Origin of the sequence: Amycolatopsis sp. lyj-346 (assembly GCF_046548975.1) — a bacterium.
Lineage (GTDB): Bacteria > Actinomycetota > Actinomycetes > Mycobacteriales > Pseudonocardiaceae > Amycolatopsis.
Window position 1 is genome coordinate 115344 of the sequence record NZ_JAJPWT010000014.1, and the last position, 55470, is coordinate 170813.

Sequence of the window (55470 nt, forward strand, 5' to 3'; positions counted from 1 at the left end):
ACGGCGGCCCGCTCAAAGGCTGACAGGAGCACTGCACCATGCCCGAACCCGTGGTGGACGTCCGCGATCCGGCCGTCCTCGCCGACCCGATGCGCGGGTACGACCGCGTCCTCGCCGGGTCCCCGGTCTGCTGGGCCCGGCTGCCGGGCGGCGGGGAAGGCTGGCTGGTCACCGGCAGCGCCGAAGTCCGCGCCGTCCTGTCGGACCCCGCCGTGCGCAACGATCCCACCGGCCTGCCGGGGCCGGGCGCGCAGACGCAGGAGGCGGCGTTCCTGGCGCTGGGCACGCCGCCGGAGCACCTGCCCTACCTGCGGGCGAGCCTGCTGAGCCTCGACGGCGCCGAGCACACGCGGCTGCGGCGCAGCATCAGCCACGCGTTCGGCGCGTCGCGGATCGCCACGCTGCGCCCGCGGGTGCAGCAGATCGTCGACGAGCTGCTCGACGGTTTGGGCGAGAAGGCGAACCTGCTCGACGAGTACGCATACCCGCTGGCCATGGCGGTGGTGTGCGAACTGGTCGGGGTGCCCGAAGCGGACTGGGCGGACTGGTGGCATTGGGGCAAGGTGCTGGTCGACGGCGACCCGGCACGGATCACGCCGACGCTCGGCGAGATGTTCGCCTACTGCCACGCCCTGGTGGACCGCCGCCGCGCCGAACCCCGGGAAGACCTGCTCAGCGAGGTCGTCGCCCAGGACGACCTGACCGACGTCGACGCGGTGGCGCTGGTGGTGTTCCTGGTGCTCGCCGGGCACGAGACGATGGCGAACATGCTGGCCAACGCGGCGTTCGCGTTGATGCGCGACCCGGCGCAGCGGGAGCTGCTGCGCGCCGAGCCGCAGCTGTGGCCGGCGGCGGTGCGCGAGCTGGTCCGCACGGACGGCCCGGTCCAGCTGGCCAGGATCCGGTACGCGGCAACGGACCTGGTGGTCGGCGGGGTGCGGATCCGCGCGGGCGACGCGGTGCAGGCGGTCCTGGGCGCGGCCAACCGCGACCCGGCCCGGTTCGCGTGCCCGCACACGGCGAACGTGCGACGGCAGGCCGAGCACGGCGGCCGGGAGGGCAGCGTGGGATTCGGCTGGGGACCACACTTCTGCTTGGGCGTCGCGCTGGCGAAGCTGGAGGCGGAGGTCGCGCTGCGGACGTTGTTCGAGCGCTTCCCGGCGGTGGAGCCGGTGGGCGAGGCCGCGTGGGTGCCGTTGCCCCGGGCCCGGCACCGGGTCGCCTTGGAGGTGCGGCTGCGGTGAACACACCCGTCCCCGATGTCTCGGTCATCCTGCCCTGCGCCGGGCTGGGCACCCGGTTCGGAGCGCCGTACGCGAAGGAACTGCACTGCCTCGCCCCCGGGGTTACCGTGCTGGACCGCAGCCTGGAGGCCGTGGTGGAGCTGGTGAAGAGCGGGCTCAGCGTGCGCGTGGTCGTCGTGTTCGGCCCGCACAAGCTGGACACGGTGAAGTACCTGGCGCGCTACACCGGGACCTTCCAGCTGGTCTTCGTCTACCAGGACGACGTGGCCGAACCGGGCCTCGACGGGGCGATCCGGTGCGCCCTGCCGCTGACCCGGGGACCGGTGGCGCTCGTCCTCCCCGACATCGTCGTCAGCGATGGGGAAAGCCTGCTCTCCGCGCTGCGAGAAGCGGACGTCGTGGGCTGGAGCGTGGTGGCCGCCGAAGAGCGGGATCCCGGCGTGCTGCGGCAGATGGGCGCGCTGGTGGTGGCCGGCGGGGACGGCGGGGCCGGCGGGGCCGGCGGGGCCGGCGGGGACGGCGCTGTGACCGTCGAGGCCGCCGCGGAAAAGCCGGCCGACCCCGCGGGCTTCAACGCGCTCTGGGGCATGGTGGCGGTCGCCGAGGACCAGGCCCACCGGCTGCCGGACGTGGCGCGGCGGGACGCGGACAGCCCGCTGGCCGGCGCCCGCGCCGTGATGGTGGCGCAGATCGTCAACTACAACACCACCGAGGGATGAGCATGCTCGACGACGTGATGGCGGCGCTGGACACCGTCCTGCCCCGGCTCGCCGCGGTCACCGGCACGCCCGGCGTCGCCGTCGCGGTGGCGACGAGCGACGACCTCCGGACGGCCGCGACCGGGTTCGCGGACCTCGCCGCGCGCACGCCGATGACCGCCGAGACCGTCGCACCGGCGGGCTCGCTCACCAAACCCGTCACCGGCCTGGCGTTCCTGCAGCTCGTCGAGGCGGGCATGGCCGGGCTGGACACGCCGGTCGACCAGGTGCTGCCCGCGGGACTGCGCGGTCCCGGCGCGGCGCCCGCCACCACCGCCATGCTGGCCGCCCACCAGGGCGGCTACTCCGGCGACATCGTCACCGCGGTCGCGCCCGCGGCGCCGGCCGAGCCGATCCTCGACTACGTCCGGCGGCGGCACGAGACCGGCCGCGCCGTCGAATACGGCGGAGTGCGGCCGCTGGTGACGGCTCCGGGGTCCTACTCCTACTCCAGCTTCGGTGTCGGGGTGCTCGGCGGCGTGGTCGAGCACCTGACCGGCGAGCCGTACGGGGCCCGCGTCGGCCGGGAAGTGTTCGCGCCGGCCGGGATGGCGGGCACGAGCATCGACGACGGCACGGGGAACGCCGGTGGCGCCACCGGTTACGCCGCGTTCGGCGACTGGTGCCTGCCGAGCCCGCCCCTGCGGACCGCGGCCTACCCGGGCGTCGGGATGCGCACCAGCGCCGCGGATTTCGCCCGGCTGCTGCAATCCCTGCTGCGCACCGCGCGCGGTGCGCGCGGCCTGGTCGGGCCGGGTTCGCTCGCGGCGATGGTGACCCCGCGGGTGGCGCGCCCGAGCCCGCACGGCGTCCGCTCGTTCTCCGGCCTGACCCTCGAACTCGCCGATCCGGAGCTGGGCGAGGACTGGTGGTGGGGACACACCGCGGCCTTCCCGTGGGGCTTCTGGTGGGAAGCGCGGGTCTGGCCGCACCGCGACCTGGCCGCGGTGGCCGTGGGCAACCGGTGGGACATGGCCAGGTTCCACAACCCCGCGACCCGCAGCGCGCCGGGGCTGGCCGTGGAGTGGGCGGGCCGCTGGGCGGTGTCCGGCTCGCCGGCGAAGCTCCCGGACATGGACGGGCGGCCCCGGTGGACCGGTCCCCGGCCCACGCCGGAAAGCTCGCACTGGATGGGCGTCCTGGTGGGCGAACGGACCCACGGACTGCTCGGCGTGCCCGGCCCGCTGCCGGTCACGACGCTGACCGGGGGCGCACGTTTCCTCGGCGGCGGCGACGCGGACGGCTGGGACCCGGCCGCGTTCGAGCGTGGCGTGGAACAGGCACGCGCGGTGGCGCCGGACCCGGCCGCGCTCGGGGTGCTGGGCCGGGAGCTGGGCCCGGCCGCGGCGCTGTGGATGCTGGAGTGCGGGGCGTCGAGCGCCGACGTCACGATGCCGGTCGGCTTCTACGCCGGAGCATCGCGGTGACGGGAGTGCTGCTGTCGACGTACGGGACGCGGGGCGACGTCGAACCGCTGGTGGCCCTCGCGGTCGAACTCCAGGCCCTCGGCGCGGACGTGCGGATGTGCACCCCGCCGGACGAAGAGTTCACGGACCGGCTGGCCGGTCTCGGGATCGAGCCGGTGCCGGCCGGGCCACCGGTGCGGGCGCTGATGCGGGCGGCGGCTCCCCCGACGGCGGCGGAACTGACCCGGTACCGGACCGAGCTGCTCGAAACGCAGTTCGCCGTCCTCCCCGCGGCGGCCGAGGGGTGCGCCGCGGTGGTGGCCGCCGGCTTGGCCCAGGTCGCCGCGCGGTCGGTGGCCGAGGCCGCGGGCCTCCGCTACGTCTACGTGACCTATGCGGCGGTCAACCTGCCGTCGCCGCACCACGCGCCGCCTCCGCGGCCGGGCTGGCCGGAGCCGTCGGGAGTGGCCAACGAGACGCGGTGGGAGCAGGACGCCCAGCGGGTGAACGCGCAGTTCCGCGAGCCGCTCAACGCCCACCGGGCCGCGCTCGGCCTGCCGCCGGTGGCCAACGTGCGCGACCACGTCTACTCCCCGCGGCCGTGGCTGGCCGCGGACCCGGTGCTGGGGCCGTGGCCGGACACCCCCGGTCTCGAAGTGGTCCAGACCGGCGCGTGGACCCAGCCGGACGAGCGGCCGCTGCCGGCCGAGCTGACGGCGTTCCTGGCGGACGGCCCGCCGCCGGTCTACGTGGGTTTCGGCAGCATCGGCCCGGCGCCGGACATCGCCCGCTGGTCGGTCGAGGCGAGCCGCGCCCGCGGGCACCGGGTGCTCGTTTCCCGCGGCTGGGCCGGCCTGGCCGTGGACGACTGCTTCGCCATCGGCGACGTCAGCCACCAGCGCCTGTTCGGCCGGCTGGCCGCGGTGGTCCACCACGGCGGCGCGGGCACGACGCAGACCGCCGCCCGGGCGGGCGTGCCGCAGGTGGTGGTCCCCATCCGGGTGGCGGACAACCCGTACTGGGCCGGCCAGGTGGCCGCCCACGAGGTCGGCGCGGCCCTCGACGGCCCGACGGCGACGTACGAGGCTTTGACCGCGGCCTTCGAAACGGCACTGGCCCCGGAAACCCGGGCGCGCGCGAAGGCGCTGGCCGCGAAGATCCGCGCCGACGGGGCGAAGACGGCCGCCCGCCTGCTGCTCGACGAGCTCCGCTGAGCCCGGCCGGGTGCCGCCGATCGGGTGACATCCGGATCCGGGCCGCAACCGGTCCGGCGGGTCCGGAGTGGACGGTACGCCCTGCCACCGACGCCAGGAGGAACCGTGCCGAACCACCGACTGCCCACCCTCGCCGGAGCGATGCTGCTGGCCGCTTTCGGCACCGTCGCCGTGGCCCCGGCCGCGTCGGCGCACGACGCCTACGCCGAGGTGGTCAACTGCAGCTACCAGGGCGCGATCCGCTGCGGCTACGGAGGCGTGACCAACGGCCACACCCGGGTGTACGCCTGCGACACCTTCGGCGACAGCTACGGTTTCCGCACGGAGTGGCGGACCCGCAGCGGCGGCGGTGGCGGTGTGGACGACGCCAACGGCAGCAGCTCCGGCTGCAGCGCCAAGATCCCGGGCACCTCCGCCAACCCGGTGACCATTTTCCGCGTCTGCCAGAAGACACCCAACTGGCAGTGCTCGCCCTGGCAGAACGCCTGAACCCCGGCGGTCACCGGGCCAGGCGCCCGGGATCGCCCGACTCGGGACGGCGCGCGAGCCACGCTTCGGTGATGTGGTCGAACATCGCCTTGGCCGCGCCGTCCTGGTCACGGGCCGCGATCCGTTCGTAGACGCGGCGGTGGCCCTTGTTCGACTCCACGCAGAGAGCGCGCTCGATCCGGCCCACGTAGCGGGCGGTGTTGATGACCTGGCTCTCCAGCGCGCGCACCACACCGCGGGCGAGGCGGTTGCCCGAGACCTGCATGATCGTGTCGTGGAACGCGATGTCCCGCTCGCGGTAGGCGACGGGATCGCCGACCAGCTCGTCCATCGCGTCCACCAGCGCACCGAGCCGGCCGACGACGTCCGGGCCGGCGGTCCGGGCGGCGACCAGCGCCATGTCCGCTTCGAGCAGCCGGCGCGTCACCACCAGGTCGTCCAGGACGGCCGAAGTCTCGTCCTCCGCGATCACCGCGGCCAGCACGAGCTCGTCGAGCATGTTCCACATCGACGACGGGTTCACCACCGTGCCCGCGCCCTGGCGGACCTGGACCAGGCCCTTCGCCTGCAGCAGCTTCACCGCCTCGCGGACCACGGTCCGGCTCACCGAGAAGCTCTCGCACAGCACCGGTTCCGGGGGCAACGACGTGCCGGGTGCGTGCACCCCGCGCACCACGCGTTCCACCAGTTCGGCGGTGACCGCGCTTGCCAGGTTCGCCGGGCGGCGCACCCACTCGGGGGCGGCGGGCTGCCGGTCTGATGCCGTCATCGTTCCTCCGGTCACACTGCGCCGACCAACGTGCCGACCAACGTCGAACGCACGCATGAAGCTTACACAGCGCCAGCGTTGACGTCATACGTCATACGAGTTACGTTTTTGCGCACTGTGCCGGGCCACTCCCCGTCCGGCCACCGTCTGGAGAAGTGAGCAGCGATGAAGCAGCGCACACTATTCTCGGCCGCCCTGACCGTGGCACTGGCGTTGACCGCGGGCTGCGGCAGCGCCGCCGGCCCGGCCACCCCGTCCGGTGACGCGAGCGGCAAGCTCGTGGTCTGGGACTGGAAGTCCGGCGACGCCAAGGCCGCGGGGTACGTCGCGAAGGCCAAGGCCGAATTCGCCAAGCAGCACCCCGGCGTCACCGTCGAGTTCGTGGCCCAGCCCTACGACCAGTACTACACCCTGCTGGGCGCGGCGATCCAATCCGGCCGGGGGCCGGACGTCATGCTCTTCAACGGTGGCGGCCAGATCCGCGACCGGGTGGGCGACCTCGTGCCGCTGGACCCCTACGTCGCCGACGACCGGTCGCGCCTCAGCGGCTGGGACGCGTTCAGCCGCGACGGGAAGGTCTACGCCGAGCCGGTCACCCTCCAGGGACACCCCTTCTACTACGACAAGGCGCTGTACGAGCGGGCCGGGCTGAACCCGCAGGCGCCGCCCCGCACGTGGGACGAGTTCGTCCGCGGCTGCGGCACCATCTCCGCCAAGACCGGTGCGAAGTGCCTTGCCCTCGGCAACAAGGAAGGCGCCGGGATCCAGTTCTTCCTGTCGGCACTGGGTTCGGCGAGCCTGACGCCCCAGGAGTACACCGACTGGATCGACGGCAAGCGCAACTGGGCTTCGCCGGACGTCAAACGGATCTTCGAGCTCTGGAAGCAGGTCAACGACGCCGGGCTCAACACCGAAGGCCCCAACTCCACCGCGATGTTCAACGACGCGTTCGCGCTCTTCCAGTCCGGCAAGGCCGCGAACGTCATCGGCCTGATGTCCGACGTCGGGCACTGGAAGGACTTCGCCGAGTTCCTCGGCGCGGACAAGGTCGGCGTGATGACCGCGCCGCAGGTCAACCCGGCCGCCACCCCGAGCCTCCCCTACGACGGCGGCATCGGCTACGCGGTCGCGAAGGGGACGAAGGATCCCAAGCTCGCGGCGGACCTGGTCCGGTCGCTCAGCTCCACCGACGCCTTGAAGGCCTTCTACGCCGACGGTGGCGCGATCGCCGCCGACACGGCGATCGACGTCTCGGCGGGCGGACCGGCCGTCGCGACGATCGTCTCGGAGGTCAAGAACGGCAAGCCGGCGCTCCACGTCGCCCTCTCCTCGAAGACGCTCGATCTGATGGGGCGGCTTTCGCAGCAGCTGCTGAGCGGGTCGATCGGCGTCGACGAGGTGCTGCAGCAGCTGGCCGCGTCGGACCGGGGCTGATGGGCGTGACCGGGTACTCCCCCGCTCCGGTGGACCGGACCCCGGCCCGGCCCACCGGCGGACCCGCGCCGGCCCGGCGTGCCCCCCGCGGAACGCGGCTCGAGCGCTTTGCGCCGCTCGTCCTCGTCGCCCCGGCCGTGCTGATCGTGCTCCTGCTGCGGCTGTGGCCGCTGCTGCTCGGCGTCAACTTCTCCTTCACCGGGGACGGCGCCCGCAACGGCACGTCCGTCGGCTTCGACAACTACGTGACGCTGTTCGGCGATCCGCTGTTCCGCACCGCACTGCGCAACGTCGGGCTGCTCGTCCTCCTGCTGCCGATCGCCGTCGCCATCCCCGGCCTGCTCGCCACCTTCATCCACCTCAAGGTGCCGGGGCACCGGGTCTACCGCGGCGTCTACTTCTTCCCCGCCGTGCTGTCCCCGGTGATCGTCGGGGCGATCTTCAACCTGCTGCTGGCCTTCGACGGGCCGGTCAACGCCTTGCTGGGCCTGGCAGGCCTCGGCTCGGTGGACTGGCTCGGGAATCCCGACGTGGCGATCTTCGCCGTCGTCGGGGTGCACGTCTGGGCGACGTTCGGCATGGCGCTGGTCGTCTTCCTCGCCGGCTTCTCCACTTTGGACTCCTCGCTGCTGGACGCGGCCAAAGTGGACGGTGCGTCGCTGCTGCAGACCATCCGGCACGTGATCGTCCCCGGCTTGTCCCGCACCATCCAGTTCGTGTTCGTCACCACGATGATCGGGATGCTGACCTCGATGTTCGGCCTGCTGTACGTGATGACCGCCGGTGGCCCGGCCGGCTCCACCTACCTGCCCGAGTACTACGTCTGGTTCCAGCAGGGCCACCTGAACTCCCCCGCGCTCGCCTCCGCGGCGTCCACGGTGCTGTTCCTGATCATGCTCGTGGTCGGGCTGGCCCAGATCGGCATCCTGCGACGCGCCGGAAAGGAGGACTGATGTCCGGTTCCCGGCTCACGAAGTGGCTGGCCGCGATCCCCATGGCCGCGCTCGCCCTGGCGACGATCTACCCACTGGTGTTCACGGCGAACGTCGCCATGAAGGACCGCCGCGAATACACCCTCGACCGGTTCTCCCCCGCCGGTTCGCTCCACTGGGACAACCTCGCCCGAGCGTGGACGAGCGTCGGGATGTCGCGGTACTTCCTCAACTCGGTCGTCGTCGTGGTGTGCTCGGTCGTGGTGCTGCTGCTGCTCGGGTCGATGGCGGGCTTCGCGCTCGGCCGCCTGCGCTTCCGCGGGTCGTCGGCGGTCTACCTGGGCATCCTCGCCGCGTTGTTCGTGCCGTTCCAGGTGATCATGGTCCCGCTCGCGCGGATCATGGCGGACGCGGGACTCGTCGACACGTACCCGGGGCTGGTGCTCGCCTACGTGGCGCAGTTCCTGCCGTTCACGGTGTTCCTGATGACCAGCTTCTACTCGGCCGTACCACCGGAGATCGTCGACGCCGCCCGCGTCGACGGCAGCACCGTCTACGGCGTCTACTGGCGGATCATGCTGCCACTGGGTGCCCCGGCCCTGCTGTCGGTCGGGGTGCTCAACGCGCTGTTCTGCTGGAACGACGTCCTGATTTCGCTGCTGCTGATGCCGTCCGCGGAGCACCGCACGCTCATGGTCGGGGTGACCGCGCTGCGCGGGCAGTACTCCGCCGACATCCCCACGTTCGCCTCCGGCGTGCTGATCGCGGCGGTGCCGGTGCTGCTCGTCTACCTGTTCCTGCAACGCCAGATCGCCGACGGGGTCACCGCCGGGTCCACGAAGGGTTGACATGCGCATCACTGGCTTCCGGGCCCTCACGACCGTCCAGGACTGGGGCCGCCCGATCGGCGACGCCAACGGCGTCCACGCCGGCGGCGTCGTCCGGACGCCGATCGTCGTCGTCGAGACCGACGAAGGCGTCACCGGCGTCGGCCTCGGTTCACACGTGCAGGCGGAGACCGTCTTCGCCGCGATCGAAGGCGAAGACCCGCGCGGGGTGACCGCCCTCTACGACCGGATGCTGCGGCAGACGTTCAAGGCGGGGCACGCCGGCGCGGTGTTCGGCACCATCGGCGCGTTCGACACGGCGTTGTGGGACATCAAGGCGCAGCTGGCGGGCGAACCGCTCTGGCGGCTGCTCGGCGGGCGGGACCGCCGCGTGCCCGCCTACGCCTCGGGTCTCGACATCGCCTTGGACGACGGCGAGCTGGCCGCGCTGTACCGGACCTACGCCGGCCACGGGCTGCGCGCGGCGAAGCTCAAGGGCGGCTTGGACATCGACCGCGACCGGCGCCGCCTCGGGCTGGTCCGCGACGTCCTCGCCGAGGCCGGCGCCACCCGCCCGGGCCTGATGCTGGACGTCAACGAGAACTGGACGCGCAAGCAGGCCGTCCGGCACGTCGCCGAGCTCGAGCGGACCTTCGACCTGACCTGGATCGAGGAACCCGTGCGACGCTGGGACGTGGACGGCCACGCGGCCGTCGGCCGCGGTGTCCGCGCCTCGGTCGCCACCGGCGAGAACCTCACGGGCCTGGAGCAGCACCGGCCCCTGATCGCGGCCGGCGCGGTCGACGTCGTCCAGACGGCCGTGGGCTGGGGCATCACCCACTTCCTGCGGGTCGCCGCCTTCGCCCACGCCCACGACCTGCCGATCAGCCCGATCGGGACGACCCCGGTCGGGCTGGTGCACGCGGCGACCGCGGTGCCCAACCACCTGGTGACCGAGCTCCAGGACCTCCGGCCCCCGGTGGGCGTGTCCGTGGGCCACGAAATCGGCGACGGCGCCTTCATCCTCGGCGACTGCCCCGGCCTGGGCATCGTCCTCGACGAAGCGGCCATCGCGGCCGCCGGCCACCGCGTCCCCGACCCGTCGTCCGGCGGTTCGCACATCCGGCCGGACCGCGCCGGCTACCACCTGCTCCCGGCGGCCGGCAACGGCGACCGCGCGACGGTGGAGGCCTGAGGCCCCGTGAGCGGAAGGTCGACACGCGTGTCTGAAGGGTCGACACGCGTGATGGGCAGGCCGACACGGGGGTCGGCCGCCGTGTCGACCCTCGAATCACGTGTGTCGGCTCGGGAATCACGCGTGTCGGCCCTTCCGGGCCGCGCGGCTCAGCCGACCGGGAACTTCACGGCGGTGAGTTCCTCCGAAACCGCCCAGAGCCGCCGCTGGATCGCGACGTCGTAGGACTGCGGGGTGGACGTCACCACCTGCGGGCGCCCGCGGTAACCACCCGGGCCGGCGGGGCCGTAGTACTGGCCGCCGAGGGCGGCGGGGTCGGTGGCGGCACGCAGGATCGGCAGGGCGCCGCGCTCCGAGCTGTGGGTGAACAGCGGGGCCACCACGGGGAAGAACGCGCGGAGCGCCGCCGGGGAGTTGCGCATCAGCTCCGTGCGGGCCACGCCGGGGTGCGCCGCGATCGACGTCGTCGTGCCGTGTGCGGCGAGGCGGCGCTGCAGTTCGTAGGCGAACATCAGGTTGGCGAGCTTGGCCTGCCCGTAGGCCGCGACGCGGTCGTAGGAGTTTTCCCACTGCAGGTCGTCGAAGTGGATGCTCGCGCGGATGCGGTGGGCGAGGCTGGCGACCGTGACGACCCGGGAGCCCTCGACCGGCAGCAGCAGGTCCAGCAGCAGGCCGGTGAAGGCGAAGTGCCCGAGGTGGTTCGTGCCGAACTGCAGCTCGAACCCGTCCCGGGTGGTCTGGCGCGGCGGGTACATGACGCCGGCGTTGTTGATCAGCAGGTCGATCTTCGGCAGCGTGGCGCGCAGGTCGGCCGCGGCGGCCCGGACGGACTCCAGCGACGCCAGGTCCAGCTCCTGCACGGTGACGTCGGCGTGCGCGCCGAGCCGCGCGGCCGCCTGCTTGCCCTTCGCCACGTCGCGGACGGCGAGCACCACCGTCGCGCCGCGCTCGGCCAGCACCTTCGCCGTGTCGAACCCGAGGCCGGTGTTGGCGCCGGTGACCACGGCCACGCGGCCGTGCTGACTCGGGACTTCGCGTCCGGTCCAGTTCTCGCTCATGGCAGTCCTCCTGGGTTCACGGCCCGTTCGGACCGGTGGTCTGTTATGTCCCCGACATTAAGGAACCGTCGGTCTGTTGTCAAGAGACTGCCGGTCTCCAATCTCGCGCCCCGGGCGTTACGCTGGGCCCATGACGTTCCAGCGGGCGCGTAGCGCGGAGCAGCGGGAGGAGCGGCGCCGCACGATCCTCGACACGGCGCGGAAGATGCTCGACGAGATGCCGGTGGCCGAGGTCAGCCTCAACGAGCTCAGCCGCCGGGTCGGCCTGGCCAAGTCGAACGTCCTGCGCTACTTCGAATCCCGCGAGGCCGTGCTGCTGGAACTGCTGGACGGCGCGTTGCGGGAGTGGCTGGCCGAGGTGGACGGCGAAGTGGCCGCGGGCGTCGATCCGGACCGCCCGGCGCCGGCGCGGGCCGAGGCCTTCGCGGCGGTGGTCGCCGGCTCGCTGGCCCGGCGCACGGTGTTGTGCGACCTCATCGGCGCGCAGGCGGGCGTCCTCGAGCACAACGTGTCCACCGACCTCGTGGTGCGCTTCAAGCGATCCGCCCTCGGCGGGCTGGACACGATGGCCGACCTGCTCCGCCGTTCCGTACCCGAAGTGGGCGGCGAAGCGAGGCCGGTGTGCCTGCTGGCCATGGTCCTGGCCGGCGGGTTGTGGACCCACTGCCGCCCGTCCCCCAGCGCCGGCGCGGCGTACGAAGCGGACCCGGCGCTGGCCGTGCTCCGCCTGGAACTGGCCCCGGCCCTGGCGAACGGGCTGGCCCTGTTGATCGCGGGTGCCATGGCCCGCAACGGCTGAGCGACCGGGAAACACCGGGCCGGCGCGATCGGCCGTGTCGTCACAAATGCCGTGAAGGCCGCGCAACCGCGGGTGGTAGACCACGAACCACCCGCGCCGCACCGATTTCCACCCGGCGGCGCCCTGCCCGGCAAAGGAGTTCCGCCATGTTCGTGCGTCGCTGCCTCGGAGCGCTCGGCGCCCTCGCCGCCGCCGCCGTCGGCTCGGCCGTCGCCGTCCCCGCCGTCGCGGACGCCGCCGATTCCTGCACCGCCTACGGCAACCGGGCCGTCCTCGGCGGGTACGAGCAGAGCTTGACCTGCACCGGCAGCTCCTTCCGCGTGGTGACCGGCCTGGGCACGACCCTGACCGACGCCTTCGCCGAAGCCACCGCACTGGTGCAGGACCCGGCCATCGCCGCGCTGAAGTGCAGTTCCGTCAACGGCAGCAGCACCGTGCTGGGCGGTTTTGGCGTGACACTGCAGTGCAACACCCCCGCCGGCCTCACCTTCCGGCAGGGCCTGGGCACCACCCTCACCGACGCCGCCCGCGAAGCACACGCCCTCGCGCAGGTCTATGCGGCAACCGGGCAGCTGTGCTCCGACTACGCCTCGAACCCGGTCACCGGCGGGTTCAGCGTGGCGCTGCAGTGCCACGCGCCGTCCGGCCTCTACTACGTCACCGGGACGGGCACGAAGCTCACCGACGCCGCCGCGGCGGCCCGGGCGCTGATCCACGGCTGAGGCGTCACATCCGCTTGGCGAGATCGCCCGCGACCTCGATGGCGATCTCACGCGCCCGGACGGCGAGGGGGGACTCGGTGCGCCCGGCCGGCCAGTGCAGGGACAGCTCGCGGGTGGGCGACGGCTTCAGCGGGTGCAGGGCGAGCTGGTCGTCCGACCAGGCGTCCTGCCCGTGCAGGGCCAGCCACGGCAGCACCGCCCAGCCGATGCCCGCCCGGACCATCGACAGGATGGTTTCGTGGCCCGTCGTGCGGAACACGAACCGCGGCTGCGCGCCGGCGCGGGCGAGCGTCCGCTCCAGCCACCGCTGGTGGTGGGTGGGCGGCCAGGCCACCATCGGCACCCCGTCGAGCTGCTTCACCCGCACCGGGCCGGCCGGCACCGCGCCGGCGCCCGTCACCAGGAGGTAGGGCTCGTCGAGCAGGGTGACCCGCTCGACGTCGCCGTCCACCGGGCCGTCGTGGAACAGCAGGTCGAACTCCCCGATCCGCGGGTCCTCCGGCGTCACGTCGGCCAGCCTGATGTCGCAGCCGGGGTGCTCGTCCAGCAGCCGTCGGATGACGGACGGCAGGATCAGGTTCGACACGCTCTGGAAGGTGCCGATGTCGATGCGGCCGTGGCCCGCCCGGAACCGGTCGACGGCGTCGGTCAGGGTCTCCGCCTTCGCCAGCAGCTCGCGGCCGTGGGCCAGGACCACCTCGCCGAGCCGCGTGATCCGGACCGGTCTCGGCCCGCCGGGCCGGTCGAAGACCGGGCCGCCGACGGCCTTCTCCAGCGCGGCGATCTGCTGGCTCACCGAGGACTGGGTGTAGCCGAGCCGCGCCGCCGCTTGCCCGAACGTGCCTTCGTCGGCGATGGCGGCCATGGTCCTCAGGTGCCGCAGCTCGAAGTCGGCCATAACTTCCTAACATAGCTTCTGGCGATCGATTCGATCGGAATTCATCGCTTTTCGTGATGTCTTCGCGGATCTAGCGTGATTTCCATGACGACCACGAGCACGATCGAACCGGCAACCCGGCCGCGGCTGCCCCACCTCGTCTGGGCCCTCGCGGCCACGCACTTCGTCGGCCGGGCCGGCGGGGTGGTGCGGTCGTTCCTGGTGCTCTACCTGACGCAGGCGCAGCACCTCTCCCCGGCGACCGCGGGCACCGTGGTCGCGGCGGTCGGGCTGGGCGACGTCGGATCCCAGCTGCTCGGCGGCTGGCTGGGCGACCGGATCGGCAGGCGCAACACGATGCTGGCCGGGTTCGTGGGTGCCGCCGCGGCGCTCACCGCGCTCGGCTCGGCGGATTCGCTGGCCGGGATCTGGGTGGCCGCCGTCGCCGTCGGGCTGACGATCGAGCTGTTCCGCCCGGCCGGATCGGCCGCGGTGGCCGATCTTCCCCCGCAGCAGCGGATCCGCGCGTTCGGGCTGCTCTACTGGGCGGCCAACCTCGGCTTTTCGGTCGCCACCGTGGCCGCCGGGATCCTGGCCAAGCACGGGTACGGGCTCCTGTTCTGGGTGAACGTGCTCGCCTCGCTGGCCGCGGCGGTGCTCGTCTGGCGCCAGGTGCCGGAAACCCGGCCGGTGGCCTCGGCCCGGACGCGGCGGGCGTTGCTGCCCGTGGTGCTGCGCGACCGGCTGATGCTCGCGATGACGGCACTGCACGTCGGGTACTTCACGCTGTTCCTGCAGACGTTCACGACGTTGCCGCTGCTGATGGCGGCCGGCGGGCTCGGGCCCGCGACGTACGGCGCGGTGCTGGCGCTCAACGGGATCGCCGTCGTGGCCCTCCAGCCCGTGGCGGTCCGGCTGCTCGCCGGCCGGGCCGCGCACGCGGTGTCGGCCGCCTCGATGCTGCTGGTCGGGCTCGGCGCCGGGCTCGGCGCGGTGAGCCACGGCACCGCCGGTTTCGCCGGATCGGTGCTGATCTGGACGCTCGGCCAGATCGGGATCGCCGTCCGGTTCGGCGACACCTTCGCCGTTCTCGCCCCGGCCGAGCTGCGCGGCGGATACCTGGGCCTCGCCTCGGCCACCTGGAGCGTCGGCGCGGTGCTCGGCCCGCTGGCCGGGACCGCACTGCTCGAACTGGCCGGCCCGACCGTGCTCGGGGTGACCTGCGCGGCCGGCGGGCTCGCCCTGTTCGCCGCTCAGCGCGCACTCGGACCGGCCCTGCGCCGCCGCACCGCCGCACCCGAAGCGGGCACTTTCCCGTGAAAGTGCCCGCCACGGCGGCGGCGACGTCGGCTGGTCCTGGCACCTGGTCGCCGCCGAGCTGCGCTCCTCGAGAGCTACCGGTGACTCAGAAGCCGGGGAACACCCGGCGCAGCTCGTCGAGCGTGACGCCGCCCTCGACCGCGACGCCCTGGTCGTACGGCGCCTTGAGCCGGCCGCTGATCAGCCGGATGAACGCTTCCGCCGGTCCGGTGAACGTCGCGGACGGCGACTCGAGGTGGTCCACCACGGTGACCGCGTCGTCGATCACCAGCGCGGCGCCGGGGACCGCGACGGACACCGGCTTCGCGAGCTCGGCCGGCTTCGCGAGGAAGCTCAGCATGAACCCGACGGGCCCGGTCAGCAGGTCGACCAGCACGTCGGCCGAGCCGGCGTCCACGCGAGCGTCCGCGTCGAAGGCCACGCGCACGTCCCACGAGTGGTTGGCCACTTCGCTCAGCCGCATGCCCAGTGCGGTCACCAGCGGGACCGGCTCCGGCAGGAACCCGAGGTCGACGGTCAGCGAGGAACGCTGCCCGGGCGAGAGCGCCTCGACCGTTTCGAGCCAGCGGGCGTTGTGCTCCAGGAAGCCCTCGGCCTGCGCGCGCGGCGCGGAGGCGTCCCAGCGGGCCCAGATCGTCTGGTTCTCTTCGGCCGCCACGGTCTCGCCGGCGGCCCGCGCGATCGGCGCGCGGCCGATCTCGGCACCGCTGCCGAGGTGGGAAAGGGCCTGGGCGACGGTCCATTCCGCGGCGCCGCTGGGCGCGGCGAGCTGGTCGTCGGTGAGGCCGCGGACGAGGCCGGCGAGCGTGTCGTGCTCGGAACGGAGGGCGGTGATCGTGCGGTCCACGAGTTGACTCATGCCACGCACAACTCCCCCGGCGGCGCAGGTGTTCCGCGCTTGCTAGGTTGCCCCGGTGAGTCTCCTCGACGACGTGGCCGAACGCGACGGCTGGCGATGCTGGGTGTGCGACGAGCCGGTCGACCCGGACATGTCGGTGAACGACCCGCGGGGGCCGAGCGTCGACAGCCGGACCGCGGACCGGAAGGCCAAGATCGCGGAGCGGCTCGCCCACCGCGGCTGCAACACCCGCAAGGGCGCGGTCAAGGTGGTCATCGCCTGGCCGGACCGCCTGCACGTGGCCGACCCCGCGCCGCTCATCACCGTCGCCGGACGGCTGGAGCGCAAGGGCGGCCGCGAGCTGGTGGCCCGGTGCCCGACCGAGCAGGACGCCCGGGAAGCCGCGGATTGGCTGGTGGACCGGTTTTCCCGGCTGGTGCCGGGGCTGCCGGTGACCGCCGGCGTCGAAGCGGGTGGCGGCCAGTTCCTCGTCGTCCTGGCCACCGGACGCCGCTGACCCGAGCGGTGGACCCGGCGGCGGGCAGCGTGGTAGAAGTAGAACCTGTTTCACTTCTGACCGCCGGTACCGGGAGGTGCGCGGATGAGCGTCCCGACGGTGACCGAGCTGCTGCTGGCCCGCGCCGGCGACGAGCGTCCGGGACTGCGGTTCGAAGACGAAACGTGGTCGTGGGCGGAGCACGTCCGCACCTCCGCGCGCTGGGCGGCGGGCCTCCGTGAAACGTTGCGCGGGGACGAACCACCCCATGTCGGCGTCCTGGCCGACAACGTCCCGGCGTTCTCCGTGCTCCTGGGCGCCTGCGCGTTCGCCGGGGCGGTGCTGGTCGGGCTGAACCCCACCCGGCGCGGTGCCGCACTCGCGCGGGACATCCGGCTCGCCGACTGCCGGTTCGTGCTCACCGAACGGAAGTACCGGCCCCTGCTGGCGGGACTGGACCTCGGCGGGATCGCCGTGCGGGACCTGGACTCGTGGGCGCCGTCGAACGACCCGATCGATCCCGTTCCCGCGTCCGCGGACGACCTGCTGATGCTGATCTTCACCTCCGGCACCAGCGGCGACCCGAAGGCCGTGCGCTGCACCCACGGCAAGATCGCCTTCCCCGGCACGATGCTCGCCCAGCGCTTCGGTCTGTCCACAGCGGACACCGTCTACGTCACGATGCCGCTGTTCCACTCCAACGCCGTCATGGCCGGCTGGGCCGTCGGGCTCGCGGCCGGCGCGGCCATCGCCCTGCGCCGCCGGTTCTCCGCCTCCGGCTTCCTGCCCGACGTGCGGAAGTTCGGCGCCACCTACGCCAATTACGTGGGCAAGCCACTGTCCTATGTGGTCGCCACGCCGGCGCGGCCCGACGACGCGGACAACACCCTGCGCCTGGTCTACGGGAACGAAGGGGCGAGCGCCGACCTGACGGCGTTCGAGAAACGCTTCGGCTGCAAGGTCGTCGACGCGTTCGGCTCCACCGAGGGCGGCGTGGGGTTCGCCCGCACCGGCGACACACCACCCGGCTCACTGGGCCGTCCGGCCGGCGACGTGGCCATTCTGCACCCGGACACCGGCCGCCCGTGCCCGCCGGCCGAGTTCGACGACGGCGGCCACCTGGTCAACGCCGCGGAAGCCGTCGGCGAACTGGTCAACACCGCGGGTGCCGGCTGGTTCGCCGGCTACTACCGCGACCCCGACGCCGACGCCGAACGCCTGCGTGACGGCCGGTTCCACACCGGCGACCTCGCCTACGCCGACGCCGACGGCTTCTGCTACTTCGCCGGGCGGCTCGGCGACTGGCTCCGCGTCGACGGCGAAAACCTCGGCACCGCGCCGATCGAGCGCATCCTGCTGCGGCACCCCGCGATCACCGACGCCGCCGTCTACGCCGTGCCCGACCCGGTGACCGGCGACCAGGTGATGGCCGCGATCGTCACCGACGGCACCCCCCTGGATCCCGCCGGCTTCGGCCGGTTCCTCGCCGGGCAGCCCGACCTCGGGCCCAAGCAGGTGCCCCGGTACGTGCGCACGGTCCGGGAGCTCCCGCGGACGTCGACGTTCAAGGTCCTCAAGCGGCAGCTCTCCAGCGAGGGGTTGAACTGCGCCGATGTGGTCTGGGAGCGGGCGGGGAAGGACATCGCCTACACCACGGCGGGGTCACGCCTTCGCGCCACGAAGACGTGACCCCGGCGGCGGCTCAGCAGGGGCCGATGGAGGAAGCCTGGTCGTTCGGGTCCTTGCCGACGTAGCTCGAGGCCGTCCCGGCGCTCATCAGCGTGGCGTCGCGGCCGACGTAACCCTCGTGCCAGTACCAGCAGTACACCTGGCCGGTGTTGTTGACCCACGAGCTCAGCTGGTCGGACCAGGTTCCGTTGTTGTTGTTGTGCTTCGAGCTGCGGCACCCCGGGCAGGCGTGGTTGCGCAGGTCCGGGTAGGCCTCGCCGGCCGGGATGACCAGCACGGTGCCCCCGAAGTTCTTGTGTTCGTAGAGGCAGACCGAACCCGCCGGGCAGGACGCGAGCGCGGCGGCGGGCAACTCGGCCGTCGCCGCGGGCTGGGCCGTGGCGATACCGGTGATCGTCAGGAAGAAGGTGGCTCCGATGGCCGCGAGCGCGGCAAAACGGGATCGAAATCTCGGCATCTGCTCTGACTCCCTTTCCATGGGCGGCAATGCAGGCGAGCGTAGCCATCGCACCCCGGAAAATCGTTGTCACACCGCGCAAATCCGTCTCCCCTGCCGACCACCCCGTTGACACGAAGTGCAATCAGTCCCACGCACCGGCCAGCAGCCGGGCGACGGCCGCGGTGAGGATGCGGATGCCCTTCGTCGAAGCGGGGTCGATGCCGGTCACCTCCCGCACCCGCCGGAGGCGGTAGTCGAGGGTCCGGGGATGGATGTGCAGGGTGACGGCGGCCCGGAGCCGGTTCATGTCGTTGCGGTAGTAGCCGTCGAGCGTCTTCACCAGGTCCGGGCCGTTGGCGAGCTGCCGCGCCACGTCGCGGAGCCACCGGTCCACCTCGGGCACCCGCATGACGCCGAGCTCGACGAAAACGTCCCCGATCCCCGGCAGCGCCTCCGGAATCCGCTGCACCGGTGCGGCTTCGGCCACCCGGCAGGCCATGGCCACCGTCTCGGACAGCCGGCTCGCCGGGCCGGTCGCGACGCCGACGCGGCAGCGCGCCTCCACCGTCTCGGCGATGTCGCGCACCACGGGGAGCGTGTCGTCCGGCGGCGTGTCCCGCGCGGGACACGCGGGCAGGAGCACGAGGAGCTCGTCCGGCCGCCGCCAGGCGATCGGCACGGGGTGCAGTTTGAACACCGCCTCGACGAGGTCGTCGGTGACTTCGGCACGGCCCGGCGGCGGACCGGGAAACCGCAGCACCACCGCGGTGCAGTGCTCGTGCAGGCAGACACCGAGGTCACGGGCGAGGCCGGGAGCCGACAGATCGCCGGCCAGCAGGAGGTCGACGAGGTCGTGCAGCCGCTTGCGCACCGAGAACCGGAGCCGTTGCGCGGCCAGGTACCCGTCGAGGTAGCGGCCGCTCCCCCGGGCGCCCTGCTCGCCGAACCAGGCGGTGAACTGCAGCAGTTCGGCCAGGTCGTCCCCTTCGGCCACCTCGTTGATCTCGCGCAGCATCAGGGTGGCGTGCAAGGCGAGGACACGTTGCGCCGCCCCGGTGGAAAACCCGTCCTCGGCCCGTTTGCGGCCGATGTCGCCGATGAAGGACAGGTCTTCGTCGGAGAGCCGGCGGTTTTCGGAGACCAGTTCGACCGTGTGGCGGCGGAACCACACCGCGTAGTCCAGCGTCTCCGCCCGGGACCGCGGATCGCCGGCGCGGAGCCGGTATTCCGGGAGTTCGCGTTCGTAGGCTTCCAGCTCGGCACGCGCGTTGGCGTCGGCACGTTTCCCCAGTTCGGCCAGCAGGCTCCTCATCGATCCGTCCTCCCCGTCGAAGCGATCGGAGCGGTTCGATCGGGCTGAGCGACATCGGCTCAACGCGCACGATCCCCCGGGTCCCCTTGCCCGTGAATCGACCACCGCCCGGTCCCCGTTACCCGGCGACCTTCGGCGCGGCGCGCATTCCGATGTAGACGCAATCGGTGCCGTCGGTCAGGGTGGCGAACACGACGGGCAGCCAGTCGTCGCTGAACGCGCCGTCCGCGCGGCCGGCGAACACCGTGCCGGACACGGCGACCAGGTCCGACTCGATGGGCGGCGCGAGCCCGGCCATGCCGTCGACGAACGCGTACCGCAGACGGGCGACGCCGTCGCGCTCCGAAACGGTGATCTCCACGCCCTCTCGCCGGTAGACGCCGGCGCGGCGGCCGAGCGCGACCGGCAGCGGCTGCGCGGGCGGCCCGAACGGTTCCGGCATCCGGACGCCGGCGAGTTCGTGCAGCAGTTCCCGGAACAAGCCGGAGTACAGCCGGCGAGCGCCACCGCCGTTGGTCAGCAGCACGACGGCGACGCCGGCCTCCGGCACCACGCGGAGAAAGCCGTACTGGCCGATGGTGGCGCCGTCGTGACCGAAACCGGGGGTGACGTCCCAGTCGTAGAGCGTCCAGCCCAGTCCCCAGCCGTCGGAATCGACGGTCCACTTGTCGGGGCAGTCCGTCTCGCGGTGTTGCATCGCTTCGGTGGTTTCCCGGCGCAGCAGGCGGGTGCCGTCCGGGGCGGTCCCGCCGTCGAGGTGCAGGCGGGCGAGCCGCAGGACGTCGGCCGCGGTGGCGCACAGGACCCCGCCGTACGGGCCGGCCGAGCGCGGCAGCGGGTTCCAGGCCGGCGCCGGCTCGGGGTCGGCTCCCCCTTCGCCGAGGTGTCCCATCGCGGCCCGGAACCGCAGCACGTCTTCGGGCAACGTCACCGTGTGGGTGAGGCCCAGGGGTGCGCAGAGCCGCTCCCGGAGCGCGTCGTCCCAGGTCCGGCCGGTGAGCACCTCGACGATCCGGCCGAGCACGTTGTAGCCGACGCTGCTGTAGGAGATCGCCGTCCCGGGTGGGCAGTCGAGCGGGACGTCGCGGGCGGCTTCGACGTACGCGGCGAGGCAGTCGTCGCCGCGCCCGGTGTCGCGGGTGAAGTCGCAGGTGAGCCCGCTGGTGTGGGACAGCAGCTGCCGGGCGGTGATCGTCTTCGACGCGGCCGGGTCGGCGACGGTGAAGTCCGGCAGGACGTCGCGGACCGGGGCGTCGAGATCGAGCTTGCCTTCTTCGGCCAGCTGCATGACGAGCGTCGCGGTGTGGATCTTGGTGATGGAGCCGACCTGGAACACCGAGTCGGTCGTCACCGCCACTCCGGTGCCCCGGTGCAGCACCCCGGTGGCGAATTCGTGCACGTCGCCGCCGGTGAGCACGGCAAGGGCCGCCCCGGGGACGTGGTGAGTGGCGCGCAGTTCGTCGAAGCGGCGCTGCCAGTGGTCGTGGTCGAAGGTCATGGGTCGATCGCTCCTTGCGTACAGCGTTCCGGGTATGAGAACACTGTACGCAGATTGGTTTGGCGTGCGCAAGGGGCGCACGGCGTGCGCTACAGTGGCGTTCCGAGAGGAGGCTCGATGGCGGCCGAAGAACCCGTGGTGTCGGTGTGGACGCGCCCGCGGCGACGCAAGGAGCAACCCGCGCTGAGCCGCGCGCAGATCGTGGCGGCGGCGCTCGAACTGCTGGACGCGCAAGGGCTCGAGGCACTGAGCATGCGCACGCTAGGGGCGCGGCTGGACGCGGCCGCGACGTCGCTGTACCGCCACGTGGCCAACAAGGACGAGCTGCTGGAACTGGTCGTCGACGAGGTCTACGGCCAGATCGAGGTCCCGGACGTCTGGGGCGTCGACTGGCGGCGCGCGGTGACGACCTGCGCCGAAAGCGCGCGGGCGGCGCTGCTGCGGCACGCGTGGATCGCGTCGGTGCTCGGCCAGACCGGGCTGGCGTACCTGGGGCCGAACGTGATGCGCCTGAACGAGCGGATGCTGGCCCTGTTCGAGGCGGCCGGGTTTTCCCTGGCCGAGGCCGACGACGCGTTGAGCGCGGTGATGGCCTACGTGATCGGCACGGCGACCACGGAAGCGGCGTGGCTGACCACGGTCTCCCGCAGCGGCCACTCGGAGCAGGAGTGGCTCGACCGGCTGCGGCCGGCGTTGACGGAGGCGACGAAGCCGTACCAGCGGCTGCACGCACTCGCCACCGCCCAGGGCGACGACGCCGCGAAGACCCGCGGCGACAGCTTCCACTACGGACTGGACCGCCTGCTGGACGGGCTGGCCGCCCACCTCACCGGGCGGTGACACCGCCCGGCGGGCGGCATCCGCGAGGTCGCCCGCCAGTACCGTTCGCGGCGCCCGTCGTGCGGCGTCGACGGCCGGGCCGCTACTGCCGCGCGAGCGCCCACGGCATATGTTTTTCGGCAAGCGCCCGGCTGAACGGGCGCACCAGTTCCTGCAGTTCGGCGCAGGCCGGCTCGCCGATGTGGGCGTAGGGCGCCACGCTGTTCTCGTCGGTCGCCTTCTCGATGTCCGCTCGACGGGCCGCGCCCGCCGGTGTGAACGTCGGGTCGGCGTCACCGGTGAGCCAGTCACGCTCACGGAGGCCGGCGACGGCCCGGTTCCAGTCCTCTTCGGACCACGACCGGGAGGTGCGCAGGGTCTCGGCGGGGACGGCGCCGGAAGCAGCGTGGGTGACGAGGGCTTCGATGCCGCTCAGGCCCGCCGTCAGCAGGGCTGCGACGTGCGCGTCGCCGCGGTACTCCCGGAGCAGGGTCTGCGCGTGCCACAGAACCAGGTGCGGCTCGGTGGGCCACGACAAGGCCGCATGGGCGGCGAAGAGCGGGCGGCCGGCGACGTCGCCGGCGATCGTCTCGGCGGCCTCCCGCCCCAGCGCGGCGGCCCGGTGCAGCTCCGGCGAGCCGATCGCGTCGCCCAGTGCGCCCCGCAACGCCCGGTCGGCCGCGGCGTAACGCGCGGCCAGCACGGCACCCGGGTCGGTGGTGGACCAGGCGGCGGTGATCGACTCCCGGACGAGATCCGGGTTGAAGTTGTAGAAGGTCGCGACCACGACCGGCGCCGGAACCACGCCGAGCGCCGCGGATCTCGACGCGAAATAGCCGGCGCGACCGGTGAGACCGAGTTCCCCGTAGGCGGCAGCGGCTTCCGGGGCGAAGTAGATCATTCCGTGGTAGGGCTCGAGAAGTCGCCAGGTCCGGCGCGCCACTTCGATCACGCGGTCAACGTACCATCCGGTCGGTACGGAGCGGGTCTTTTGCGCCCGCGACGATCCGGCGCATCCCGCCCGTGCTCTAGGATCTCGCGGTGGCTTCGACGAATCCCCAGCGCGGCCAGGGCGCCGGGCTTTGGCCGATCAGGAGACACCTCGTCGCAGTGGTCTTGATCGGTCTCGGCGTGTTCGTGGTCGCGGCGGTGTTGTTGTGGCTGGCGGTGGGCCTGCCGGCGGCACCGAGCCCGGACACCAGGCTGAACATCATCAAACTCGCGTTGTCGGTGGTGGCGGGCGTCGGCGGGGTGGTGGCGCTGGTGGTCGCCTACCGCAAGCAACGGATCGGCGAGGTGGCCGAAACCCGCGAGCGCGTCAAGGTGCTGAACGAACGCTTCGCCGGCGCGTGCGCCCAAATCGGCCACGAAAAGCCGGCTGTCCGGCTCGCCGGGGTGTACGCCATGGCCAGCCTGGCCGACGAGTGGGTCGAGCAGCGCCAGGTGTGCATCGACGTGCTGTGCGCGTACCTGCGCATCCCGTATGAACCCGCGCTGGATTCGCCGTGGTACCACGATGAGGAATCCGAAGTGCGCCTCTCGATCACGAGCGTGATCAGCGATCACCTGCGCCCCGGCGCACCGGTCAGCTGGCAGGGCCACGAGTTCAACTTCCTCCGCGCGGTATTCCGTTCCGCGGATTTCGCGGACATCCGGGTAACGGGCGGCCGCCTCCTGTTCAGCTTGGCCCGCTTCCCCGGCGGCTGGACGTCGTTCGACGGAATGCACGTGAGCGGCGGCGAAGTCTGGTTCGGCGGCGCCGAGTTTTCCGGCAAGGCCAGGGTGACGTTCGACAAGGCCGAGTTCAGCGGCGGCCGCGTCCAGTTCGAAGGAGCCTCCTTCACCGGCGGCGAGGTATCCTTCCGCGGCGCCAGATTCACCGGCGGCGAAGTCGACCTTTCCCAGGCCGGCACCGACGACTACCTGGCACCACCGGTGTTCGACAAGTGGGACACCCCACCGGCAGGCCTCCTGTTGCCCGGCGCCTGAACGTCCGCTGCACCTGGCTCACCGCGGATACGGTGGTGCCTCAGGGGCCTCTGATCGAGCGCACGCATCCGGGCCGCGTTCGACCGGCCGGCGAATTCAGTCGCCGTCGAGGTGCAGTTCGTACGCCTCGTGCGCCGCACACTCCCGCGCAAGGCCGAGGACACGCTGCAGGAGATCGCTCACCTCGCGGTCACCGGACGCGGCGAGCTCGGCCGTCACCTCGGAAATGAACCGGGGCATGTCGGCGCGGGTCAAGATCAGCGTCTTGCACGGGTCCACGCGGCCGAGCATCGGCCGCCGGCTCGACGTGCACAGCCGGGCGAACCGGTCCCCCGGATCCAGGACGATCTCCACCGGGCGCACCTGGCGCCCCTTCGGGCTGGTGCCCCGCTGCCGCACCGTCATCAGCAACACGTCAACGCCCACGTCAGTCCTCAGCTCCGGTGGCGGGAAACCGCTGACCGCGCCGCCGGTCGAGGTCAGCCCAGGTGGTCAGGCCGTCGAGGTCGAGCACCGGCATCGTCGCCCCGTCCGGGGCCCAGGTGGCGAGAAACCCATCCTGTGCCGCGAAGTCGACCAACTCGACTCGTGCCCCGATGCTGTCGAGACGATGGTAGGTGAAGGACCGACCGTAGACACGTCAGAATGCGGTGCGGGTGTCGCTTCGTGGGTCTCCGCGCACGACGCGGTGTTCGTAGAGACTTGCCTTCGCCGTGCGGCGCCAGGGCCGTGCGAGCCGGACGGCCACGTCGATGTCGGCGTCCGGCGCGGCACGATCGAGCTCCGCGACGGCGAGGCCAGGACGCCCGTCGCCGTGACAGCGTCCGATCCACCGGCCGCCGGGTGCGACGATGCCTGCCGGAGCCGTCGCGCTGAACTGAGCCGGGACGGAGTAGCCGACCCAGTAGTTGTAGAGCGTCCCGTACGCCTGGGCCACGACCGATCTCGGCGCGTCATCGACCATCACCGATGCCAGCACGCAGTCGACGTCCAGGCGTTCGTACTCGGCGAACAGTTCGGGGAAGTTGACCTCGATGCAGAGCACGCAACCGAATCGGAAGCCGTCGACCTCGAACACCAGCGGCGCCACTCCCGGCGTGTACAGGTAGCTGATCTCGGTGTGCGACAGGTACCGCTTGTCATAGCGGCCGACCAGCTCACCTTGGTCGGAGACCACGTACAAGCTGTTGTGCGGACGGTTCGCCCCGGACAACCGGTGGATCGAGCCGAACACCGTCCAGATGCCGAGTTCACCCGCGAGATCCGCGACAGCCTCGGCCTCTTCTCGCATGACGTCCCAAGCGGCACGCGACCAATCCGCCTCGGTCAGCTCCTCCATGCCGCCGCTGGACACCGCGTACTTGCTGGGATACGTGATCGCGCCCTCCGGGAACTGCACGAGCCGGGCACCCGCGGCGCTCGCCTCCCGCATCAGAGCACGGATCTCGGCTCCGCTCGCACGAAGAGCGTCCCGATCCGCCGGATCCTCGGGCACCGTGCTCTGCGCGACCGCCAACCGCAGCTTCTGATTCATCCGGCCAGCTTGGCAGACCCGAACCGGGCCGTCCTGTGTTCGCATTCGGTGTAAGTCTCGCGGTCCATGCCGCCGGGGAGGTAGTCGGCACCGGAGAAACCGTTGCGGTATCGGGCCACGTACAGCGGGTCCTCGCCACCGTCGAGCATGCGGCGGCCAAGTCACCGATCATGCATCCGGCGGCGCCTCCGGGCTCGAACGGGCGGCACTGGTCGGATCGGTACGCCCGACGTACATTGCTCGCGCGCGTTCGCCGGTGTCATCCGGACGGATCCGCCGACCGGGGATGGGCGCCAAGCAGACGGACGGCACCCGTCGCGCGGGCACCGAGCCGGGACCCGGCGCGGGTCACGGCTCGGTGCCCCAGGCCAGGGCACCCGACTGGTAGGCGGTGGCGGTGGCGAGGTCGGCGAAGGACGCCGCCGCGCGGTAGCTGTGGTCGTTGGCCTGGTTGAACGGTGACCAGTCGGTCTTGGCGACCCGGACCTGGATCTCGCCGGTGCTCGCGCCCGCCGGGAGGGTGCCGTTGCCGAGGCTGATCTCGACGTACGCGTCGGCGCCCGGGCGCGGCGTACTCACCTTCACCACGCGCACGGTCACGGTGCCGCAGCCGAGCACCGCGTAGTCGCACCAGACCTGGTAGCCCGGGTTGGCCGCGTCACCGGTGAACCAATACCGCGCGGTGACGCTGTTCAGGGCAACGGGCGCGGTGCCCCGGTTGACGATCTGGAGGCCGGTGCGGATCTGGTTGCCGGTGGCGGCGCCGTCTCCGCGTTGCTGCACCGCGAGCGAGCCGGTGCCGGTGTTGCCGCCGGGGGTGGTGGTGACCGAGACCGGGCCGCCGGCCGGGGACTGGTTGCCGGCGGCGTCGCGGGCGCGGACCGAGAACGTATACGCCGTGCCGGGCGTGAGGCCGGTGATCTGGAAGCCGGTGCCCGTGGTGGTGCCCACCACCGCACCGGCCGCGTTCAGCACGTCGTACCCGGCGACGCCGACGTCGTCCGTGGCGGCGGTCCAGGTGAGGCTGACGCTCGTGCTGCCGGGCGTGGCGGTGATCCCGGTGGGTGCGGCAGGCGGGGTGGTGTCCCCTGTGGACTGTCCGGGTTGGCTGCCCCACAGCACCGCGGAGCCTTGCGCCAGCACCAGTTGCGGGTTGTTCACGGGTGCGGTTCCGCTGGGGGCCAGTCCGGTGTGCGACCAGTCGTTGGCGGGGTCCCAGGTGCCGGTGCTGCTGATCCGGAACTGCACCTCCTTCCGGTAGCGCGACTGACCGCCGGGCGCGACGCCGCCGGAGCACGGCACGTCGACGTAGTACACCGGGCCGGAGAACTGGCGCACGACCGGCGCGTCGCACTGGTTGTACGCGGAGGTCACCGAGATCTGGCCGGGCGTGGTGGCGCCGTCGAGGGTGAAGTAGTAGCGCAGCGAGCCGGTGAACGGGCGGGCCGGCCACGCCGACTTGTTGAGCACGTACGCCTTGACCTCGGTGAACGCACCGCCGTCGGGCTGGTTGAGCGCACCCTGCGCCAGGATCTCCGGGCCGTCCGGGGTTTCCTTGGGCGGGAAGTTCGCCAGTGGTGCGCCGCCGTACTCGCCGTACAGCCGGGCCAGTGCGCCGGTGAAGCCGGCGTTGTAGTCGAGCGCCACCTCGTTCATGGTGTAGTTGCTGCGGTCGTCGGTGTACGCGTCGTTGGCCGAGCTGGGACCGCCGACGAGCGCGCCGTACAGGACGTGCCGGTTCACGGCGGGTTCCACGATGCTGTCGGCCCAGGATCCGTGCGCGGTGCGGTGGTGCGGGTTGCGGGGCGGGTTGACGCCGAACCCGACCTCGTAGCTCGCGCCGCGCGGGTTGTCGCCGAGCGCGTAGTTGATCTGCCGCACGGCGAAGTCGTGGTACGTGGTGGCGCGGGCGGGGTCGGTGGTCCGCAGCCAGTCCGAGTAGGCGAGCGCGACGAACGCGGTGTTGGCGGCGTACCGCAGCGAGCCCCACTGGTCGAGCACGGCCTGGCCGCCCGGGGAGTAGGGCACGCGCTGCCCGTTGACGCCGGTGGTCCACCAGTCCAGCCAGCGGTTGGCGTCGGCGACGTACTCGGCATCGCCGGTGAGCTGCGCGAGCAGGACGTACGCGCCGTAGGACTTGTCGTCCCAGGCCAGCGTCCAGCGGTACGAGCGGGTCGAGGTCTGCGGCTCGGTGGCCAGCTTCGCGTACTCGGCGCGCGCCTTGGTCAGGTAGCCGGCGTCGCCGGTGGCCTTGTAGAGCCAGATCGCGCCCCACACCAGCTCGTCCTGGTAGCCGCTCCAGGACTTGTAGAAGCTCTGGGCGTCGGTGATGCAGTTGGAGTAGGCGCCCCGGTAGTTGTCCGCGAACGAGTAGAGCTGCTTGGCGTGGGTGAGCAGGGTGGCCGCGTAGGCGGGGTCGTCGGCCCGGAAGACCAGTGAGCCGGCCGCCAGCTGCGCGGCGCCTTCGCCGGCGAGATCGGACCCGGGGCACGAGGTGTCGACGCGGTAGGAGGGGCGGGCCATGGTCATGGTTTCGGCGGGACCCCACCACTTGTGGTCGTCGTCGCCCTTGCCGACCTGGCCGTAGAGCACGTTGGGCTGGGGGTGCGCCTTGATCAGCCAGTCGTTGCCCCAGCGCAGGTTCGAGAGCAGGTACGGCCACTGCCCGGAGTCCTGGTAGGCGGCGCGGTTCTCCAGCGCACCCCAGGCCAGCATGCTCATGCTGAACTCGAAGGGCAGCCCGAACTTCACGTGGTCGCCGGCGTCGTAGAACCCGCCGGTCAGATCCAGGCCGGCGTCCTTGCCGTCGTCGAGGGCCGACGGGCCGCGCCACGCGACCCGGTTGCCGGCGGGCAGCGCACCGGAGCGCTGCGCGTCGTAGAACCAGATCGCCTTCTGGAGGGCCTCGCCGTAGGCGAACTTGCCGGTGGCGGCGCGGGCGGCCGGCGACAGGCCGGGCAGCACCACCGTCAGGCCGAGCACGAGGAGCGCCACGAGCGCCCGGGACACCCACTTCATCGTCGAAGCGTGCACTCCGCCTCCTCGGTTCTGGGAGCGCTTCCGGATCGACGGTAAGGACGCGTCTCCTCCCTGTAAAGCATCACGGCTTCCGATAGGCGGTTCGGCGGCACGACAGGCTGCCATCCGTCGTAATTCGCGCTCCGGAGAGGTCGCCTCGGGAGACCAACGCGCCACGCGATACTGGGAGCGTTCCCAGGATTCGCAGCGCCGGAAGTGGACCCGCTCCCGGGTGCCGCGGTCTTCAACGGGGTGGCCGTCGAGCCGAGCCCGGCCGTCCAGGCTCACCCGCGGGCATGGAATCCGGCCGGCCGCAATCCCCGGAAATCGTGGACACCGCAATTCGGAAATCCGCCCGAGGCATAGAAATACTGTGCCCGCAAATCCATCCCCGGGCATATCTTCCTATCGGCCGCAACAGTATTGACAAGAATCACTGAACTTGACAGTGCCGTGGAGTCTCCTTATGGTCGTCCGGGTTCCCGCCGGTCGATATTCGAAGGTGTCCATGACCATGCCACCAACGCTGCCGAAGTTCCGGCAGCAGTTGATTCTTGCCGTTCTGATGGTGTGTTCGCTGCTGATTTGGCTGGACAACACCGTCCTCAGCATCACCCTGGAAACCCTCGCCGACCCGGTCCGCGGACTGGGCGCCAGCCCGGCCGAGCTGCAATGGGCCACCGGTGCCTACACCCTCGTCTTCGCCACCTTGATGTTCACGGCCGGCGCACTGGGCGACAGTTTCGGCCACCGGAACGTGCTCGCCGTCGGTTTGGTCGTCTTCGGCGCGGCCTCGATCTGGGCGGCGTACGCCGGCGGTGCCGGCCAGCTGATTGCCGCCCGTGCCGCAATGGGCGTCGGCGCCGCCCTGATCATGCCCGCCAACTTCGCCATCCTGCTGTGGACCTTCACCGGCCCCGGGCGGGCCACCGCAATCGCCATTTCCTCGACGTCGACCGGAGTCGGAATGGCCGCGGGCCCGGTGCTGGCCGGAGTTCTGCTCAGCCATTTCTGGTGGGGGTCGGTCTTTCTCGTCAACGTCCCCGTTGTCGTGCTGGCGCTGGCCGGGATCGTCCTGCTGGTCCCCAATTTCCGCAGCCCCACCGTGCGACCGCTGGACCCGGCCGGGATCCTGCTGTCGATCACCGGGCTCGCGGCGTTGACCTACGGCCTGATCCGCGCGGGGCAGGTGGACGACTGGAGCCGCTGGGACGTCTGGGCGCCGATCGCGGCCGGGCTCGTCCTGCTGGCCGCCTTCGTGCTCGTCGAACTGAACACCAGGCAACCGAGTTTCGACCCCCGGCTGCTCGCGCAGCGGGCGTTCGGTGGCGGCAACGCGGCCATGGCCCTGCTGCTGTTTTCCGTGGCCGCCGTCACGTTCTACAACGCGTTCTACCTGCAGGGAGCATTGGGCTACTCGCCGATGAAGGCCGGCTTGGCCAACGTTCCGACCGCGGTCGGCGCCGTCGTGGGGGCGCCGCTGGGCGCCCGGCTGGTTCGCCGGTGGTCGCTGCGCCCGGTCGCCGTGCCGGCGCTCGCGGTGGCGGCGTTCGCCATGGGCGCGGTCGGGTTCTTCGACCTGGACACCCCGCTCCTCTGGATCGGGGCCCTGTTGCTGGTGCAGGGCCTTTCCGTCGGCATGGTGCTGGCCCCGGTGACGGGAGCGCTGATCAGCAGCCTGCCGCTGGAACAGTCCGGCGCCGGGTCGGCCGTCACCAACACGGCGCGGCAGGCCGGCAGCGTGATCGGGATCGCGGTGGGCGGCACGCTCATGTCGATCGCCTACCGAGACGCGATCGAACCCTCGGTGAGCGGTGTCCCGGCGGCGCTGCAGGACAGCGTCCGGGTTTCCGCGGAGCAGGCCCGGCACGTCGCCGCGACCCTCGACCGGCCCGCTCTCGCGCAGACCGCCGATCACGCGTTCATCCACTCCCTGCACGTCGGCGCGGTCTGGATCATGCTCATCGCCCTCGCCGCCACCGCCGTGCTGGTGTTCGCCTTGCGTCCCGCCGCACGACCGGCGAGGCCGGCGCAGGAGCCCGGCGACGGCAGCCGCTCCGGCAACCAGCCCACGCCCGCGGGCGCCGAGGTGAAGAGCCACTGACACATTCCGGCTCGCGGCGAGGGCTCCGACTCCGCCGGACCCCACCCACAACGTCATGAACGACTCTTTCCTGGCATCTGATGTCAGGAAAGAGTCGTTCATGACACCGCAGCGGAACCACACGGGACCAATGGGACATTTCGACAGCGCCGAAATGTCCCATCCCGCAAGCCGAAGGCAAATGGGAAGTCGCCGGCTGGAATTGCTGCGCAGCTGCGGTATTGACAGGTGCCGCGCCGGTGTGTCTCCTATGGTCAGCGTGGGTGCCGAGGCCGGTTCGGGGTGGACAAGTTCCCGCAACGCGTGCCATGCTCGGCTACGGGGTCGGACGCGCCGTGCTCACCCAAAGGGTCGGACCTCCGAGATTTAACGCGAGATGCTGGGGGACCACCGATATGGGTAGCGACACCCGTCAGATAGACCATTTGTTGCCTGATATACGGGACAGACGAGCTTCGGCACGGGTCGGCCTTTTCCCGTTGCACAGCGAGATCGCGGCGGCAGCAGGCAACTGTGACACCAACTTCCAGATCATGCTGGTCATCCACGATGACATCCGCCGGTACAGCATCAGGGGAATGTTTCGTTCACTCGACATCCGGCTGACCGCACAATTCAGCGCGGACGTCGAGGATCTCTCGCCGTTCTACAACGGCCAGCTGATCATTTCCTCCAGCGAAGCATCGGAGCCGGTTCCCGACGAGCTCGCCGAAAAGCTGCGCACCGGCACCATCCACGTGCTGATCCTGGTGGATCCGGCCGACGTCGTCGAGCAGTCCTGGGTCGCGCACGCGAACGGTTTCCTGGACTGGGCCGACCTCCGCCCCGAGACCTTGCGCGAGGCGATCGTCGACGTGGAGGCCGGCCGGTTCCACGTGTCGGCGTCGCTGGCGCGGCGCTCCGTGACGGCATCCGACCAAGCCGGTGAGGACAACCCCTCGAAGTCCGCGTCGACGCTGGCACTGACGGCGCGGGAACAGCAGGTGCTGCGGCTGATCGCCGAGGGGCTGAGCAACCGGCAGGTCGCTCGATCGCTCAGCATCTCCGAACACGGCGTCAAACGCGCGGTCGGCATCATCTTGGCCAAGCTCAACTGTCCGAACCGGACTCTTGCGGTGGTCCGGGCCATCGAGTCGGGGCTCCTCGTGATGTGAGGCGCCGGGTGCTCCTGGGCCCTGGCGAGCGCGGCACCTGCGGCCAGGTCGTGTTCCGTGCCGACGCACCGGACCCGGACAAGCCGAAAGCTTTCCCGTCACCGGGCCGGTGTGGCCTGCGGGGCGGTGAACGGCGTCAGGCCGGTGCGCCAAGCGCCGTCGAGGTCGGCGCCGGGCGGGAACCGGCCGTCGAGTTCGAGGATGACCATCCCGTGCGCGAACGCCCAGACCGCGCGGGCCCGGTCCGGGTCGCCGCCGACCGCGCGGACCAGCGGCAGCGCCGCGGCCTCCTCGACTCCGGGCGGCAGGAGGCGCCGCGGGAGCGGGCCGGAGTTCATCAGCCGGTAGCGGTGCGGGTGGGCCAGTGCGTAGGCGCGGTAGGTCGCCGCGAGTTCGGGCAGCGAGCCGGCCCGGGACAGCGCGGTCGCCAGCTCGCGCATGGCGAACGCGATCACCTGCGCTTCGACCGCGCCCTTGTCCGGGAAGTGCTTGTAGAGCGACGGCGCGCGGATGCCCAGCCGTTCGCCGAGCGCCCGCATGGTCAGCGCCGCGGAGCCGCCTTCGTCGATCAGCGCGCGGGCCGCGTCGACGATCTGCTCAGTTCGCTCGGACACGCCGGCTCCCGTCGCGCTCGCGCAGGCCGTAGCCGAAGGCGCGGTCCAGGGCGATGTGCGCCAGCCAGCCGAGTCCCGCCGTGAACACCGGGACCCACTCCCCCAGGCCGCCGGCGCTGTAACCGGCCAGCACGGCCAGCGGGATCCACGGCCGGTGCGCGAGGTTGTACCAGGGCACGGCCTTCGGCGACAGCTTGCCGTGACCGGCCGCACCGGCGCCGATCACCATCGTCAGGTCCGGCACGATCAGCAGCAGGAGCGCGGCGATCAACGCCGGGCCGCCGTGGTTGACCACCTCGAGCCGTCAACTCGATACCCCGGAGTAACCTGTGCGTTACATCTTGACGTCGTCGGGGTTATCGTTCACAGTCCTTGGGTGCAGGCAGCCGGACCGCCTGCCGATCATCGACTCCTTCGACATTTTCTGTTCCCTCCCGCATCTTCGTCGAAAATGTTAGCGCTAACACGCACCTTGAAAGGAATCCCGCTATGTCGGTTGGGTTTGCACGCACTGCGAGGTGGCGTCGCCGGTGGCGGTCGGGGTTGGCTGCGGCGGCAGTCGTGGCGTTCGCGGGCGGGCTGCTCACGGTGGCCACGACGCCGGCGTCAGCCGCCACTGTGGACACTGCCGCCTGGTATGTGCTGGTGAACCGCAACAGCGGCAAGGCTCTCGACGTCTACAACTTCTCCACCGCCGACGGCGGCAACGTCGTCCAGTGGAGCCGCACCAACAGCAATAACCAGCAGTTCCAGTTCGTGGATTCCGGTGGCGGTTACTACCGGGTCAAGGCGCGGCACTCGGGCAAGGTGCTCGACGTGTCCAGCTGGTCGGCAGCCGACGGTGCGGCCATCCATCAGTGGACTGACGGCAACGGCGCGAACCAGCAGTTCCGGTTGGCCGACTCCGACAGCGGCTACGTGCGCCTGATCAACCGCAACAGCGGCAAGGCGGTCGAGGTGCAGAACGCGGCGACCAACGACGGCGGCAACGTTGTGCAGTACAGCGACTGGGGCGGTACCAACCAGCAGTGGCAACTCGTCCGCGTCGACGCGGGCACCGGCACGTGCGCTCTTCCGTCGACCTACCGCTGGACCTCCACCGGCCCGCTGGCCAACCCGAAGCCGGGCTGGGTGGCCCTCAAGGACTTCACCAACGTCGTCTACAACGGCAAGCACATCGTCTACGGCACAACGCACGACAACGGATCGAGCTGGGGCTCGATGAGCTTCAGCCCCTTCACGAACTGGTCCGACATGGCCACCGCCGGCCAGAACACGCTGTCCATCGGTGCCGTCGCGCCGACGCTGTTCTACTTCGCGCCCAAGAACATCTGGGTGCTCGCCTACCAATGGGGCGGGCCGACGTTCTCCTACCGCACCTCGAGCGACCCCACCAACCCCAACGGCTGGTCCGCGCCGCAGACGCTGTTCACCGGCACCATCGCCGGTGGAGCCCCCCTCGACCAGACCATCATCGGCGACAACACGAACATGTACCTGTTCTTCGCCGACGACAACGGCGGCATCTACCGCGCGAGCATGCCCATCGGGAACTTCCCGGGCAGCTTCGGCTCGTCGTACACGAAGATCATGAGCGACACGCCGCTCAACCTGTTCGAAGCGGTCGAGGTCTACAAGGTCCAGGGCCAGAACCAATACCTGATGATCGTCGAAGCACGGGGCACGAACGAGCGGCGCTTCTTCCGGTCGTTCACCGCCACCAGCCTGAACGGCTCGTGGACCCCGCAGGCCGCCACCGAGAGCAACCCCTTCGCCGGCAAGGCCAACAGCGGCGCCACCTGGACCAACGACATCAGCCACGGCGACCTGGTCCGCACCAACCCCGACCAGACCAAGACCGTCGACGCGTGCAACCTGCAGCTGCTCTACCAGGGCCGTGACCCCGGCTCAGACGGCCTCGACTACGGCCTCCTGCCGTACCGGCCGGGCCTGCTGACGCTGCAGCGCTAGCGATCGAAAACGGGGAAACCGGCGCGGGCGGGTTCGGAGCGGCACCGAGCCCGCCCGCGCCGTGGCCGGACTGGCTTTCAGACCTTCGCTGACGACACTTTCGCACTTCTCGGGAAACCGGCCGGAAACGCTGCGGCCGCCCGATCGTGGGGGAAGATCCCGGTGTCCGGCCGCACCTTCGTTCTCCCAGACAGGAATGTGCCATGAACAAAGTCGAAAAAATGGCTTGTACCCGGCTTCCCGGCCACGGCTCGGGCGGTGCCGCCCTGGAAGTCCTGCCGCAGATCAGCGGCCCGGTGTCGTGCGCCGACGTCGCCGCGACCTTCCTCCGCGACGCGGCCGTCCTGGCGCGGGAGTACGCCCGGCAGACCACTCCCCGCATCCTCGCCACCCACGACTTCGGCTTCGCGTCACGCCGCCCGGGCACGCCGTCCCACTCCGGCGCCGAGCTGTCCGGCGAGGCGATGTCCGTCGACGCGCTGACGTCGCTGATCAGCTGAAGGCCTCCTCCGTAAGAGATCGGTAACCACCCGCCGGACGTCGCCGGGCGATTCGTCCGGTTGACTGAACCGGCAGCCGACGATCACGGAGGAAACCCGAGATGAACCGCACGCGGCGCCGGCTCGGCCGGCCCTGGGTCCTGGGCGTCCTGGCGGCGGGTGTGGTCGCCGTCGCGGCGGGACTGTTCTGGTTCCAGCCCTGGCAGCTGGTGGTGGACGAGACCGTGCAGGAGGGACTGCCGGCCGCCGCGCCGGCGTCCGCGCCCGTGTCCGCGCCGGTGTCCGTGTCCGCGCCGGTGTCCGCGCCGCCGCCGCGGTCCGCACCTCCGTCGCCGTCCTCCTCCCCGGCCCCGCCCACCGAACTCGCCGGCGGCCGCCTCCTCAGTCACGAACACCGGACCACCGGCACGGTCCGGATCCTGCGGGCGGCCGACGGCTCGCTCGTGCTGCGCCTGGAGAACCTCGACACCAGCAGCGGCCCCGACGTGCGCGTCTGGCTCACCGACGCGCCGGTGAAACCGGGCAAGGACGGCTGGGCCGTCTTCGACGACGGCAAGTACGTCGACCTGGGCAAGCTGAAGGGCAACAAGGGAAACCAGAACTACCCGCTGCCCGCCGGCACCGACCTGGCCGCCTACACCAGCGTGAGCGTCTGGTGCGACCGGTTCAACGTCTCCTTCGGCGCGGCGGAGCTGACCCGGCAGGCGACCTGACGCGCACCGGATGCTCACTCCGAGCGCAGCGTGTCCAACCGGGTCACCTGCCGCAGCAACGGCATCGTCAGCGCGGTCACCAGCAGGACCGCCGCCACCGTGGTCCCCGCCAGTGCGAGCAGCACCGGGACGTCGATGATCATCGACCGGTCGGCGAGCCGCAGGATCGGCGCGGCCAGCCCGAGCCCCGCCGCGACCGCCAGCACCACGCCGACCACCACCGGGATCCCGGTCTGCCACAACGCTCCGCGAGCCAGCACCCCGATCGGCACGCCGGCCGCGGACAGCGCCGCGAGCGGCCGCCGCCGTTCGCTGATCTGCTCGATCGACAGCATCAGGAGGCTCATCGCGGCCACCGCGAGCACGAACAGCGACGCGGCGATGAGCACCGAGCGGAAGCTCGCCACCATCCGCTGGTCGCGTGCGGCGTAGTCGGTCAGGTAGTCGCTGCTGCTGACCGTGGCGTTCCACGCGAGCGGGCCGACCGCCCTCGCGACGTTGTCCGCCAGCACCTCCGGGTCGCCGGCGCCCGCCACGTAGACCGCGACCGCCGAGTCCGGGAGGGTGAGGCCGCCGAGCGCACCGGGCGTGACCAGCAGGCTGTCACCCGTGATCGTGCCGCCCGGCCGCACCAGCCGGATGTTCCCCGGGACCGTCCACTCCGGACCGAGCACGTCCCGGCCGTGGGAAAAGCCCTGCAGCCGCAGCCGGCCGGACGGCGCCGCGCCGCCCTCGGCCGGCACGACGTAGAACACATCGCCGTCGGTGCAGCCGCCGATGTCCACCCGCGCCTTGAGCGCCACGCAGTCGCCGACCACGCCGTAGTGCCGCCCTTGCCCGGACCGGAACGCCAGGCTGCGGGCCGGGTGCGTCCCGGTCACCCCGGCCGCCGAGGTCACCAGACCGGCGACTTCGGCCTCGTGCGCGGCGGTGGTGTGCACCCGCACCGGGACGGCGGCCACCCCGGCCGGCGACTCCCACCGGTCGCCACCGCCGAGCGACGTGATGACGCCCTGGATCAGGATCGTGCCGGCCAGCACGACGACCAGGCCGGACACCACCCGGCTGGCGGTCCCGCTGTCCAGCTGCAGCCGCCGGATCGCCAGCTGCCACGACGGCGGACCGCCGTGCAGCCGCTCGACGAGCCGCTCGACCAGCCACGGCAGCAGGGCCGCCACGCCCACCAGCAGGAACACGCTGCCCACCGCGAGCGCCAGCGCGCCGGCGGTGTCACCGTTCCCTCGCTCGAAAGCCAGGGTGGCGGCCAGGAACAGCGCGCCGGTCGCGGTGAGCGCCCAGCGCCACCACATCCGCCGCCGCATCGGCTTGCCCTGGCGGACCACGCCGAGCGGTTCCACGATCGTGCGGCGCAGCCCGAACAGCGCCGAGCCGACCGCGAGCCCGGGTACCAGCAGCACGATCACCCCGGCCAGCGGCCACGACGGGACGAAGTCCTCCGGGAAGATCCGCAGGCCGAACGGCAGGATGTCGGCGACGAACGTGCGCAGCAGGGCGAAGAACCCGATGCCGGCCGCGAGCCCGATCGCCGCCCCGACCAGGGATTCGGCCGCCGCGACCCGTTTGACCTGCCGGGCGTCCAGGCCGATCAGCCGCAGCGCGGCGAGCCGGCGTTCCCGCTGTGCCGCGCCCATCCGCGAGGCGGTGGTCACGAAGATCAGCAGCGGCAGCAGCAGCACCGCCGCGATCGGCAGGATGACGGCCAGCATGATCGCCGACAGCCCGAGCCCGGTGTAGGGCAGGCCGAACGCGTAGACCTTGGTGGCGTCGGCGCCCTCGGCCTCGATCTGCGCGGCCGGCACCCCGTAGAACGCGCTCAGATCGCCCGCGCCGGGAACGCCTTCCCGCGAGATCTGGCCGGTCACCCGCCCCGGCAGCCGCGCCTGCAGCGGACCGCCGTCCGGTGCGGCCAGTTTCGCGGCGACTTCCGGCGACACGGCGAGTTCGCCCGGCGCGGGCAGCCGGCTGAGGCCCGGCGGCACCGGCGAGTTCGCCCCGGTCGCCGCGACCGCGGTGATCTTCACGAAGTCGTCGCCCACCGGCGCGTACCAGTCGTAGGCCAGCAGCGGGGCGACGCCCGCGCGCGGCTCGGTGACCTGCCCGATCGCCGCCTTGCGTTCCGCCTGCGCGCCGGCCAGGTGGTGGACCGCCGCGGCGGCCAGGAGCACGGCGGCCGCGAGCGCGATCCCGAACGCGGTCATCGCCAGGCGCAGCAGCGCCGCGCCGGACATCCGGCCGCCCCCGACGGCCAGCCGGAGGCCCAGTGCCAGATCCCGCATCATGCGACCAGCTCCCGGTCGACCGTGCGCCCGTCCCGCACCACGATCTCGCGGTCCGAGTAGGCCGCGACGCGCGGCTCGTGGGTCACCAGCACCACCGCGGCGTGCGTTTCCCGTGCCGCCTGGGTGAGCATCCGCATGACCTTCTCGCCGTTGAGCGAGTCGAGCGCGCCGGTCGGCTCGTCGGCGAAGACCACCTTCGGCCCGGTCACCAGTGCCCGCGCCACCGCCACCCGCTGCGCCTGCCCGCCGGACACGTCCCCGGGACGGCGCTTCGCCAGATCGTCGACCTCCAGCCGGGCCAGCCATCCGGTCGCCTCGGCCTCGGCCTGCTTCCGCTTGGTCCCGGTCAGCCGCAGGGGAAGCGCGACGTTCTCGAGGCAGGACAGCTCGGGCACGAGCTGGCCGAACTGGAACACGAAGCCGAACTCGGTGCGCCGCAACGCACTCCGCCCCTTGTCGTCCATGCCGACGAGGTCGGCGCCGCGGTAGTCGATGGTTCCCGCGTCCGGCCGGACGATGCCGGCGAGACAGTGCAGCAACGTCGACTTGCCCGAACCCGACGAGCCCATGATCGCGAGCACCTCCCCCGCCGAGACCGACAACGCCGCCTCGTCGAGCGCCCGCGTCGGGCCGAACGACTTGCACAGTCCCTTGCCGGCGAGCAACGGCGTTCCCGGCCCGGTCATCAACGCACCGCCTGTTCGAGTTCACCGAGGCGCGCGGCGGTGAGCTCCAGCCACCGCAGGTCCGCCTCGAGGTGGAAGAGCGCGTGGTCGCAGATCAGCTGATCGGCGAGGTCGCCCGCGTTCTTGCGCTTGGTGAGCGCGCGCATCACGTCCAGGTGCTCGCCGCGCTGGACGTTGAGCACGTCGGTGGCGCTCCGCCCGGACAGCAGCGCCAGCACCACCTTCGTGTACAGCGTGTTCTGCAGATACGGCTGCGGGTTCTCCGGGGTGCGCAGCCACGTCTCGACATCGGTGATCCCCGCGTCGGTGATCGTGTAGCGCTTCCGCTCCGGCCCGTCGCCGCTCTCGACGCCCGCCACCTCGACCATGCCGTTGCGCAGCAGCCGCGACAGCGTCGAATAGACCTGGCCGTACGCCAGCGGGCGGTCCTGCCCGAACTGCTCGTCGTACGCCCGCTTCAGGTCGTAGCCGTGCCGCGGGCCGGCCTCGAGCAATGCGAGCAAGGTATGTGAAACCGACATCCCTGATCCCTCCTCGACCCGGAATCCCGGGACTGACGATCACTATACCGGAGGCGTATACACGGCGTGTATACGCCCTGCGAATAGCCGGACCTCGCAGGTCAGGGCGGCCATCCGGCAGAACCGGCTACTCCGCGTGCCGGGCACTGCGGCATTCAGGTCATCGGCCCGGCGTTCGGCTGACCTTCGGCAGCTTCCGGCCATTCTTGTTCTCCGATCGGCGCGAAAAACGCTAACGTGCCGGTCTTCGCGGGGGAACGGCGAAGTGCGAATGGCGCCGAGGGGGACACATGTTCGTGGGCCGGACGTCGGTCCTGGAGCTGATCGACGAGCTGACCGGACCGCGCGGCCAAACCGCTCCGGCCGGCCCGCGGCCGGTCGTGGTCCTGACCGGCTGCGGGGGTTCCGGCCGCACCGCGATCCTCCGCGAGGCGCTGCGGACCTGGCGGGACCGCACGGCTTCCGTGCTGGTCCAGCCGCTGGTGCCGGACGGCGACGGGACGTCGCTGCGGCCGTTGCTGACCTCGATCATGCTCGGCCTGGGCGTGGGCGTCGCGGGATATCCGTGACGTTTCCGCGGTCACTGGTGGCCCAGCTGGCCATCAGTGCGAATTTCGCCGGTCTGCCCCCGAGCGATCAGCTGATCCGGTTGCGGGAACGGCTCAACGAATACAAGCGGAAACCGGCGCTCGACAGTTTTCTCACCGCACTCGCGCGTGATTCGTTCGCCCTCGTGCACGTTCAGGTACCCGGGTTGTCCGAGCTGGTCCCGGGGCTGGCCGCGGAGGTCACCCGGAGCGCGCTGAACCGCCTGTACCGCGGACGCGGGCTGATGCGGTTGTCCTGGGGCGACGCCGTGGACTGGTTCCGGCACCAGGACCAGGACTTCGCCATGAACGCCGAGACGACGCTGATCGAGCTGAGTGCCCGCGCCAAGAGCGCGGACCCGCTGGTCCGCCGCAGCGTGGACGACGTGCTGGTCGCCGCGTTCCTCGCGGACCTGCGCCGCAGCCACGCCCGCGTCCGGGGGCGGCCGCCGCAGATGCTCCTGCTGCTGGACGACGGCGACGTCCCGGAGGCGGTGACCTTCGTCCGCTCGCTGCTGCGCGTGCGCCAGGCGATCGCCGGTGCCCGCCCGACGCCGGAGAACCGGCTGCCCGATCCGCTCACCGTGATCACGACCAGCGCCGGGCCGGCCGCGGCGGGCGCCGTGCCCTGGTCCGGACCCGATCCGGCCGACGCCCCGCGGGTGCGGGTCGACGTCACCGACCTGAGTGCCGCCGACGTGCTCCAGCTGTCCCGCAGCCACGACTGGACGACTTCGGAACGCACCGCGGGCGTGGCGTTCCGGCTCACCCACGGCCACGCGGCCGCGACGGAGTTCGTGCTGCACCGGCTGGGGCAGAACCCGCGGTGGCTCGACGAGCCGAACGCACTCCTGGACAGCACCGACCCGGACGAGGACGTGCGCGTCGACCGGCACCTGCTGCGGATCTTCGTCCGCGGTCTCGATCCGCAGCGGAGGCCGGACGACGCCGCGGCCGAGGCGCTGATCACGCTGGCGGCCGCCCGGGCCTGGCCGGAGGCCGGGACGCTCGTCCGCCTGCTGCCCCCGCCCTTCGGCCTCGGCTCGCCGCTCTACACCTCGCCGACGTTGTGGCCCGCTTCCGGCGACGGCGTACGGCGGCTCCACCGCTGGCCCGCTACCTCGGCCTCCGGGCGCTGGCCGCCCGGACGGACGCGCAGACCGGCTGGGAAGGCGTTTTCCGGCTGCTGCGCGGGAAGACCCATCCGGACGACCAGGCCGGGCGGTGGCACCACGAGCTGATGCTCGGCGGCCGCGCGAAAGTCGCGGACGCGCTGGCCGGCCTGCTGCCCGAACTGCCGTCCGTGCGGTGGCTGGCGCTGTTCGACGCCGTGGTCGTCACACCCGACCCGCGGGTGACCGATCTGGCGGAGATCAAGGGACTCGGCAGGCCACCGACCCCGGCCGGGCACACCGACGCGCTGCTCGGCATCGTCCCGGCACTGGAACGGGACCCGTGCGTGACGCGGCCGGAGGACATCGCGTCCCTGCGGCAGCTCGCCTGGCACGGCTTCCTGCGGCTGGCCGAAACCGAGGGTGTGGCGGACCGGCAGCCGTTCCTCGACCGGGCCGACCGCTACTCGGCGGACCGCAGCCGGTACTGACTCCGAAAGGACCCGCCTTGGCTTCGCGCTTCCGCTGGATCTTCTTCCCCGATCCGAACCGCGATTTCCCGCACCGGCGGACGGACTGGTGGCGGCTTTCCGCCCTGCTCGCCGTCGTTCTCCTGCTGGCGGGCGGCCTGGTCTTCCACCGGCCGTTGCAGCGGGCGTTCACCTGCGGCTGGTTCGACGGCTCCGCCTGGTCGGCCGGCGACGAGTGCGTGGGGGTCAGCGACGGCTCGTACGACTTCGGCCTCGACCGCTACGCCGCCGTGCTGCACGTGGTCGAGCAGCAGAACGCCGCCGCCGCGGACAAGTGCGATCCCCAGGGCACGCCGGTGACGGTCGGGGTGCTGGTGACGCTGACCGACCGCAACGCCGGCGGCCGCGCGCGGCACGAGCTCGAAGGGATGGCCGCCGGGCAGCGCCACGCCAACGACACCGGCTGCCTGCACCCGATGCGGCTGGTGGTCGCGCACATCGGCGCCTACGGGCCGGCCAACGAGGCCGTCGAAGTGGCCAGGGAGCTCGCGGACGACCCGGACGTCGTGGCCGTGGCGGGGATCGGGCTGAGCCAGCAGCGCTCGGCCGAGGTGGCGGACCTGCTGGCGGCGGCGAAGGTCCCGATGGTGTCCGACCTGATCACCGCCGAGGGCTTCGACCAGACCGGGTCCCGTGACGACGAGCCGGACTTCCGCGCGTGCGACCCGGACATCACCTACCCCCGCGGCGTCGGGAAGGACTACTTCTACCGCGTCGCCTACCGGAACGCCGTGCAGATCGAGCAGCTCGCCGCCGTGCTGCCCGGCCGTCCGGACTTCATCATGGTGCCCACCGGCGGCTCCGACCCGTACCCGTGCACGGCGCTGCCGCTGATGCAGCGGCGCTTCGGCGGCAAGATCACCGAGGTCAAGTTCGACGCGGACGAAGCGAGCACGGTGCCGCTGACCGCCCAACGGGTCTGCGGCACCGCGAAGGACGTCCAGGTGCTCTACATCGCGCGCGGCAGCGACCTCGCCCGGTTCCTCTTCAGCCTCGACGAGGCCTTCGTCGGCGGACGGTGCGCGGCCAAGTCGGTCACCGTGGTCAGCACGTCCGACGGCCTCCGGGTCCGCTCACCCGAGGACAACGCGATGCTGGAGGACCTCCGCGTGCGGGCACTGCGGTCGGCCGCCTTCACCGACGGCCGGATCCGCCTGCTGTCGACGCTGGTCTCGGGCGCCGACCGCTTCCGCGGCGACAACCCCGGCTTCCGCGACCTCGAAACGGCGTTCACCGGCGCCGGCTTCGACGTGGCCCACCTCGACGACGGCTGGGCGGTCAACGGCTACGACGCGGTGACCACGATCTCGGCGGCCTTGCGGACGCTCCCGTCGGCGAAGCCGGTCCAGCGCAGCCAGGTCAACACGGCGATCAGCGGGTTCTCCTCGAGCGGCCAAGCGGTGGCGGGTGCCGGCGGGCCCATCACGTTCGACAACAGCGGCAACCGCGCGGACGCGGGTCCCCCGGTGGTCCGGGTCTGCCCGCTCCCCGGCCCGAACGGCGACCAGCCGGCGCGGACCCCGAGCGTGGTCGTCCGCCCGGGCACCCCGCCCGCCTGCTGACCGGCGGGTTCGGGCGGCGCGAATGACTCATTCGGGACCTCGGAGGTCCCGAATGAGTCATTCGCGACACCACCTGCTCACCCGATTCCGGCCGGGGTGTCCCCGGCGTCCGGCTCCGTGACGGCGGTGAGCAGGTGGTGTTCGCGGACCGCGGGCGTCAAGAGCGTCTTGTAGCCGTGGTCGTCGAACACGACGGTCACCGTGCCGTCGTCGGCGGACATCACGACGCCACGGCCCCACTCCCCGTGCTCGACGGCGCTGTTGACGGGGAACGCCCCGCCGTCGGACGGCGGTGCCCCGGCCGTGCCGGCGGTGCAGGTGTCGCAGTTGCCGCAGGGTTGCGCGAGCTGTTCCCCGAAGTAGCCGAGGAGGAACCGGCGACGGCATCCGGTGGTCTCGGCGTAGCCGCGCATCATCTCGATCCGGGACTTGATCAGCCGCTGGTGGGCTTCGGCGGCCTCGATACCCTGCTCGACGGCCTGGTCGGGGTCCACAGTGGAATCCCGGTATTCGAGCCTGCCGTCGGCGGTGACACCGACCGAGCCCGTCTGCTCCAGCAGGTTGAGCGCCCGGGTGCGCTGGGCCGCCGAGACACCCACCTCCTGGCCGAGTTCGGCGGGTTTCAGGGGTGCGTCGCGCTCGGCGAGGGTGCCGGCCACCTCCGCCAGCGCCTGCTCGGGTGCTTTCGCCGCGGTGAGGAACTTCTGCCGGCCCAGGTCTCGCGGCCGGTGGTACAGCGTGATCTCCGCCGGTTCGCCGTCGCGGCCCGCGCGGCCGATCTGCTGGTAATAGGTGTCGAGCGACTCCGGCGCGGCGGCGTGCAGCACGAACCGCAGGTCGGCCTTGTCGATCCCCATGCCGAACGCCGAGGTCGCCACCACCACGTCGAGGCCGCCGCGCAGGAACTCCTCGTGCACCCGTTCGCGGTCGGCCGCCTTCATCCCGGCGTGGTAGGCCGCCACGCGGACGCCCTCGGCGGCGAGCTCCCCGGCGTAGCCTTCGGCGTCCTTGCGGCTGGTGACGTACACCAGCCCGGGCCGCGTGGCAGGGTCCGCGGTCAGCGCCCGCGTCCGCGTGAGGACGGCCTGGTGCCGGTCGTCGTCGGTCGGCAGCGCATCGACCCCGAGGCGCAGGTTGGGCCGGTCGAAGCCGGCGAGCACCTCCCGGTGGTCACGCAGCCCCAGCCGGGCCACGATGTCGGCGCGCACGAGCAGCGCCGCGGTCGCCGTCAGCGCGATCACCCGCGGGTGCCCGAGCCGCTCGATCACCGGTGCCAGGCGCAGGTAGTCCGGCCGGAAGTCGTGCCCCCACGCCGAGACGCAGTGCGCCTCGTCCACCACGAACAGCGAGACGCCGAGCTCGGCGACGGCGTCCAGGACCTCGTCGGAGGCCAGCTGTTCCGGGGACAGGAACAGGTACTCGGCGCTCCCCCGGCGCAACGCCTCCCACGCGTGCTCGCGCTCGGCGGCGCCCTGCGCGGAGTTCACCGCGACGGCCTCCGGAGCGCGGCTTTCCCGGAGGCCCTCGATCTGGTCGTTCTGCAGGGCGATCAGCGGTGACACCACCAGGGTCGGACCGTCCAGCAGCAGGGCGGGCACCTGGTAGATCGCCGACTTGCCGGCCCCGGTGGGCAGCACGGCGAGCACGTCGTGCCCGCCGACCACCTGCTCCATCGCCGCCAGCTGCTCGTCGGTCAGCTGGGCCCAGCCGAACGTCTCCGCCGCGATCCGCAGGAGTTCGTCGCGTCTTCCTGACATCCGCCCCAAGTACCCTCGCCCCGCCGGCGAAAACACCCGTTCGGAGTGAGCTCCGCGACCGGCCCGTGGCTCTCCGGTCAGGCGGGGGCGGGCACGGAGTCCGCGGTCTCCGGCTGCTCCTCCTCGGTCACGGTGCCGGTCTCGGTCCCGGTCTCGCCGGCGTACCGGACACGCAGTTCCTCGACGCCGTCGGCGATCCGGCTCAGCTGGCCCAGCACCGCCCGGTGGGCGGCCCGGATGGCGGCGGCTTCTTCTTCCGCGCGGGAAATGACGAGCTGGGCGTCCCGCTGCGCGGCGCGCTCGGTCTCCTCTCGAGCCCGCTCCGCCTCGGCCGCCGTCTTCTCGGCGGCCGCCAGCAGCGCCTCGCTCTCCTTGCGGGCCTGCTCCTTGATCTCCGCGGCCTCGGACTTCGCGACTTGAAGGATCTTCTCGATCCGCTTGCCCAGCCCGGCGGCACCATCCGGTTCGGCGGCCCGCGGCGCGGGCACCTGCGCCTTGGCCAGCCGGCGCTCCGCGACCCGCCGCGCCTTCTCGTGCCGGTCCACGCGCTTCTCCGCGACCCGCACGTACTCGTCCACCTGCCGTCGGTCGTACCCCCGCAGGACGATCGGGAACCGGACGTCGGACTCCGGCAGTGTCTCGGGTTCGGAAACCGTGTTCTCCATGCCCCGAGTGTCGGCAAGATCGAGACGACCGGCAATCCGGAATGCCCCGGCCACCCGCCCCGCACCGCACTTTCGGGGGAACCGTCCACGACGAACGTTTCGCGTGACGCGCAGCGGTCACGGGCACCGCGCGCTCGCCGAGAGCCCGTCAGTGGCCGGGTGTTTCGCGGATGCGGGCTGCCGGACTACGCTCGGGTCAAGATCTTCCGAAACTCTCCGATAGTCACGTCAGCGCGGACCCGAGGGAGCTACCGACGTGGTCGAGACGCCCGACATCGTTCGCCCGCCTGCCGAGCTCAGTGCGGCGCTCGCGACCATCGGCAGTGCGACGGCCAGCGCCGAACTGAGCCGCATGGGCATTCGCAGTGCCTTCATCCGTGGCCCGGTTTCGGTGACCCCCGGCGTGCGGGTGGCCGGCCCGGCGCTGACGCTGCAGTTCCTGCCGAAGCGGGAAGACCGCTACCCCGTCGACGAGTACGCCGAACCGGAAAAGCAGCTGCACCGGCACGTCATGTACCACACCCAGCCGGGTGACCTGATCGTCGTCGACGCACGCGGTGACATGAGCAGCGGGGTGTTCGGCGAGATGATGCTGACCTACTTCAAGGGCCGCGGTGGCGCCGGGGTGGTGGTCGACGGGTGCCTGCGCGACATCGGTGAGGCCAAGCAGCTCGGCCTCGGGCTGTGGATCCGGGGCGCCACCCCGAACTTCCACGCCCAGACCGGCATCGTCCCGGCCGCGGTCAACGTGCCGGTGGCGTGCGGTGGCACGCTCGTCGAGCCGGGTGACATCGTCGTCGCCGACGACGACGGGGCGGTCGTGGTGCCGGTCAAACTCGCGCGCCCGCTGCTGGCCGCCGCGCAGGAACACGCGGAATGGGAAGAGTTCTCCCGGATGCGGCTGGCCGAGGGCGGCGACCTGCGGCGGTACTACCCCCTCTCGGACGAGGCCCGGCCCGAATACGAACGGTGGCGCGCCGAGCGGGGCCGGGCCTGACGGGCGCGCTCATCCCTTCACGGCCCCGGCGGTGAGGCCCTCGGTCAGGAACCGCTGCCCGAACCCGTACATGAGCACGACCGGGATGCTGATCAGCAGCGAGGCCGCGGCCAGCTGCCCCTGCGGCACGACGTCACCGAAGATCATCGACTGCATGCCGACGGGCAGCGTCTTGTAGTCGTCCTTGGTGATGAACACGAACGCGAACAGGAACTCGTTCCACGCGTTGGTGAGGGTGAACAACGCGACCGCGAGCAGGCCCGGCTTGGCCAGCGGCAGCACGATCCGGCGGAACGCCCCGAACCGCGTGCAGCCGTCGACCAGCGCGGCCTCCTCGAGGTCGGCCGGGATCGACTTGAAGTAGCCGACGAGCAGCCACGTCGCGAACGGCAGGGTGAACGTGGGGTAGGCGAGCACGAGCGACCACAACGAATCGTTGAGCCCGATCCCGCTCATCAGCTCGTACAGCGGGATGAACAGCAGCGCGCCCGGCATCACGTAGGTGAGCAGGATCGTCACCGTGAAGCTCTCCGAACCCCGGAACTTCAGCCGCGCCAGCGCGTAGCCGGCCAGCGCCGCGCAGACCACGGCGATCACGGTGGACGCCACCGACACCAGGATCGTGTTGACGTACCAGGTGCCGAACGCCCGGCCGGTGAACAGGTTGGTGAACTGCTCGGTGCTCCACGGGGTCGGCCAGAGGTCGTCGGTGCGCGCGACGATCTGGTCGTCGGACTTGAAGGCCGTGATCGTCATCCAGTAGAGCGGCGCGAGCACGAAGGCCAGCAGACCCACGAGCGCGACTCCGCTGCCGGCGCCGCCGACCAGGCGGGCGGCGAGCCGGTTGCCCCGCGTCGCGAGCACGGAGACCACCCGGCCCACGGCGGCCGCCAGCACCACGAACACGCCCAGCACGAGCGCGGCCTTCCAGACGATCTGCGGCGACGCCCAGACCAGCACGAGCACCGAGGCCGCGACGATCACCCACGGCAACGCCTTGCGCTGAGCGGGAGTCAGCCGCCGCCGGCCCAGGTCGCTCGCGCCCGGCAGGTCGCTGCGGCGCATCATCCGCACGAGGATCACCACGAGGACGGCGATGATCGGCAGCATCACCAGCGTGACCGCGGCGCCCGCGCCCAGCTGCAGCTGCTGGATGGCCTTCGAGTAGGCCACCATCACGTACGGAGCGGTGGCGTCCCCCGGTCCGCCCTGGGTCATCAGCCAGATCAGGTCGAAGTTGTTGAACGTCCAGATCGACGAGAGCAGCACCGTCACGATCATGACGGGGCGCAGCCCCGGCAGGGTGATGTGCACGAAGCGCTGCCACGGCGAGGCGCCGTCCACCATCGCCGCCTCGTGCAGGTTGCCGTCGATGGCCTTGAGCCCGGCGAGGAACGTCACCGTGAAGAACGGGATGCCCTTCCAGACGTTGACCAGGATGACCGCCGGCATCGCGAGCGCGGGATCGGACAGCCACTCCGCGGGCCAGGAGTTCACGAGGCCGACGTCGGCGAGGAAGGGCCCGATGCCGGAGTCGGTGAGCAGGACGTTGACGCTGCCGAAGATCGGGTCGAACAAGGACCGCCAGGTGAAGCCCGTGACGACCGTCGGGATCACCCACGGCAGCAGGATCACCCCGGCGATGATCGCCCGGCCGCGGCGCATGTGGTGCAGCATCAACGCCGCGATGAGCCCGAAGGTCACCTTGAAGATCTCGGCGTAGGCGGTGAACACGAACGAATTGAGCACGCCTTTGTGGAACAAGGCGTCGTCGACGAGGGCGGTGTAGTTGTCCAGCCCGACGAACACCGTCTCGGCACCGTGGCGCTCCGTGGCGCTGGTGAAGATCGAGCTGACGATCGGGACCAGGATCAGGCCGGCGACCAGCACCAGCGTCGGCCCGATGAACACCGCGGCGAGGCGCCAGTCGCGCCCGAGCCGCCGCTGCGTTCGCGTGAGCGAGGACGACCCGCCCGACGCCGGACGGGCCGGCGCCGGCGGTGTCGGCGGTGTCGCTTTCGGACGCAGGACAGTCACTGCCGATAGCCCTGCTGCTCGAAGATCTGGACGATCCGGGTGTGGGTCGCGGCGACGGCGTCGGCCGGCCGGGTGCCCTGGATGACCGACTGCATCATGTCGGTCAGCAGGTAGGCGGCGGTCGCGGCCTGCTCGCCGGGGCTCGGCGCCTGGGGAAACTCGAAGCCGGTCCTGGTCTTCATCGGGAGCGGCGCGCGGGTTTGCTCGCGCAGCGCGGGGAACGCCGGGTCACCGCTCGTGTAGTACGGGTCGGAGTCCCACACCTTGCTCCACGACGGGTTGACCAGGCACGGTGCTTCCTTCGCGACCCCGAGCAGCGCGCTCCCGCCGACCATGAACTTCGCCACCAGCTTGGCGAGGTCCGGGTTCTTCGCCCCCTTGAACACGACGAACGAGTTGGACTCGCCGAACGCCAGTGGCCGGTCGATCGCCGGTCCGGTGGCGCCGTTGAACGGATGCGTGTTGGCGTAGACCGGGTTCTTCTTGGTCTTCGAGTCGGCGTAGACGCTGTACTGGTTCAGCGTGAGCCCCAGGATCTGGGCCAGCCAGTTCTCGTTGTTGCTCGAGTCGGTCCAGCTGCCGATCCCGGGTGGCAGCATCGGCGTGTACTTCGGGTTCGTGTAGATGTCGCCGATGAACGTGACGGCGGCGACGGTTTCCGGCGAGTTGAACACCACCTTCGTACCGGTGTTGTCCGCGATCGCCCCGCCGTAGGTGTTGATGACGTTCGCGATGAAGCCGTTGGCGTCGCCGGAGCGGTTCACCGTGAGACCCCAGCCGAAACGCCGCTTCGCCGGGTCGGAGACCGCCAACGCGTTGTCGCGCAGCTCTTCCCACGTGTAGTGGGGTTTGAGCGGGAGCCCCTTCTCCTGGTACCAGTCCTTGCGCAGGTACATCCCGGCCGCGATGAAGTGGTACGGGATCGCGAACCAGCGCCCGTCGAACACGCAGTAGTCGTTGGCCTCCGACGCGGGCTCCCCGTAGAGCGCGCGCATCTCCTCGACCACGTCGGTGACGTCGGTGAGGGCGCCGAGGTTGTGGAGCTGGCCGACGAACCGCCGGTCGCTCATGAAGGCCAGATCGCGGTTGGTGCCCGCCTTCACCTCGGCGTCCATCTTCGCGACCATGTCACCGGCGTCGCCGGAGACCAGGTCGTTGCGGATCGTGGTGCCGGTGGCCTGCGCGAACACCTGCAGCGACTTGTCCAGCGCCTTGTTGGCGGCCTCCGAGTACAGCTTCTGCGAGAGCATCCCCACCGACCCGCCGCGGAGCCTGGAAGCTTCATCGAGCAGCGCCTGGGGCACCTGGACGTCAACCTGCGGTGCGGGGGCGGGCCCGCCCGAGCACCCGGCGAGACCGAGCGCGCCCAGCGCGCCCACCCCCGCGCTCATCCCGAGGAACGTGCGCCTCGACAGGTCATTTCTCTCTTCCATGACAACTCCTCGTACCGACGGGGCGACGGTGCAACCGGCGGGACAGCGAGGCGAGCGCCCCGCTGCGGGTCGTTCATGCGGCGAAGGACGCCGAACTGCTGGTACCTGGGTCGAATACGAGTACGGTACCGATCGGTACCGGCGGAATCACCTTTGCTGCCATGCCTCGTCCGTCCTCGTCAACGGTTGGCGGATTTCGGTCGTGCAGTGCGCTAGCGCCGCCGGACGGCCCGCTTGCTTCGCTGCTCCTTCTCCGCGAGGAGCGTGGAGAAGTTGTTGCTCAAGTGCTTGCGCATCGCCGCGCGGGCCCCGTCCGGGTCGCGCGCCACGAGCGCCTCGTAGATCTCCGCGTGCTGGGCGGTGGCGCGGCGCAGCCCGGCCGGCGCCTCGTTGGTGAGGCGCCGGCTGGCCGTGCCCAGCCAGCGCGCGGAGTACATGATCCGGTCGAGGATGCGGTTGTCGGCCGCCCGGCAGATCTCCATGTGGAATTCGTGGTCGACCTCGAGGTAGGCCTCGGGATCCGCTTCGAGCGCCGACATCCGCTCGATTTCCTTCCCGAGCCGGGCCAGCGTCTCGTCGGTGATGCTGGCCGCGGCCATCGCGGCGAGTTCGGGCTCGAGCAGTGCGCGCAGCTGGTGCAGTTCCTGCAGCAGCTCGTCGACGGTCTCCGCGGGCAGCCACTCGATCAGCAGCGGGCTCAGGTAGTCCCACTCCGCGCGGGGGCGCACGACGACGCGACGGCCCTGCGCGACGTCGACGATGTCAAGCGATGCAAGGATCTTGAGCGTCTCCCGCGCCACCACGCGCGACACCCCGAACTCGCGGGTGATCTCGAGTTCCGACGGGGCCCGGCCGTCCTCGATGCCGCCGCCGACGATGCGCCGGGTCAGGCGGGCCGCGACCTGCACCGGGAGCGTCCGGACCTTGACAGCGTCCGGAGACTCTTGTCTCCTTTGCATGTCATCAGCTTATCGGACAAGTTGGACATCGCGTTAGTCCGTTCATCTGCACCACCCTGCGGCAGGAGAGCAATGCGGATCGTGAACGTCACGACGGCGGTGGTGGCCTACCACGGTCAGGCGACGCTGGTGCGGATCGACACCGACGAGGGCGTCAGCGGGTTCGGCGAGGCCAATCCCGACGCCGGCGCGGGTGCCGTCGTCGGGATGATCAAGGACCTGACGCCGCTCCTGATCGGCGAGGACCCGCGCAACGTCGAGCGGTGCTGGGAAAAACTGCGCCGCAGCAAGGTTTTCGCGGGACCGCAGGGCGGGGTGTTCGTGATCGCCCTGTCCGGGATCGAGCTCGCGCTGTGGGACCTTGCCGGCAAGGCCGCGGGCCAGCCGGTGTACCGGCTGCTCGGCGGGAAGTTCCGCGACCGGATCCGCCTCTACGCCGACTGCGGCGACGGCGACGACCCGGCGGGCTCGATCGCCGGCTGCGTCGACCGGGCCCAGCGGATGGTCGCCGAAGGCTTCACCGCCCTCAAGTTCGACATCGACGACCTGCACCACCCCGCCAAGTTCGACGCCTTCAACCACACGATCAACGCCGGCGAGCTGCGTTCGATGGTCGAACGCGTGGCCGCCGTCCGCGAAGCGATCGGACCGGACGTCGATCTGGCCATCGACCTCCACGCCCGCTACGACGTGCCGAGCGCGTGCCGCATCTCGTGGGAGCTCGAGCCGTTCAACCTGATGTGGCTCGAAGAACCGCTGCCGGCGGAGAACGTCGACGCGCTGGTGCGGGTGCGCGCGCAGACCCGCACGCCGATCTGCGCGGGCGAGAACCTCTACCTGCGGTGGGGTTTCCGCGAGCTGCTCGAGCGCGGCGCGGTGGACGTCATCGAGCCGGACGTGCCGAAGTGCGGCGGCCTCGCCGAGGCCAAGAAGATCGCCAACCTCGCGGAGCTGCACTACATTCCCTTCGCACCCCACCTGGTGTCGACGCCGCTGGGCACGATGGCCACGTCGCACCAGTGCGGAGCGATCCCCAACTTCTTCGTCCAGGAATGGCACGCCCTCGACGAGCGCGCGGTGTGGGACAGCTACGTCCACGCCCCCGACGGAAGCGGCTCGATCGTCAAGGACGGCTACATCACGCTTCCCGACACCCCCGGCATCGGCGTGGAGCTCGACATGGACGGCGTCCGGGCGCACGCCGTCGCGGGCTACGGGGTGTTCGAGTAGCGGAGCCGGCGACGACCGAGCACCGAGCCGGGCGGTTTTATTCCCGGCGGTCCCTTCCCGTCCCATCAGTTGGCCGGTCCCGCCCGCGGCGGGTAATCCGGCGCACACTGCCGGTACGAGCGACGGAGGGAAGATCAGGATGGCGTCAGGGAACGGACCGCGGATCGCCGTCGCGCTGGACGGGACGGGGTGGCACCCCGCCGCCTGGCGCGAGCCCGGCGCGCGGCCGCGCGAGCTGCTCACCGCCGGCTACTGGGCCGATCTGGTCCGGGAGGCCGAGGCCGGCAAGCTGGACTTCGTCACCATCGAAGACTCGCTGGCCCTGCAGACGGTGAGCTACCTCGACCGGCCCGGCGAGCGGACCGACATCGTCCAGGGCCGCCTCGACGCCGTGCTCGTCGCCGCCCGGGTCGCCCCGCTGACCTCGCGCATCGGGCTCGTGCCGACCGCGGTGGTCACCCACACCGAGCCGTTCCACCTGTCCAAAGCCATCGCCACGCTCGACTACGTCAGCTCCGGGCGGGCCGGCGTCCGCGTGCAGGTCGCCGGCCGCGCCGACGACAACCGGCACTTCGGGCGCCGCGAGTTCGGCGAGTTCCGGCTCGGGGACTCCGCCGAACCGGACCGGCCCAGCCCGCTCGCCGACCTCTTCGACGAGGCCGCGGACCACGTCGAGGTACTGCGCCGCCTGTGGGACAGCTGGGAGGACGACGCCGAGATCCGCGACGTCGCCACCGGCCGGTTCATCGACCGCGAGAAGCTGCACTACATCGACTTCGCCGGGCGCTGGTTCTCGGTCAAGGGCCCGTCGATCACCCCGCGCCCGCCGCAGGGCCAGCCACCGGTCACCGCGCTCGCCCACGCCCCGATCCCCTACCGGCTCGCCGCCCGCTCCGCCGACGTCGTCTACGTGACGCCCTTCGACCGCGGGCAGGCCGGCTCGATCGTCGCCGAGGTGCGCGACGAGCAGGAGAAGGCCGGGCGCGGCGCCGAAACCCTGCACGTCTTCGGCGATCTCGTCATCTTCCTCGACGAGACCGAGCAGGCCGCCGCCGACCGCAAGGCCCGGCTCGACGACCGGTTCGGCGCGGAGTACACCTCCGACGCCCACACCTTCACCGGCACCCCGGCCGGGCTCGCCGACCTGCTGCTCGACTGGCAGAACGCCGGGCTCTCCGGCTTCCGGCTCCGGCCCGGTGCGGTCCCGCACGACCTGACCGCGATCACCCGCGGCCTGGTCCCGGAACTGCGGTCCCGCGGGCGCTTCCGCACCGAGTACGAGGCGAGCACCCTGCGGGGTCTGCTCGGCCTCGCCCGGCCCGCCAACCGCTACGCCGCCGTCTAAGGGAGACTCCAGATGCCCCGGAAGCAGATCCACCTCGCGGCGCACTTCCCCGGCGTGAACAACACGACCGTGTGGAGCGACCCCGAAGCCGGCAGCCACATCGAGTTCAGCTCCTTCGTCAAGCTCGCGCAGACCGCCGAGCGCGCGAAGTTCGACTTCTTCTTCCTCGCCGAAGGCCTGCGGCTGCGCGAGCAGAACGGGCAGATCTACGACCTCGACGTCGTCGGCCGCCCGGACACCTTCACCGTGCTGTCCGCACTGGCCGCGGTCACCGAGCGGCTCGGGCTGGCCGGCACGATCAACTCGACCTTCAACGAGCCGTTCGAGGTCGCCCGCCAGTTCGCGTCGCTCGACCACCTCTCCGCCGGGCGCGCCGCGTGGAACGTCGTCACGTCGTGGGACGCCTTCACCGGCGAGAACTTCCGCCGCGGCGGGTTCCTGCCGCAGGACCAGCGCTACGAGCGCGCCGAGACGTTCCTGCGCACCGCCTGGGAGCTGTTCGACTCCTGGCGCGGCGACGAGATCGCCGCCGACCAGGAGAGCGGCGTGTTCCTGCGCGCGCCCGAGGCGGGTTCCTTCGCCCACCACGACGCCCACTTCGACATCGAAGGCCGGTTCCCGGTGCCGCGCAGCCCCCAGGGGCGTCCGGTGATCATCCAGGCCGGCGACTCCGACGAGGGCCGCGAGTTCGCCGCGGCCACCGCCGACGCGATCTTCAGCCGCTACGGCACCCTCGAGGCCGGCCAGGCGTTCTACTCCGACGTGAAGGGCCGGCTGGCGAAGTACGGCCGGACCCCGGAACAGCTGGTGATCCTGCCCGCGGCGACGTTCGTGCTCGGCGACACCGACGCCGACGCCCACGAGCGCGCCCACGTCGTGCGCCGGCAGCAGGTCAGCGGGCAGACCGCGATCAAGTTCCTCGAGCAGGTGTGGAACACCGACCTGTCCGGTCACGACCCCGAGGGCCCGTTGCCGTCGACCGACCCGGTGGTCGGGGAATCGACGATCGCCCCCGGCCGGGCCAGCGTCCGCATGTACCGCGACCCCGTCGCCACCGCCCGGGAATGGCGGCAGCTGGCCGAGGCGAAGAACCTGTCCACCCGCGACCTGATCATCGAGGTCACCGGCAGGCAGACGTTCATCGGCTCCCCGTCGACCGTGGCGGCGGCCATCGACGACCTCGTCCAGGCCGACGCGAGCGACGGCTTCATCCTCGTCCCGCACGTCACCCCCGGCGGGCTCGACGAGTTCGCCGACACGGTGGTGCCCCTGCTGCAGGAGCGCGGCTCGTTCCGGACCGAGTACACCGGCGCCACGCTGCGCGACCACCTCGGGATCGAGCCGGCCTGACCGTCCCTTTCGGACAACTCGGTGCCGGTTGGCTGATCGGGAACCGGGCTTCAGCCGCGGGTCGCGGCGTTGGCCCGATCGATCGACGCCATGTTCTCCTCCGCCCAGGTGCGCAGGGCCGCGAGCGGCACCTCGAGGGAGTGGCCCCGAGTTTCCACGCCGTCCCCCCGCGCACTCGATGAACGCGGTGATCGTCTCCGACGGCAGCTCGCGCAAGTCCCGCTAGGTGAACTAGACCGGCCCGCCGCGCAGCCCCGAGCCGAACAGCTCCAGCCGCCAGGTGGCGGCGCTCAGTCCCGGACAGGCGCGCCTGTCCGGCCTGCCACTGCGTGAGCCGCACCCGGTCGTAGGCGGTTTCGTCGTCCGACGCCGTCATGTGGGCATTGTCGGGACGGCCGGCACGTCCACCCAGCGGAACAAGCCCTCGCCGTCGCGGACCCGGCGCGCCTTGAGCGGCCGGTGCCGGTATCAGCGTTCTCGGGCACCGGTTCGCAGCCGGCGCCCTTCCACCAGGAGCGCGGCTCCCGCGACGACGACCAGGCCGGCCACCGCCAGCACCACCCCCAGCGGCGCCGGTGACTCCCCGGCGCTCGGGGCCACCGGCTGAGCCTGCCCGGCCCCGCCGCCGCTCAGGGCGATCGCCGGTGGCCGGATCACGCCCCACGCC

53 protein-coding genes (2 of these 53 running past the window's edge) are annotated in these 55470 nt (G+C 71.6%); 30 read left to right on the forward strand and 23 right to left on the reverse strand.

Features of this window, described 5'->3' with window-relative positions:
- From ACLJQE_RS33045 to ACLJQE_RS33070, 6 genes are all read left to right on the forward strand, one after another.
- Positions 1–23, forward strand: partial view of a TauD/TfdA dioxygenase family protein gene (locus ACLJQE_RS33045; protein WP_410643451.1) — the end only. It extends 850 nt beyond the left edge of the window; only the last 23 of its 873 coding nucleotides appear in the window; the start codon falls outside the window, past its left edge; its stop codon occupies positions 21–23.
- Positions 24–38: 15 nt separating this feature from the next.
- A complete protein-coding gene (locus ACLJQE_RS33050; protein WP_410643452.1) occupies positions 39–1244 on the forward strand; it encodes a cytochrome P450 family protein in 1206 nt (401 codons plus the stop codon).
- Positions 1241–1963 carry a hypothetical protein gene (locus ACLJQE_RS33055; protein WP_410643453.1) on the forward strand — a complete coding sequence of 241 codons (723 nt, stop codon included), beginning with the start codon at positions 1241–1243 and terminating at the stop codon, positions 1961–1963. The genes ACLJQE_RS33050 and ACLJQE_RS33055 overlap by 4 nt, the downstream gene beginning before the upstream one ends.
- A 2-nt stretch (positions 1964–1965) precedes the next feature.
- The gene (locus ACLJQE_RS33060; RefSeq protein ID WP_410643578.1) at positions 1966–3429 is read left to right on the forward strand and encodes a serine hydrolase domain-containing protein; all 1464 of its coding nucleotides are present in this window, start codon (positions 1966–1968) and stop codon (positions 3427–3429) included.
- Entirely contained in the window at positions 3426–4622 is a 1197-nt protein-coding gene (locus ACLJQE_RS33065) for a glycosyltransferase (RefSeq protein WP_410643454.1), read from the forward strand. The genes ACLJQE_RS33060 and ACLJQE_RS33065 overlap by 4 nt, the downstream gene beginning before the upstream one ends.
- 105 nt (positions 4623–4727) lie before the next feature.
- On the forward strand, positions 4728–5111 hold the full coding sequence (locus ACLJQE_RS33070) for a hypothetical protein (protein WP_410643455.1): 384 nt from the start codon (positions 4728–4730) through the stop codon (positions 5109–5111).
- 10 nt (positions 5112–5121) lie between these two features.
- Here the strand turns inward: ACLJQE_RS33070 and ACLJQE_RS33075 are convergent, their stop codons facing one another.
- Positions 5122–5880, reverse strand: coding sequence for a FadR/GntR family transcriptional regulator (locus tag ACLJQE_RS33075; protein WP_410643456.1), 759 nt, complete (start codon positions 5878–5880; stop codon positions 5122–5124).
- Between the two features lie 165 nt (positions 5881–6045).
- On the opposite strand from ACLJQE_RS33075, the gene ACLJQE_RS33080 reads away from it, so the two are divergent.
- Genes ACLJQE_RS33080 through ACLJQE_RS33095 form a run of 4 tightly spaced genes read left to right on the forward strand, consistent with a single transcriptional unit; the run spans position 6046 to position 10268 of the window.
- Positions 6046–7314: an ABC transporter substrate-binding protein gene (locus ACLJQE_RS33080; RefSeq protein ID WP_410643457.1), complete on the forward strand. Its 1269-nt coding sequence runs from the start codon at positions 6046–6048 to the stop codon at positions 7312–7314.
- Positions 7314–8267, forward strand: a complete 954-nt coding sequence (locus ACLJQE_RS33085) for a carbohydrate ABC transporter permease (protein WP_410643458.1) — start codon at positions 7314–7316, stop codon at positions 8265–8267. Before ACLJQE_RS33080 ends, ACLJQE_RS33085 begins: the two co-directional genes overlap by 1 nt.
- A complete protein-coding gene (locus tag ACLJQE_RS33090; protein ID WP_410643459.1) occupies positions 8267–9094 on the forward strand; it encodes a carbohydrate ABC transporter permease in 828 nt (275 codons plus the stop codon). The genes ACLJQE_RS33085 and ACLJQE_RS33090 overlap by 1 nt, the downstream gene beginning before the upstream one ends.
- Before the next feature lies 1 nt (position 9095).
- On the forward strand, positions 9096–10268 hold the full coding sequence (locus ACLJQE_RS33095; RefSeq protein ID WP_410643460.1) for a mandelate racemase/muconate lactonizing enzyme family protein: 1173 nt from the start codon (positions 9096–9098) through the stop codon (positions 10266–10268).
- A gap of 149 nt (positions 10269–10417) precedes the next feature.
- Here the strand turns inward: ACLJQE_RS33095 and ACLJQE_RS33100 are convergent, their stop codons facing one another.
- On the reverse strand, positions 10418–11326 hold the full coding sequence (locus tag ACLJQE_RS33100) for an SDR family NAD(P)-dependent oxidoreductase (protein ID WP_410643461.1): 909 nt from the start codon (positions 11324–11326) through the stop codon (positions 10418–10420).
- A gap of 130 nt (positions 11327–11456) precedes the next feature.
- Between ACLJQE_RS33100 and ACLJQE_RS33105 the strand changes: the two genes are divergently transcribed.
- Together ACLJQE_RS33105 and ACLJQE_RS33110 are read left to right on the forward strand one after the other, a co-directional pair.
- The gene (locus tag ACLJQE_RS33105; protein WP_410643462.1) at positions 11457–12125 is read left to right on the forward strand and encodes a TetR/AcrR family transcriptional regulator; all 669 of its coding nucleotides are present in this window, start codon (positions 11457–11459) and stop codon (positions 12123–12125) included.
- A 146-nt stretch (positions 12126–12271) separates the two neighbouring features.
- Positions 12272–12847, forward strand: a complete 576-nt coding sequence (locus ACLJQE_RS33110; protein ID WP_410643463.1) for a hypothetical protein — start codon at positions 12272–12274, stop codon at positions 12845–12847.
- Positions 12848–12851: 4 nt separating this feature from the next.
- On the opposite strand, the gene ACLJQE_RS33115 is transcribed toward ACLJQE_RS33110, so the two are convergent.
- Entirely contained in the window at positions 12852–13745 is an 894-nt protein-coding gene (locus ACLJQE_RS33115; RefSeq protein WP_410643464.1) for a LysR family transcriptional regulator, read from the reverse strand.
- An 84-nt stretch (positions 13746–13829) separates the two neighbouring features.
- Here ACLJQE_RS33115 and ACLJQE_RS33120 point away from each other — a divergent pair, with 84 nt between their 5' ends.
- On the forward strand, positions 13830–15044 hold the full coding sequence (locus ACLJQE_RS33120; RefSeq protein ID WP_410643465.1) for an MFS transporter: 1215 nt from the start codon (positions 13830–13832) through the stop codon (positions 15042–15044).
- 85 nt (positions 15045–15129) lie between these two features.
- Here ACLJQE_RS33120 and ACLJQE_RS33125 read toward each other — a convergent pair whose 3' ends face one another.
- Positions 15130–15903 carry a maleylpyruvate isomerase family mycothiol-dependent enzyme gene (locus tag ACLJQE_RS33125; RefSeq protein ID WP_410643466.1) on the reverse strand — a complete coding sequence of 258 codons (774 nt, stop codon included), beginning with the start codon at positions 15901–15903 and terminating at the stop codon, positions 15130–15132.
- Between the two features lie 55 nt (positions 15904–15958).
- On the opposite strand from ACLJQE_RS33125, the gene ACLJQE_RS33130 reads away from it, so the two are divergent.
- Positions 15959–16399 carry a hypothetical protein gene (locus tag ACLJQE_RS33130; RefSeq protein WP_410643467.1) on the forward strand — a complete coding sequence of 147 codons (441 nt, stop codon included), beginning with the start codon at positions 15959–15961 and terminating at the stop codon, positions 16397–16399.
- A gap of 84 nt (positions 16400–16483) precedes the next feature.
- On the forward strand, positions 16484–18067 hold the full coding sequence (locus ACLJQE_RS33135) for a long-chain-fatty-acid--CoA ligase (protein WP_410643468.1): 1584 nt from the start codon (positions 16484–16486) through the stop codon (positions 18065–18067).
- 13 nt (positions 18068–18080) lie between these two features.
- Here the strand turns inward: ACLJQE_RS33135 and ACLJQE_RS33140 are convergent, their stop codons facing one another.
- The 3 genes from ACLJQE_RS33140 to ACLJQE_RS33150 form a co-directional block, all read right to left on the reverse strand.
- The gene (locus ACLJQE_RS33140) at positions 18081–18524 is read right to left on the reverse strand and encodes a peptidase inhibitor family I36 protein (protein ID WP_410643469.1); all 444 of its coding nucleotides are present in this window, start codon (positions 18522–18524) and stop codon (positions 18081–18083) included.
- 124 nt (positions 18525–18648) lie between these two features.
- Positions 18649–19818 (reverse strand): PucR family transcriptional regulator, encoded by a 1170-nt coding sequence (locus tag ACLJQE_RS33145; protein ID WP_410643470.1) that lies wholly within the window; start codon positions 19816–19818, stop codon positions 18649–18651.
- A 118-nt stretch (positions 19819–19936) separates the two neighbouring features.
- Positions 19937–21316 (reverse strand): serine hydrolase domain-containing protein, encoded by a 1380-nt coding sequence (locus ACLJQE_RS33150; RefSeq protein ID WP_410643471.1) that lies wholly within the window; start codon positions 21314–21316, stop codon positions 19937–19939.
- A 117-nt stretch (positions 21317–21433) separates the two neighbouring features.
- Between ACLJQE_RS33150 and ACLJQE_RS33155 the strand changes: the two genes are divergently transcribed.
- The gene (locus ACLJQE_RS33155; protein WP_410643472.1) at positions 21434–22156 is read left to right on the forward strand and encodes a TetR/AcrR family transcriptional regulator; all 723 of its coding nucleotides are present in this window, start codon (positions 21434–21436) and stop codon (positions 22154–22156) included.
- Positions 22157–22238: 82 nt separating this feature from the next.
- Here ACLJQE_RS33155 and ACLJQE_RS33160 read toward each other — a convergent pair whose 3' ends face one another.
- Positions 22239–23087 carry an SCO6745 family protein gene (locus ACLJQE_RS33160; RefSeq protein WP_410643473.1) on the reverse strand — a complete coding sequence of 283 codons (849 nt, stop codon included), beginning with the start codon at positions 23085–23087 and terminating at the stop codon, positions 22239–22241.
- Between the two features lie 89 nt (positions 23088–23176).
- On the opposite strand from ACLJQE_RS33160, the gene ACLJQE_RS33165 reads away from it, so the two are divergent.
- Positions 23177–24124 carry a pentapeptide repeat-containing protein gene (locus tag ACLJQE_RS33165; protein WP_410643474.1) on the forward strand — a complete coding sequence of 316 codons (948 nt, stop codon included), beginning with the start codon at positions 23177–23179 and terminating at the stop codon, positions 24122–24124.
- 96 nt (positions 24125–24220) lie between these two features.
- Here the strand turns inward: ACLJQE_RS33165 and ACLJQE_RS33170 are convergent, their stop codons facing one another.
- The 4 genes from ACLJQE_RS33170 to ACLJQE_RS33185 form a co-directional block, all read right to left on the reverse strand.
- The gene (locus ACLJQE_RS33170) at positions 24221–24550 is read right to left on the reverse strand and encodes a hypothetical protein (RefSeq protein ID WP_410643475.1); all 330 of its coding nucleotides are present in this window, start codon (positions 24548–24550) and stop codon (positions 24221–24223) included.
- Between the two features lies 1 nt (position 24551).
- Positions 24552–24704 (reverse strand): hypothetical protein, encoded by a 153-nt coding sequence (locus ACLJQE_RS33175; RefSeq protein WP_410643476.1) that lies wholly within the window; start codon positions 24702–24704, stop codon positions 24552–24554.
- A 60-nt stretch (positions 24705–24764) separates the two neighbouring features.
- Positions 24765–25658, reverse strand: coding sequence for a carbon-nitrogen hydrolase family protein (locus tag ACLJQE_RS33180; RefSeq protein WP_410643477.1), 894 nt, complete (start codon positions 25656–25658; stop codon positions 24765–24767).
- Between the two features lie 348 nt (positions 25659–26006).
- Positions 26007–28676 (reverse strand): glycoside hydrolase family 9 protein, encoded by a 2670-nt coding sequence (locus tag ACLJQE_RS33185; RefSeq protein WP_410643478.1) that lies wholly within the window; start codon positions 28674–28676, stop codon positions 26007–26009.
- A 508-nt stretch (positions 28677–29184) separates the two neighbouring features.
- Here ACLJQE_RS33185 and ACLJQE_RS33190 point away from each other — a divergent pair.
- Both ACLJQE_RS33190 and ACLJQE_RS33195 read left to right on the forward strand, forming a co-directional pair.
- On the forward strand, positions 29185–30780 hold the full coding sequence (locus tag ACLJQE_RS33190) for an MFS transporter (protein ID WP_410643479.1): 1596 nt from the start codon (positions 29185–29187) through the stop codon (positions 30778–30780).
- A 395-nt stretch (positions 30781–31175) separates the two neighbouring features.
- A complete protein-coding gene (locus ACLJQE_RS33195; RefSeq protein ID WP_410643480.1) occupies positions 31176–31934 on the forward strand; it encodes a response regulator transcription factor in 759 nt (252 codons plus the stop codon).
- A gap of 98 nt (positions 31935–32032) precedes the next feature.
- Here the strand turns inward: ACLJQE_RS33195 and ACLJQE_RS33200 are convergent, their stop codons facing one another.
- Entirely contained in the window at positions 32033–32548 is a 516-nt protein-coding gene (locus ACLJQE_RS33200; protein WP_410643481.1) for a TetR/AcrR family transcriptional regulator, read from the reverse strand.
- Positions 32532–32843 carry a DUF4260 family protein gene (locus ACLJQE_RS33205; RefSeq protein WP_410643482.1) on the reverse strand — a complete coding sequence of 104 codons (312 nt, stop codon included), beginning with the start codon at positions 32841–32843 and terminating at the stop codon, positions 32532–32534. The genes ACLJQE_RS33200 and ACLJQE_RS33205 overlap by 17 nt, the downstream gene beginning before the upstream one ends.
- Positions 32844–33037: 194 nt before the next feature.
- On the opposite strand from ACLJQE_RS33205, the gene ACLJQE_RS33210 reads away from it, so the two are divergent.
- From ACLJQE_RS33210 to ACLJQE_RS33220, 3 genes are all read left to right on the forward strand, one after another.
- A complete protein-coding gene (locus tag ACLJQE_RS33210) occupies positions 33038–34519 on the forward strand; it encodes a non-reducing end alpha-L-arabinofuranosidase family hydrolase (protein ID WP_410643483.1) in 1482 nt (493 codons plus the stop codon).
- 203 nt (positions 34520–34722) lie between these two features.
- Positions 34723–35019: a hypothetical protein gene (locus ACLJQE_RS33215; RefSeq protein WP_410643484.1), complete on the forward strand. Its 297-nt coding sequence runs from the start codon at positions 34723–34725 to the stop codon at positions 35017–35019.
- Between the two features lie 101 nt (positions 35020–35120).
- On the forward strand, positions 35121–35732 hold the full coding sequence (locus tag ACLJQE_RS33220) for a DM13 domain-containing protein (RefSeq protein WP_410643485.1): 612 nt from the start codon (positions 35121–35123) through the stop codon (positions 35730–35732).
- A 14-nt stretch (positions 35733–35746) separates the two neighbouring features.
- Here ACLJQE_RS33220 and ACLJQE_RS33225 read toward each other — a convergent pair whose 3' ends face one another.
- The 3 genes from ACLJQE_RS33225 to ACLJQE_RS33235 are packed head-to-tail and all read right to left on the reverse strand — an operon-like array spanning position 35747 to position 39239.
- Positions 35747–38032 (reverse strand): FtsX-like permease family protein, encoded by a 2286-nt coding sequence (locus ACLJQE_RS33225; protein WP_410643486.1) that lies wholly within the window; start codon positions 38030–38032, stop codon positions 35747–35749.
- Positions 38029–38718, reverse strand: a complete 690-nt coding sequence (locus ACLJQE_RS33230; RefSeq protein WP_410643487.1) for an ABC transporter ATP-binding protein — start codon at positions 38716–38718, stop codon at positions 38029–38031. Before ACLJQE_RS33230 ends, ACLJQE_RS33225 begins: the two co-directional genes overlap by 4 nt.
- Entirely contained in the window at positions 38718–39239 is a 522-nt protein-coding gene (locus ACLJQE_RS33235; RefSeq protein WP_410643488.1) for a PadR family transcriptional regulator, read from the reverse strand. Before ACLJQE_RS33235 ends, ACLJQE_RS33230 begins: the two co-directional genes overlap by 1 nt.
- A 290-nt stretch (positions 39240–39529) precedes the next feature.
- Here ACLJQE_RS33235 and ACLJQE_RS33240 point away from each other — a divergent pair, with 290 nt between their 5' ends.
- From ACLJQE_RS33240 to ACLJQE_RS33255, 4 genes are read left to right on the forward strand one after another with little or no spacing between them, the layout of a single operon-like run.
- On the forward strand, positions 39530–39808 hold the full coding sequence (locus tag ACLJQE_RS33240; RefSeq protein ID WP_410643489.1) for a hypothetical protein: 279 nt from the start codon (positions 39530–39532) through the stop codon (positions 39806–39808).
- A complete protein-coding gene (locus ACLJQE_RS33245; RefSeq protein WP_410643490.1) occupies positions 39805–41067 on the forward strand; it encodes a hypothetical protein in 1263 nt (420 codons plus the stop codon). The genes ACLJQE_RS33240 and ACLJQE_RS33245 overlap by 4 nt, the downstream gene beginning before the upstream one ends.
- A complete protein-coding gene (locus tag ACLJQE_RS33250) occupies positions 41067–41429 on the forward strand; it encodes a hypothetical protein (RefSeq protein WP_410643491.1) in 363 nt (120 codons plus the stop codon). Before ACLJQE_RS33245 ends, ACLJQE_RS33250 begins: the two co-directional genes overlap by 1 nt.
- Positions 41430–41446: 17 nt before the next feature.
- Positions 41447–43030 (forward strand): ABC transporter substrate-binding protein, encoded by a 1584-nt coding sequence (locus tag ACLJQE_RS33255; RefSeq protein ID WP_410643492.1) that lies wholly within the window; start codon positions 41447–41449, stop codon positions 43028–43030.
- Positions 43031–43107: 77 nt separating this feature from the next.
- Here ACLJQE_RS33255 and ACLJQE_RS33260 read toward each other — a convergent pair whose 3' ends face one another.
- Positions 43108–44787: a RecQ family ATP-dependent DNA helicase gene (locus ACLJQE_RS33260; protein WP_410643493.1), complete on the reverse strand. Its 1680-nt coding sequence runs from the start codon at positions 44785–44787 to the stop codon at positions 43108–43110.
- Positions 44788–44864: 77 nt separating this feature from the next.
- Positions 44865–45452, reverse strand: coding sequence for a hypothetical protein (locus ACLJQE_RS33265; RefSeq protein ID WP_410643494.1), 588 nt, complete (start codon positions 45450–45452; stop codon positions 44865–44867).
- A gap of 256 nt (positions 45453–45708) precedes the next feature.
- Here ACLJQE_RS33265 and ACLJQE_RS33270 point away from each other — a divergent pair, with 256 nt between their 5' ends.
- A complete protein-coding gene (locus tag ACLJQE_RS33270) occupies positions 45709–46449 on the forward strand; it encodes a ribonuclease activity regulator RraA (RefSeq protein ID WP_410643495.1) in 741 nt (246 codons plus the stop codon).
- 9 nt (positions 46450–46458) lie between these two features.
- On the opposite strand, the gene ACLJQE_RS33275 is transcribed toward ACLJQE_RS33270, so the two are convergent.
- From ACLJQE_RS33275 to ACLJQE_RS33285, 3 genes are all read right to left on the reverse strand, one after another.
- Entirely contained in the window at positions 46459–48486 is a 2028-nt protein-coding gene (locus ACLJQE_RS33275; protein ID WP_410643496.1) for an ABC transporter permease subunit, read from the reverse strand.
- Positions 48483–49919: an extracellular solute-binding protein gene (locus ACLJQE_RS33280; RefSeq protein ID WP_410643497.1), complete on the reverse strand. Its 1437-nt coding sequence runs from the start codon at positions 49917–49919 to the stop codon at positions 48483–48485. Before ACLJQE_RS33280 ends, ACLJQE_RS33275 begins: the two co-directional genes overlap by 4 nt.
- Before the next feature lie 212 nt (positions 49920–50131).
- Complete coding sequence (locus tag ACLJQE_RS33285; RefSeq protein WP_410643498.1) at positions 50132–50878, reverse strand: FadR/GntR family transcriptional regulator; 747 nt, start codon at positions 50876–50878, stop codon at positions 50132–50134.
- A gap of 72 nt (positions 50879–50950) precedes the next feature.
- Here ACLJQE_RS33285 and ACLJQE_RS33290 point away from each other — a divergent pair, with 72 nt between their 5' ends.
- The 3 genes from ACLJQE_RS33290 (at position 50951) to ACLJQE_RS33300 (ending at position 54803) form a co-directional block, all read left to right on the forward strand.
- Positions 50951–52108, forward strand: coding sequence for a mandelate racemase/muconate lactonizing enzyme family protein (locus tag ACLJQE_RS33290; protein ID WP_410643499.1), 1158 nt, complete (start codon positions 50951–50953; stop codon positions 52106–52108).
- A 139-nt stretch (positions 52109–52247) separates the two neighbouring features.
- Positions 52248–53453 carry an LLM class flavin-dependent oxidoreductase gene (locus ACLJQE_RS33295; protein WP_410643500.1) on the forward strand — a complete coding sequence of 402 codons (1206 nt, stop codon included), beginning with the start codon at positions 52248–52250 and terminating at the stop codon, positions 53451–53453.
- A gap of 12 nt (positions 53454–53465) precedes the next feature.
- Positions 53466–54803, forward strand: coding sequence for an NtaA/DmoA family FMN-dependent monooxygenase (locus ACLJQE_RS33300; RefSeq protein ID WP_410643501.1), 1338 nt, complete (start codon positions 53466–53468; stop codon positions 54801–54803).
- Between the two features lie 468 nt (positions 54804–55271).
- Here ACLJQE_RS33300 and ACLJQE_RS33305 read toward each other — a convergent pair whose 3' ends face one another.
- A protein-coding gene (locus tag ACLJQE_RS33305; RefSeq protein ID WP_410643502.1) for a hypothetical protein crosses the window boundary here: on the reverse strand, positions 55272–55470 show its 3' portion. It continues 425 nt past the right edge of the window; only the last 199 of its 624 coding nucleotides appear in the window; its start codon lies beyond the right edge, outside the window; it ends in the stop codon at positions 55272–55274.

What these genes read in the sequence shown, in the direction of transcription:
- ACLJQE_RS33050 (WP_410643452.1), top strand. Translation starts at nt 39, where the DNA reads ATGCCCGAACCCGTGGTGGACGTCCGCGATCCGGCCGTCCTCGCCGAC.
- ACLJQE_RS33060 (WP_410643578.1), top strand. Translation starts at nt 1,966, where the DNA reads ATGCTCGACGACGTGATGGCGGCGCTGGACACCGTCCTGCCCCGGCTC.
- ACLJQE_RS33075 (WP_410643456.1), bottom strand. Translation starts at nt 5,880, where the DNA reads ATGACGGCATCAGACCGGCAGCCCGCCGCCCCCGAGTGGGTGCGCCGC.
- ACLJQE_RS33080 (WP_410643457.1), top strand. Translation starts at nt 6,046, where the DNA reads ATGAAGCAGCGCACACTATTCTCGGCCGCCCTGACCGTGGCACTGGCG.
- ACLJQE_RS33085 (WP_410643458.1), top strand. Translation starts at nt 7,314, where the DNA reads ATGGGCGTGACCGGGTACTCCCCCGCTCCGGTGGACCGGACCCCGGCC.
- ACLJQE_RS33090 (WP_410643459.1), top strand. Translation starts at nt 8,267, where the DNA reads ATGTCCGGTTCCCGGCTCACGAAGTGGCTGGCCGCGATCCCCATGGCC.
- ACLJQE_RS33095 (WP_410643460.1), top strand. Translation starts at nt 9,096, where the DNA reads ATGCGCATCACTGGCTTCCGGGCCCTCACGACCGTCCAGGACTGGGGC.
- ACLJQE_RS33100 (WP_410643461.1), bottom strand. Translation starts at nt 11,326, where the DNA reads ATGAGCGAGAACTGGACCGGACGCGAAGTCCCGAGTCAGCACGGCCGC.
- ACLJQE_RS33105 (WP_410643462.1), top strand. Translation starts at nt 11,457, where the DNA reads ATGACGTTCCAGCGGGCGCGTAGCGCGGAGCAGCGGGAGGAGCGGCGC.
- ACLJQE_RS33110 (WP_410643463.1), top strand. Translation starts at nt 12,272, where the DNA reads ATGTTCGTGCGTCGCTGCCTCGGAGCGCTCGGCGCCCTCGCCGCCGCC.
- ACLJQE_RS33115 (WP_410643464.1), bottom strand. Translation starts at nt 13,745, where the DNA reads ATGGCCGACTTCGAGCTGCGGCACCTGAGGACCATGGCCGCCATCGCC.
- ACLJQE_RS33120 (WP_410643465.1), top strand. Translation starts at nt 13,830, where the DNA reads ATGACGACCACGAGCACGATCGAACCGGCAACCCGGCCGCGGCTGCCC.
- ACLJQE_RS33125 (WP_410643466.1), bottom strand. Translation starts at nt 15,903, where the DNA reads ATGAGTCAACTCGTGGACCGCACGATCACCGCCCTCCGTTCCGAGCAC.
- ACLJQE_RS33135 (WP_410643468.1), top strand. Translation starts at nt 16,484, where the DNA reads ATGAGCGTCCCGACGGTGACCGAGCTGCTGCTGGCCCGCGCCGGCGAC.
- ACLJQE_RS33140 (WP_410643469.1), bottom strand. Translation starts at nt 18,524, where the DNA reads ATGCCGAGATTTCGATCCCGTTTTGCCGCGCTCGCGGCCATCGGAGCC.
- ACLJQE_RS33145 (WP_410643470.1), bottom strand. Translation starts at nt 19,818, where the DNA reads ATGAGGAGCCTGCTGGCCGAACTGGGGAAACGTGCCGACGCCAACGCG.
- ACLJQE_RS33150 (WP_410643471.1), bottom strand. Translation starts at nt 21,316, where the DNA reads ATGACCTTCGACCACGACCACTGGCAGCGCCGCTTCGACGAACTGCGC.
- ACLJQE_RS33155 (WP_410643472.1), top strand. Translation starts at nt 21,434, where the DNA reads ATGGCGGCCGAAGAACCCGTGGTGTCGGTGTGGACGCGCCCGCGGCGA.
- ACLJQE_RS33180 (WP_410643477.1), bottom strand. Translation starts at nt 25,658, where the DNA reads ATGAATCAGAAGCTGCGGTTGGCGGTCGCGCAGAGCACGGTGCCCGAG.
- ACLJQE_RS33185 (WP_410643478.1), bottom strand. Translation starts at nt 28,676, where the DNA reads ATGAAGTGGGTGTCCCGGGCGCTCGTGGCGCTCCTCGTGCTCGGCCTG.
- ACLJQE_RS33190 (WP_410643479.1), top strand. Translation starts at nt 29,185, where the DNA reads ATGACCATGCCACCAACGCTGCCGAAGTTCCGGCAGCAGTTGATTCTT.
- ACLJQE_RS33195 (WP_410643480.1), top strand. Translation starts at nt 31,176, where the DNA reads ATGGGTAGCGACACCCGTCAGATAGACCATTTGTTGCCTGATATACGG.
- ACLJQE_RS33210 (WP_410643483.1), top strand. Translation starts at nt 33,038, where the DNA reads ATGTCGGTTGGGTTTGCACGCACTGCGAGGTGGCGTCGCCGGTGGCGG.
- ACLJQE_RS33215 (WP_410643484.1), top strand. Translation starts at nt 34,723, where the DNA reads ATGAACAAAGTCGAAAAAATGGCTTGTACCCGGCTTCCCGGCCACGGC.
- ACLJQE_RS33220 (WP_410643485.1), top strand. Translation starts at nt 35,121, where the DNA reads ATGAACCGCACGCGGCGCCGGCTCGGCCGGCCCTGGGTCCTGGGCGTC.
- ACLJQE_RS33225 (WP_410643486.1), bottom strand. Translation starts at nt 38,032, where the DNA reads ATGATGCGGGATCTGGCACTGGGCCTCCGGCTGGCCGTCGGGGGCGGC.
- ACLJQE_RS33230 (WP_410643487.1), bottom strand. Translation starts at nt 38,718, where the DNA reads ATGACCGGGCCGGGAACGCCGTTGCTCGCCGGCAAGGGACTGTGCAAG.
- ACLJQE_RS33235 (WP_410643488.1), bottom strand. Translation starts at nt 39,239, where the DNA reads ATGTCGGTTTCACATACCTTGCTCGCATTGCTCGAGGCCGGCCCGCGG.
- ACLJQE_RS33240 (WP_410643489.1), top strand. Translation starts at nt 39,530, where the DNA reads ATGTTCGTGGGCCGGACGTCGGTCCTGGAGCTGATCGACGAGCTGACC.
- ACLJQE_RS33250 (WP_410643491.1), top strand. Translation starts at nt 41,067, where the DNA reads ATGCTCGGCGGCCGCGCGAAAGTCGCGGACGCGCTGGCCGGCCTGCTG.
- ACLJQE_RS33260 (WP_410643493.1), bottom strand. Translation starts at nt 44,787, where the DNA reads ATGTCAGGAAGACGCGACGAACTCCTGCGGATCGCGGCGGAGACGTTC.
- ACLJQE_RS33265 (WP_410643494.1), bottom strand. Translation starts at nt 45,452, where the DNA reads ATGGAGAACACGGTTTCCGAACCCGAGACACTGCCGGAGTCCGACGTC.
- ACLJQE_RS33280 (WP_410643497.1), bottom strand. Translation starts at nt 49,919, where the DNA reads ATGGAAGAGAGAAATGACCTGTCGAGGCGCACGTTCCTCGGGATGAGC.
- ACLJQE_RS33285 (WP_410643498.1), bottom strand. Translation starts at nt 50,878, where the DNA reads ATGCAAAGGAGACAAGAGTCTCCGGACGCTGTCAAGGTCCGGACGCTC.
- ACLJQE_RS33290 (WP_410643499.1), top strand. Translation starts at nt 50,951, where the DNA reads ATGCGGATCGTGAACGTCACGACGGCGGTGGTGGCCTACCACGGTCAG.
- ACLJQE_RS33295 (WP_410643500.1), top strand. Translation starts at nt 52,248, where the DNA reads ATGGCGTCAGGGAACGGACCGCGGATCGCCGTCGCGCTGGACGGGACG.
- ACLJQE_RS33300 (WP_410643501.1), top strand. Translation starts at nt 53,466, where the DNA reads ATGCCCCGGAAGCAGATCCACCTCGCGGCGCACTTCCCCGGCGTGAAC.